General features: G+C 73.6%; 49 protein-coding genes, 7 pseudogenes and 1 other annotated feature (1 of these 57 only partly in view). Of the genes and pseudogenes, 23 read left to right on the forward strand and 33 right to left on the reverse strand.

From position 1 onward, the window contains the following. The 3 genes in view from cobU to cobS are tightly spaced (at most 53 nt apart) and all read left to right on the forward strand, a layout consistent with a single transcriptional unit that may run on beyond the window. Positions 1-267, forward strand: partial view of a bifunctional adenosylcobinamide kinase/adenosylcobinamide-phosphate guanylyltransferase gene (cobU, locus tag E3Z34_RS16860; protein WP_134774536.1) — the 3' portion only. 258 nt of this gene lie to the left of the window's left edge; the window shows 267 of its 525 coding nt (coding positions 259-525); its start codon lies off the left edge, out of view; its stop codon occupies positions 265-267. 53 nt (positions 268-320) lie between these two features. After that, complete coding sequence (gene cobT / locus E3Z34_RS16865) at positions 321-1,400, forward strand: nicotinate-nucleotide--dimethylbenzimidazole phosphoribosyltransferase (RefSeq protein WP_134774537.1); 1,080 nt, start codon at positions 321-323, stop codon at positions 1,398-1,400. Between the two features lie 42 nt (positions 1,401-1,442). Next, the gene (gene cobS / locus E3Z34_RS16870) at positions 1,443-2,240 is read left to right on the forward strand and encodes an adenosylcobinamide-GDP ribazoletransferase (RefSeq protein WP_134774538.1); all 798 of its coding nucleotides are present in this window, start codon (positions 1,443-1,445) and stop codon (positions 2,238-2,240) included. 133 nt (positions 2,241-2,373) lie between these two features. Here the strand turns inward: cobS and E3Z34_RS16875 are convergent. Continuing rightward, positions 2,374-3,359 (reverse strand): annotated as a pseudogene (locus tag E3Z34_RS16875) (succinylglutamate desuccinylase/aspartoacylase family protein). Then, complete coding sequence (locus tag E3Z34_RS16880; protein WP_134774539.1) at positions 3,359-3,838, reverse strand: ATP-dependent zinc protease family protein; 480 nt, start codon at positions 3,836-3,838, stop codon at positions 3,359-3,361. Before E3Z34_RS16880 ends, E3Z34_RS16875 begins: the two are co-directional and overlap by 1 nt. Positions 3,839-3,863: 25 nt before the next feature. On the opposite strand from E3Z34_RS16880, the gene rimK reads away from it, so the two are divergent. Then, positions 3,864-5,072, forward strand: coding sequence for a 30S ribosomal protein S6--L-glutamate ligase (gene rimK / locus E3Z34_RS16885; RefSeq protein WP_134774540.1), 1,209 nt, complete (start codon positions 3,864-3,866; stop codon positions 5,070-5,072). A 19-nt stretch (positions 5,073-5,091) separates the two neighbouring features. Continuing rightward, a complete protein-coding gene (locus tag E3Z34_RS16890) occupies positions 5,092-6,096 on the forward strand; it encodes a DNA topoisomerase IB (RefSeq protein WP_134774541.1) in 1,005 nt (334 codons plus the stop codon). Positions 6,097-6,101: 5 nt separating this feature from the next. Here the strand turns inward: E3Z34_RS16890 and E3Z34_RS16895 are convergent, their stop codons facing one another. The 3 genes and pseudogenes from E3Z34_RS16895 to E3Z34_RS16905 all read right to left on the reverse strand — a co-directional run bounded on the left by E3Z34_RS16895 (position 6,102) and on the right by E3Z34_RS16905 (position 8,951). Then, positions 6,102-6,395 (reverse strand): WhiB family transcriptional regulator, encoded by a 294-nt coding sequence (locus tag E3Z34_RS16895; RefSeq protein ID WP_134774542.1) that lies wholly within the window; start codon positions 6,393-6,395, stop codon positions 6,102-6,104. A gap of 39 nt (positions 6,396-6,434) precedes the next feature. Then, a pseudogene (locus E3Z34_RS16900) lies at positions 6,435-8,223 on the reverse strand (FAD-dependent oxidoreductase). Positions 8,224-8,378: 155 nt separating this feature from the next. Next, entirely contained in the window at positions 8,379-8,951 is a 573-nt protein-coding gene (locus E3Z34_RS16905; protein WP_134774543.1) for a DUF4262 domain-containing protein, read from the reverse strand. A 220-nt stretch (positions 8,952-9,171) separates the two neighbouring features. On the opposite strand from E3Z34_RS16905, the gene E3Z34_RS16910 reads away from it, so the two are divergent. After that, positions 9,172-11,538, forward strand: a complete 2,367-nt coding sequence (locus E3Z34_RS16910) for a hypothetical protein (protein WP_134774544.1) — start codon at positions 9,172-9,174, stop codon at positions 11,536-11,538. Positions 11,539-11,561: 23 nt separating this feature from the next. Here E3Z34_RS16910 and E3Z34_RS16915 read toward each other — a convergent pair. From E3Z34_RS16915 to E3Z34_RS19295, 3 genes and pseudogenes are all read right to left on the reverse strand, one after another. Then, a pseudogene (locus E3Z34_RS16915) lies at positions 11,562-14,429 on the reverse strand (FAD-binding and (Fe-S)-binding domain-containing protein). Between the two features lie 58 nt (positions 14,430-14,487). Continuing rightward, entirely contained in the window at positions 14,488-15,288 is an 801-nt protein-coding gene (locus tag E3Z34_RS16920; RefSeq protein ID WP_134774545.1) for an IclR family transcriptional regulator, read from the reverse strand. 52 nt (positions 15,289-15,340) lie between these two features. Further along, positions 15,341-16,357 carry a TIGR03086 family metal-binding protein gene (locus E3Z34_RS19295; protein ID WP_238695252.1) on the reverse strand — a complete coding sequence of 339 codons (1,017 nt, stop codon included), beginning with the start codon at positions 16,355-16,357 and terminating at the stop codon, positions 15,341-15,343. 42 nt (positions 16,358-16,399) lie between these two features. Between E3Z34_RS19295 and E3Z34_RS16930 the strand changes: the two genes are divergently transcribed. Together E3Z34_RS16930 and E3Z34_RS16935 are read left to right on the forward strand one after the other, a co-directional pair. Next, positions 16,400-17,113, forward strand: coding sequence for a M50 family metallopeptidase (locus E3Z34_RS16930; protein WP_134774546.1), 714 nt, complete (start codon positions 16,400-16,402; stop codon positions 17,111-17,113). A gap of 1 nt (position 17,114) precedes the next feature. Continuing rightward, complete coding sequence (locus E3Z34_RS16935) at positions 17,115-17,927, forward strand: nucleotidyltransferase domain-containing protein (protein ID WP_134774547.1); 813 nt, start codon at positions 17,115-17,117, stop codon at positions 17,925-17,927. Positions 17,928-17,930: 3 nt separating this feature from the next. Here E3Z34_RS16935 and E3Z34_RS16940 read toward each other — a convergent pair whose 3' ends face one another. Beyond that, complete coding sequence (locus E3Z34_RS16940; RefSeq protein WP_134774548.1) at positions 17,931-18,287, reverse strand: DUF2087 domain-containing protein; 357 nt, start codon at positions 18,285-18,287, stop codon at positions 17,931-17,933. 56 nt (positions 18,288-18,343) lie between these two features. Here E3Z34_RS16940 and E3Z34_RS16945 point away from each other — a divergent pair, with 56 nt between their 5' ends. Continuing rightward, complete coding sequence (locus E3Z34_RS16945; protein ID WP_134774549.1) at positions 18,344-20,716, forward strand: excinuclease ABC subunit UvrA; 2,373 nt, start codon at positions 18,344-18,346, stop codon at positions 20,714-20,716. Here the strand turns inward: E3Z34_RS16945 and E3Z34_RS16950 are convergent. Continuing rightward, a complete protein-coding gene (locus E3Z34_RS16950) occupies positions 20,658-21,953 on the reverse strand; it encodes an MFS transporter (protein WP_158288723.1) in 1,296 nt (431 codons plus the stop codon). The two genes, E3Z34_RS16945 and E3Z34_RS16950, sit on opposite strands and share 59 nt — an antisense overlap. 54 nt (positions 21,954-22,007) lie before the next feature. Between E3Z34_RS16950 and E3Z34_RS16955 the strand changes: the two genes are divergently transcribed. Further along, a complete protein-coding gene (locus tag E3Z34_RS16955; protein WP_134774551.1) occupies positions 22,008-23,024 on the forward strand; it encodes an LLM class flavin-dependent oxidoreductase in 1,017 nt (338 codons plus the stop codon). A 4-nt stretch (positions 23,025-23,028) separates the two neighbouring features. Here E3Z34_RS16955 and E3Z34_RS16960 read toward each other — a convergent pair whose 3' ends face one another. After that, positions 23,029-23,562, reverse strand: coding sequence for an MFS transporter (locus E3Z34_RS16960; protein WP_134774967.1), 534 nt, complete (start codon positions 23,560-23,562; stop codon positions 23,029-23,031). Beyond that, positions 23,526-24,404: an MFS transporter gene (locus E3Z34_RS16965; protein WP_134774552.1), complete on the reverse strand. Its 879-nt coding sequence runs from the start codon at positions 24,402-24,404 to the stop codon at positions 23,526-23,528. Before E3Z34_RS16965 ends, E3Z34_RS16960 begins: the two co-directional genes overlap by 37 nt. 32 nt (positions 24,405-24,436) lie before the next feature. On the opposite strand from E3Z34_RS16965, the gene E3Z34_RS16970 reads away from it, so the two are divergent. Beyond that, positions 24,437-25,042 (forward strand): rhomboid family intramembrane serine protease, encoded by a 606-nt coding sequence (locus tag E3Z34_RS16970; RefSeq protein ID WP_134774553.1) that lies wholly within the window; start codon positions 24,437-24,439, stop codon positions 25,040-25,042. Positions 25,043-25,061: 19 nt separating this feature from the next. After that, positions 25,062-25,556 (forward strand): hypothetical protein, encoded by a 495-nt coding sequence (locus E3Z34_RS16975; RefSeq protein WP_202976986.1) that lies wholly within the window; start codon positions 25,062-25,064, stop codon positions 25,554-25,556. On the opposite strand, the gene E3Z34_RS16980 is transcribed toward E3Z34_RS16975, so the two are convergent. The 3 genes from E3Z34_RS16980 to E3Z34_RS16990 are packed head-to-tail and all read right to left on the reverse strand — an operon-like array spanning position 25,534 to position 26,990. Beyond that, the gene (locus tag E3Z34_RS16980) at positions 25,534-26,163 is read right to left on the reverse strand and encodes a class I SAM-dependent methyltransferase (RefSeq protein WP_238695253.1); all 630 of its coding nucleotides are present in this window, start codon (positions 26,161-26,163) and stop codon (positions 25,534-25,536) included. The two genes, E3Z34_RS16975 and E3Z34_RS16980, sit on opposite strands and share 23 nt — an antisense overlap. Positions 26,164-26,181: 18 nt before the next feature. Beyond that, a complete protein-coding gene (locus tag E3Z34_RS16985) occupies positions 26,182-26,454 on the reverse strand; it encodes a hypothetical protein (RefSeq protein ID WP_134774555.1) in 273 nt (90 codons plus the stop codon). Next, positions 26,451-26,990 carry a PadR family transcriptional regulator gene (locus E3Z34_RS16990; protein ID WP_134774556.1) on the reverse strand — a complete coding sequence of 180 codons (540 nt, stop codon included), beginning with the start codon at positions 26,988-26,990 and terminating at the stop codon, positions 26,451-26,453. Before E3Z34_RS16990 ends, E3Z34_RS16985 begins: the two co-directional genes overlap by 4 nt. A 73-nt stretch (positions 26,991-27,063) precedes the next feature. Here E3Z34_RS16990 and E3Z34_RS16995 point away from each other — a divergent pair, with 73 nt between their 5' ends. Further along, positions 27,064-28,044 (forward strand): NAD-dependent epimerase/dehydratase family protein, encoded by a 981-nt coding sequence (locus E3Z34_RS16995; protein WP_134774557.1) that lies wholly within the window; start codon positions 27,064-27,066, stop codon positions 28,042-28,044. On the opposite strand, the gene ctlX is transcribed toward E3Z34_RS16995, so the two are convergent. The 4 genes and pseudogenes from ctlX to E3Z34_RS17015 all read right to left on the reverse strand — a co-directional run bounded on the left by ctlX (position 28,041) and on the right by E3Z34_RS17015 (position 33,176). Further along, on the reverse strand, positions 28,041-29,063 hold the full coding sequence (gene ctlX / locus E3Z34_RS17000) for a citrulline utilization hydrolase CtlX (protein ID WP_134774558.1): 1,023 nt from the start codon (positions 29,061-29,063) through the stop codon (positions 28,041-28,043). The genes E3Z34_RS16995 and ctlX overlap by 4 nt on opposite strands. A gap of 25 nt (positions 29,064-29,088) precedes the next feature. Then, a pseudogene (locus E3Z34_RS17005) lies at positions 29,089-31,124 on the reverse strand (heavy metal translocating P-type ATPase). A 28-nt stretch (positions 31,125-31,152) separates the two neighbouring features. Continuing rightward, positions 31,153-32,115 (reverse strand): cation diffusion facilitator family transporter, encoded by a 963-nt coding sequence (locus E3Z34_RS17010; protein WP_134774560.1) that lies wholly within the window; start codon positions 32,113-32,115, stop codon positions 31,153-31,155. Further along, positions 32,112-33,176: a CaiB/BaiF CoA transferase family protein gene (locus tag E3Z34_RS17015; RefSeq protein ID WP_134774561.1), complete on the reverse strand. Its 1,065-nt coding sequence runs from the start codon at positions 33,174-33,176 to the stop codon at positions 32,112-32,114. Before E3Z34_RS17015 ends, E3Z34_RS17010 begins: the two co-directional genes overlap by 4 nt. A gap of 107 nt (positions 33,177-33,283) precedes the next feature. On the opposite strand from E3Z34_RS17015, the gene E3Z34_RS17020 reads away from it, so the two are divergent. Then, positions 33,284-33,736, forward strand: a complete 453-nt coding sequence (locus E3Z34_RS17020) for a cupin domain-containing protein (protein WP_134774562.1) — start codon at positions 33,284-33,286, stop codon at positions 33,734-33,736. Here the strand turns inward: E3Z34_RS17020 and E3Z34_RS17025 are convergent. Continuing rightward, positions 33,733-34,341 carry a TetR/AcrR family transcriptional regulator gene (locus E3Z34_RS17025; RefSeq protein WP_238695254.1) on the reverse strand — a complete coding sequence of 203 codons (609 nt, stop codon included), beginning with the start codon at positions 34,339-34,341 and terminating at the stop codon, positions 33,733-33,735. The genes E3Z34_RS17020 and E3Z34_RS17025 overlap by 4 nt on opposite strands. A gap of 70 nt (positions 34,342-34,411) precedes the next feature. Between E3Z34_RS17025 and E3Z34_RS17030 the strand changes: the two genes are divergently transcribed. Then, positions 34,412-35,584, forward strand: coding sequence for an alpha-amylase family glycosyl hydrolase (locus tag E3Z34_RS17030; RefSeq protein WP_134774564.1), 1,173 nt, complete (start codon positions 34,412-34,414; stop codon positions 35,582-35,584). 1 nt (position 35,585) lies between these two features. Here the strand turns inward: E3Z34_RS17030 and E3Z34_RS17035 are convergent, their stop codons facing one another. The 6 genes from E3Z34_RS17035 to E3Z34_RS17060 all read right to left on the reverse strand — a co-directional run bounded on the left by E3Z34_RS17035 (position 35,586) and on the right by E3Z34_RS17060 (position 41,557). Further along, on the reverse strand, positions 35,586-35,732 hold the full coding sequence (locus E3Z34_RS17035; RefSeq protein WP_158288724.1) for a hypothetical protein: 147 nt from the start codon (positions 35,730-35,732) through the stop codon (positions 35,586-35,588). Then, positions 35,732-36,682, reverse strand: coding sequence for a hypothetical protein (locus tag E3Z34_RS17040; RefSeq protein ID WP_134774566.1), 951 nt, complete (start codon positions 36,680-36,682; stop codon positions 35,732-35,734). The genes E3Z34_RS17035 and E3Z34_RS17040 overlap by 1 nt, the downstream gene beginning before the upstream one ends. A 132-nt stretch (positions 36,683-36,814) precedes the next feature. Beyond that, a complete protein-coding gene (locus E3Z34_RS17045; RefSeq protein ID WP_238695255.1) occupies positions 36,815-37,207 on the reverse strand; it encodes a helix-turn-helix domain-containing protein in 393 nt (130 codons plus the stop codon). Continuing rightward, positions 37,182-38,399, reverse strand: coding sequence for a DNA glycosylase AlkZ-like family protein (locus tag E3Z34_RS17050; protein WP_238695525.1), 1,218 nt, complete (start codon positions 38,397-38,399; stop codon positions 37,182-37,184). The genes E3Z34_RS17045 and E3Z34_RS17050 overlap by 26 nt, the downstream gene beginning before the upstream one ends. A 20-nt stretch (positions 38,400-38,419) precedes the next feature. Continuing rightward, positions 38,420-40,342 (reverse strand): heavy metal translocating P-type ATPase, encoded by a 1,923-nt coding sequence (locus E3Z34_RS17055; protein ID WP_134774568.1) that lies wholly within the window; start codon positions 40,340-40,342, stop codon positions 38,420-38,422. A gap of 51 nt (positions 40,343-40,393) precedes the next feature. Next, entirely contained in the window at positions 40,394-41,557 is a 1,164-nt protein-coding gene (locus E3Z34_RS17060; protein WP_134774569.1) for a citrate synthase, read from the reverse strand. A 53-nt stretch (positions 41,558-41,610) separates the two neighbouring features. On the opposite strand from E3Z34_RS17060, the gene E3Z34_RS17065 reads away from it, so the two are divergent. The 7 genes and pseudogenes from E3Z34_RS17065 (at position 41,611) to E3Z34_RS17095 (ending at position 48,310) form a co-directional block, all read left to right on the forward strand. Beyond that, positions 41,611-42,756, forward strand: coding sequence for a citrate/2-methylcitrate synthase (locus tag E3Z34_RS17065; protein ID WP_134774570.1), 1,146 nt, complete (start codon positions 41,611-41,613; stop codon positions 42,754-42,756). A 61-nt stretch (positions 42,757-42,817) separates the two neighbouring features. Then, on the forward strand, positions 42,818-44,050 hold the full coding sequence (locus E3Z34_RS19995; RefSeq protein ID WP_134774571.1) for a mycothiol transferase: 1,233 nt from the start codon (positions 42,818-42,820) through the stop codon (positions 44,048-44,050). Beyond that, positions 44,047-45,252, forward strand: coding sequence for a winged helix DNA-binding domain-containing protein (locus E3Z34_RS17075; protein ID WP_134774572.1), 1,206 nt, complete (start codon positions 44,047-44,049; stop codon positions 45,250-45,252). The genes E3Z34_RS19995 and E3Z34_RS17075 overlap by 4 nt, the downstream gene beginning before the upstream one ends. Before the next feature lie 43 nt (positions 45,253-45,295). Beyond that, positions 45,296-45,646 carry a VOC family protein gene (locus E3Z34_RS17080; RefSeq protein ID WP_134774573.1) on the forward strand — a complete coding sequence of 117 codons (351 nt, stop codon included), beginning with the start codon at positions 45,296-45,298 and terminating at the stop codon, positions 45,644-45,646. A gap of 32 nt (positions 45,647-45,678) precedes the next feature. Then, a complete protein-coding gene (locus E3Z34_RS17085; RefSeq protein ID WP_134774574.1) occupies positions 45,679-46,761 on the forward strand; it encodes an alpha/beta fold hydrolase in 1,083 nt (360 codons plus the stop codon). A 143-nt stretch (positions 46,762-46,904) separates the two neighbouring features. Then, positions 46,905-47,264, forward strand: a complete 360-nt coding sequence (locus E3Z34_RS17090) for a DsrE family protein (protein ID WP_134774575.1) — start codon at positions 46,905-46,907, stop codon at positions 47,262-47,264. A 136-nt stretch (positions 47,265-47,400) separates the two neighbouring features. After that, a pseudogene (locus tag E3Z34_RS17095) lies at positions 47,401-48,310 on the forward strand (cation diffusion facilitator family transporter). Between the two features lie 24 nt (positions 48,311-48,334). On the opposite strand, the gene E3Z34_RS17100 reads toward E3Z34_RS17095, so the two are convergent. Together E3Z34_RS17100 and ald are read right to left on the reverse strand one after the other, a co-directional pair. Continuing rightward, positions 48,335-48,949, reverse strand: coding sequence for a flavodoxin family protein (locus E3Z34_RS17100; RefSeq protein WP_134774576.1), 615 nt, complete (start codon positions 48,947-48,949; stop codon positions 48,335-48,337). Between the two features lie 101 nt (positions 48,950-49,050). Next, positions 49,051-50,175: an alanine dehydrogenase gene (gene ald / locus E3Z34_RS17105; protein WP_134774577.1), complete on the reverse strand. Its 1,125-nt coding sequence runs from the start codon at positions 50,173-50,175 to the stop codon at positions 49,051-49,053. A 171-nt stretch (positions 50,176-50,346) separates the two neighbouring features. On the opposite strand from ald, the gene E3Z34_RS17110 reads away from it, so the two are divergent. After that, positions 50,347-51,255, forward strand: coding sequence for a hypothetical protein (locus E3Z34_RS17110; RefSeq protein WP_134774578.1), 909 nt, complete (start codon positions 50,347-50,349; stop codon positions 51,253-51,255). A 172-nt stretch (positions 51,256-51,427) separates the two neighbouring features. Here the strand turns inward: E3Z34_RS17110 and E3Z34_RS17115 are convergent. The 5 genes and pseudogenes from E3Z34_RS17115 to E3Z34_RS17135 all read right to left on the reverse strand — a co-directional run. Further along, positions 51,428-51,670, reverse strand: a pseudogene (locus tag E3Z34_RS17115) (integrase core domain-containing protein); the annotation flags it as partial. A 56-nt stretch (positions 51,671-51,726) separates the two neighbouring features. Continuing rightward, positions 51,727-53,667 (reverse strand): tyrosine-type recombinase/integrase, encoded by a 1,941-nt coding sequence (locus tag E3Z34_RS17120; protein ID WP_134774579.1) that lies wholly within the window; start codon positions 53,665-53,667, stop codon positions 51,727-51,729. Continuing rightward, positions 53,630-54,724, reverse strand: coding sequence for a tyrosine-type recombinase/integrase (locus E3Z34_RS17125; RefSeq protein ID WP_134774580.1), 1,095 nt, complete (start codon positions 54,722-54,724; stop codon positions 53,630-53,632). The genes E3Z34_RS17120 and E3Z34_RS17125 overlap by 38 nt, the downstream gene beginning before the upstream one ends. A 103-nt stretch (positions 54,725-54,827) precedes the next feature. Further along, positions 54,828-55,535 (reverse strand): annotated as a pseudogene (locus tag E3Z34_RS20395) (IS3 family transposase); the annotation flags it as partial. Further along, positions 55,443-55,574, reverse strand: a sequence feature (AL1L pseudoknot). Its footprint overlaps the pseudogene before it by 93 nt. Then, positions 55,529-55,723 (reverse strand): hypothetical protein, encoded by a 195-nt coding sequence (locus E3Z34_RS17135; RefSeq protein WP_238695256.1) that lies wholly within the window; start codon positions 55,721-55,723, stop codon positions 55,529-55,531. It overlaps the preceding feature by 46 nt. The pseudogene E3Z34_RS20395 and the gene E3Z34_RS17135, both read right to left, overlap by 7 nt. Positions 55,724-55,735 lie beyond the last annotated feature (12 nt).

Raw genomic sequence — 55,735 nt, forward strand, 5'->3', positions numbered from 1 at the left:
TGGGTGAGCAACCTGATGGAGCACGGCGACGACGAGGCGACCACGGTGGCCCGGGCGGAGGCGTTGGGACTGTGGGGGGCGGCATACCCGGGCAGGGTGGTCGTGGTGACCAACGAGGTCGGCCTGGGTATCGTGCCCATGCACCCGGTGAGCCGGGACTACCGGGACCGGCTCGGGCGGGTCAACGCGATCCTGGCCCGGCACGCCGACCAGGCCCAGCTCGTCGTCGCTGGCCGCACCCTGACTCTTGACCCCCTGGAGGACTGATGACCATCGCCAGGACGACCCCTGAGACGACTGCCGAGAACGCTGCGACCACCATGAGCCCCCACGAGCTCATCGAGGAGACCCTGCAGCAGATCCGCCCGCTGGACCACGAGGCCGGCGCCGCGGCGGCGGGGGCGATGGACGGCAAGGTGAAGCCCCTCGGCAGTCTCGGGCAGCTGGAGGCCCTCGCGGCCCGGCTGGCCGGGATCCAGGCGACCAGCGAGCCGCACGTGGACAAGCCCGCGGTGGTCATCTGCGCAGGTGACCACGGGATCGCGACGAGCGGGGTGAGCGCATACCCGCAGGAGGTCACCGCGCTGATGCTCAGCGGCTTCGCCGCGGGGACGGCCGCCGTCGGGGTGCTGGCCCGCGAGGCCGGCATCCGGCTCCTCGTCGCCGACCTCGGCGTGATCCAGCCGGCCGTGATCGAGCCGGGCCAGAACGTGGTCCTGGACCGGCGGGTCCGCGCCGGCACGGCGAACTCCCTGGAGGGGCCGGCCATGACCTTCGAGGAGGCCCAGCAGGCGGTCGCCCACGGGATGGGGCTTGCGGACCTGCTCATCGACGACGGCGCCGACCTGGTCGGGCTCGGGGAGATGGGGATCGGCAACACGACGGCGGCGAGCGCCCTCACTGCTTCTCTCCTCGAGCGCGACCCGGCCCGGGTGACCGGCCCGGGCACGGGCGTCAGCGGCGAGGCCCTCGCCGCCAAGATCGCCGCTGTCGACGCCGTGCTGCGCCGCCATGGCGACCTGGACGACCCGTGGCAGGTCCTGGCCGCGATGGGCGGGCTGGAGATCGCCGGGCTCACCGGGGTGGTGCTGCGCTGCGCGGCCCGGCGGGTGCCGGTCCTGCTGGACGGCTTCGTCGCCACCGCAGCGGCGCTGGTGGCCTGGCGGGTCGAGCCCCGCAGCGCCGACGCGATGATCGCCGCCACCCTCTCCCCCGAGCCCGGTCACGCGGTGCAGCTGGAGGCCCTGGGTCTGGAGCCGGTGCTGCAGCTCGGGATGCGTCTGGGTGAGGGCAGCGGCGCGGCGCTGGCCGTCCCCGTCCTGCGCTCGGCAGCGGCGGTGCTGCGCGACATGGGCAGCTTCGCCGACCTGGGGCTGGCGGACGAGAAGCCGACCGCCTGACGTGACGGCGCGGGAGGGCCAGCGAGGCGGCGGGCGCGGCCGATGAGCGTCGTCGGGCCGGTGCTGGACGCCGTCGCGTTCCTCACCAGGGTGCCGGTGCCCTCTCGGCGACGGTTCGACCTGGCCCGGGCCGCCTGGGCCTTCCCGCTGGTGGGCGGGCTGCTGGGCCTGCTCCTCGGTGCGGTGGGCGTGCTCACGTCCGAGCCGCTGGGCTGGCTCGTCGCTGCCGTGGTGGTGGTCGCGCTCGAGGTGGTGCTCACCGGCGCGTTGCATCTCGACGGGCTGGCCGACTGCGCCGACGGGACGGGCGGAGCTGACCGGCGGGCGCGGCTGCGGATCATGAAGGACCACTCGGTCGGCGTGTATGGCGTGGCCGCCGTCGTCCTGGACCTCCTCCTGAAGGTGGCGCTGGTGGGTGCGCTGCTCGACCGAGCCGATCCCGCCCTCGCCGTGGTCATCATGACCGTCGCGTGGACACTGTCGCGCGCGGCGATGCTGCCACTGGCGGCGTGGCTGCCCTACGCCCGGGACGAGGGGACGGGGCGCAGCCTGGTGGAGGGCCTCACCGCCGGTCGGCTGTGGTCCGGTGGGCTCATGGTGGCAGTGTGCGTCGGCGCAGCCACCTGGGCCGGCAGCCAGCTGACCGGGACCACGCCCTGGCTCGTCCCGCTCGTGCTGCTCCCCACGGTCGCCGTCACCACCGTGCTGGTCGGCGGCTGGGCCCGCCGGACGCTGGGCGGGGTCACGGGTGACGTCCTGGGCGCGGCCGCGGAGGTCACGCTGCTGGCCGCCTTGCTCGCAGCCGTCACGTTGCTCGGCCCCGGCGTGCCGCAGTCCTGACCTGCGTCGGGGGGTCGGGCGTCCCGCTCACCGCCCGGCCCCGGCGAGGGAACCGCAGGCCAGTGTGCGGGCGGGGTCCGGTGGACGTGTTGTGCGTCACCCGTGGCCGGGTCGAGGTGCGGCTCGCCCCGGCTCAGTCGCCCGACGTCTCGCCGATCTCGCCGAGGTGCACGAGGGCGTCCCCGTGGTTGACCATGGGCGCCTCGGTGCGCCCCATGACGATGCCGTCCCGGTCCGCCTTGACCAGCGCGAGCCGGCGGCCGTAGGAGTCGTAGAGCGCCCCGAGCCGCTGACCTGCGGTGACCTCCTGACCCAGCGTCACCTCCAGGTGGAGCATCCGGTCCGGCGGGCGCGCACCCAGCCGCTGCGACGGCACACCGCCCCCGGCCCGGCCGGGGGCACCTCGGTGTCGTCGACCTCCACCATGCCCAGGGACGCCAGCACGCGGCGCACCCCGTCCACCCCCGGGCCGATGGCGTACTCGTCCAGCCGCCAGGCCTCACCCCCCTCGTAGAGCAGGACGCGGGCCCCCGCCTCCCGCGCCGCCGAGCGCAGCGAGCCGTCGCGCAGCTTGGCGTGGTAGAGCACCGGCGCACCGAAGGCCTCGGCCAGCTCGCGCGTCCGCGGGTCGTCGAGGTCGCAGCGCACCTGCGGCAGGTTGGAGCGACGGTCCGAGCCGGTGTGCAGGTCGATGCCGACCTCGCACGGCGCGACCACCTCGGTCATGAGCAGGTGGGCGATCCGGCTGGCCAGGGAGCCGCGCGCCGAGCCCGGGAAGCTGCGGTTGAGGTCGCGCCGGTCCGGCAGGTAGCGGTCACCCGTCATCGCCCCCAGGACGTTGACGATCGGCACCGCCAGCACGGTCCCCCGGATGGTCCGGGGGTCGAGGGTGGCAAGGACCCGACGGATGACCTCCACCCCCACGAGCTCGTCGCCGTGGATGGCGGCGTTCATCCAGACCGTCGGGCCCTCCTCCCGCCCGTGCAGGACGTGGACCGGCAGGCTCACCTCCGCCCCCGTGACCAACCGGGAGATCGGGAGGGACACCTCGCGCCGGCTGCCCGCCCGCACCCTGACGGTGCCGATGGCGAAGGACGGGCGCAGCCGCCGACCGGCCATCAGCGGCCCCAGTTCCGGCGCCGGACGGCACGCTCGGGGCGGCCCCCGGCGTAGGACAGGACCGGGTCGACGAGGAAGCCCTGCACGAGCGCCTCCCGGCCGACGAGCATCCGGAAGCCCATCTCGTCCCGCCCCGTCAGCGTGACCTCGGCGTCGACGTCCCGGCCCCCGAGGACGAGGGGCAGGCGCACGACATACCTCTCCTCGGCGTGGCCGGAGGAGGACCGGACCGAGCGGACGTCGTGCACCGGCAGCTCCACGACCCGCTCGTCCCGGGACCCCCGCTGCCACGGGTGGATGGAGAACCGCACCCGGGCGCCGTCGTCGAGCACCACCAGGTCGAAGGCGTGCAGCGAGGACGTCCTGGCACCCGTGTCCACCTTGGCCTTGATCCAGTCCACCCCCACGCTCGGCAGGCGCACCCACTCGCGCCAGCCGACGACGGTGTGCTCTGTGGTGAGATAGGGGCGCCCTGACACCCCGCCATCCTCTCAGGAAGCCTCGATGAAGCTCGCCATCCTGTCCCGGTCCCTGCGTGCCTACTCCACGCAGCGGCTGCGGACCGCCGCCCTGGACCGCGGCCACCAGGTCAAGGTGCTCGACACCCTGCGCTTCGGGATCGATCTCACCGAGGACGAGCCCGACCTGTCCTTCCGGGGCCGTCGGCTGTCGAGCTACGACGCCGTGCTGCCCCGGATCGGCGCGTCGGTCACCTACTTCGGCACGGCGGTCGTGCGCCAGTTCGAGCAGATGGACGTCTACACCCCCAACACGGCCAACGGCATCATGAACAGCCGGGACAAGCTGCGGGCGACCCAGATCCTGTCCCGTCACGGGGTGGACATGCCCGCCACCGCCTTCGTGCGCAACCGGGACGACGTGCGCAGCGCGATCTCCATGGTCGGCGGCGCCCCCGTCGTCATCAAGCTGCTGGAGGGCACGCAGGGGATCGGCGTCATCCTCGCGCCCACGGCCAAGGTGGCCGAGGCCATCATCGAGACCCTGCACGGCACCAACCAGCAGGTGCTCATCCAGCGGTTCGTCCGGGAGTCCAAGGGCAAGGACATCCGCGCGCTCGTGGTCGGCGACCGGGTGGTCGCGGCGATGCGTCGGCGGGCCCAGGGGGACGAGTTCCGCTCCAACGTGCACCGCGGGGGCACCGTCGAGGGCGTGGACCTGGACCCCGCCTACGCGGAGGTCGCGGTGCGGGCGGCGCACATCATGGGCCTGCGGGTCGCCGGCGTCGACATGCTCGAGGGCGAGGAGGGCCCGCTCGTCATGGAGGTCAACTCCTCGCCCGGCCTGCAGGGCATCGAGGCGGCCACCAAGCTCGACGTCGCGGGCGCGATCGTCGACTACATCGCCGACCAGGTGGGCTTCCCCGACATCGACGTCCGGCAGCGCCTGTCGGTCTCCACGGGGTATGGCGTGGCCGAGATCGCCGTCATGTCCGGCTCCGACCTGGTCGGGCTCAGCCTCGGCGAGTCCGGGCTGCGGGAGAAGGACATCCAGGTCCTCACCCTGCACCGCGGCACCCGCGTGGTCCCCAACCCGTTGCCCGGCAAGGTGCTGGAGGACGGGGACCGGCTGCTGTGCTTCGGCCGGCTGGAGAACATGCGCTCGCTCATCCCCGCCCGCTCCCGGCGGCCGCGGCGGGTCCGCAAGCTGCCCCGCACCCCGATCCACGACCTTCCGGCGGGCCTGGAGGGGTAGTCGCGCCGCGAACTGAGGCATGACCCGCCTGCGCACCGTGAGACCCGCCACCAAGGGGTGGACCCGCCGCCGTGCGGGCAAGGGGTTCACCTACCTCGACCACGACGGCCGGCGGCTGCCCGAGGACCAGGTCTCCCGGATCAAGGCGCTGGCCATCCCGCCCGCGTGGGAGGACGTGTGGATCTGCCCCGTCGAGAACGGCCACATCCAGGCGGTGGGGACCGACGCGGCCGGCCGGCGGCAGTACCTCTACCACCCGGACTGGCGCGTCAAGCGGGACCAGCAGAAGTTCGACCGGATCATCTCGGCCTCCCAGGGGCTTCCGGAGGCGCGACGCCGTGTCGCCCGCGACCTGCGCCGGGAGGGGATGCCGCTGGAGCGCGCCTGCGCGACCGCGGTGCGCCTCCTGGACCTGGGCTACTTCCGGATCGGCCACGACGTCTACACCGACACCAACGGCACCTTCGGGCTCACGACGCTGGAGCGCTCGCACGTGCGGAAGGTGGCGGAGGGGCTGCGCTTCACCTTCGTCGGCAAGGGAGGGATCGAGCACGACATGACGATCGAGGACCCGGACGTCACCGAGGCCCTCGGCGTCATGCGTCGGCGTCGTGACGGCACGAGCCGGTTGCTGGCCTTCCGCGGCGACGACGGGTGGCGGGTCCTCGACTCGGGCCACGTCAACGACTACCTCGGGGAGATCTTCGGGCACGAGCTCACCGCGAAGGACTTCCGGACGTGGCACGCGACGGTGCACGCGGCCGTGGCGCTCGCCGCCTCCCCGGAGCCGGGTGACACGAAGGCGTCGCGCCGACGCGCCGTGAAGGCTGCGGTGGAGGAGGTGTCGGACTACCTGGGCAACACCCCGACCATCGCGAAGGGCTCCTACATCGACCCCCGGGTGCTGCAGTCCTACGAGCAGGGCGAGACCATCGACGTGGTCGGCGCCCGGCCCGGGCGCAGCGTCCGCAGGCGGCAAACCGCCGTGGAGAAGGCGGTCCGGGAGCTGCTGGTCGAGGAGTGAGCCGCTCAGCCGGCCTTCGGCTCGTCCTGCTGGCGGTAGATCTCCTCGCGCTCCTGCTCGGTGAGGCCGCCCCAGACGCCGTACGGCTCGCGCACGGTCAGGGCGTGGGTCCGGCACGCCTGCAGGACCGGGCAGCGGGCGCACAGCGCCTTGGCCCGCTCGTCCCGCGTGACGCGCGAGGGTCCGCGCTCCCCCTCCGGGTGGAAGAACATGTCCGGGCTCGCCTCCCTGCAGAGCGCCTGCGTCTGCCACTCCCAGAGCTCGATGACCGGTTCCAGACCCGCGACGGGATTCGACATTGACCCACCTCCTTCAGTAAGGGAACACCATCCGAGAGCCTATCCCCCGGAACGTCTGGTTCTCCCACCCTTGGGGATGAACCTACCCGGCCCGGACGGATGGGCGCCAGGCACCCGACCCGGGGCGGGGTCGAGCCTCCGGTATGCCGCTCCCGGTGCCGGTCGCGGGTCCGGCTCGCCGCGGCGGGGCCACATCGACATCGCCCGCTCCGCCTGGGCGGTGATGGTCAGGGACGGGTTGACCCCGAGGTTGGCCGAGATCGTCGACCCGTCCACGACGTGCAGGCCCGGGTGACCGTGGACGCGGTGGTAGGGGTCGACCACCCCGGTGCCGGGCGTGTCACCGATGACGCATCCTCCGAGGAAGTGCGCCGTCATCGGGATGTCCACGACGTCCCCGACGCTGCCACCGGGGCGTCCGCCGAGCCTGACGGCGAGCCTGCGGACCGCCTCGTGGGCGACAGGGATCCAGGTGGGGTTGGGGCGCCCGTGACCGGGGCCGGAGGTGAGCCGGTAGCGGCCGAGGGGACCGCGGCCGGGCCGGACGGTGATGGAGTTGTCCACGGTCTGCATGACCCAGGGCGATGGAGGTGCGCTCGGACCACGTGCTGATCGTCCGCAGCTGCTCCAGGAGCGCTCCGGGCTCTCGGACGGCCGCCTGCAGCCAGCCCGTGGCGCGACGCACCCGGCCCCGCGCGGTGGCCGCCGGAACGATCCCGTCCTCGTCGGGCGGGGCCCCGTCGAGCAGGTAGGGCGTGGTGAGCAGGCCCATGGCGTTCTGGCCCACGCCGTAGCGGACGGGCTCGACGTGGGTGGTGGGGTCGGGATGGAAGCTGGAGGTGATCGCGACCCCGCGGGTGAGGTCGGGCGGGACGTCGGGGCGGGTCCGCATCGCCCCGAGCAGGGCCTCGGAGTTGGTCCGGGTCAGGGCTCCGAGACGGTCGGACAGGTGCGGCAGGTCGCCGTCGCGCCGTAGCCGGTGGAGCAGGTGCTGGGTGCCCCAGGTCCCGGCGGCGAGCACGACCTGGTCCGCCGCGAAGGTGCGGCGGGCGCGGCCCCATACCGGGCCGGACCGGACGGTGCTCACCTCGAAGCCGCCCTGCGGCCGGGGCCGGATGCGGGTGACGGTCGTGTCGGGGTGTATCCGGGCGCCGCCCCGCTCGGCGAACCAGAGGTAGTTCTTGACCAGCGTGTTCTTCGCACCGTACCGGCAGCCGACCATGCACTCCCCGCACTCCAGGCATCCTGTCCTCGACGGCCCTTCCCCGCCGAAGTACGGGTCCGGCACCTGGGTCCCGGGCTCCCGCGCACCGTCGCGGCCGAAGAAGACCCCGACCGGCGCCAGCCGGAAGGTGTGACCGACCCCCATCTCCTCGGCGACCTCGCGGTAGAGCTCGTCCACCGGCGTGAGGGAGGGGTTGGTCACGACCCCGAGCATGCGTTCGGCGACGTCGTAGTGGGGATCCAGCTCCTCGCGCCAGTCGGTGATGTGCGCCCACTGCGGGTCCTCGAAGAAGGCGTCCGACTGGGGCCGGTAGAGGGTGTTGGCGTAGTTGAGCGAGCCCCCGCCCACGCCGGCCCCGGCCAGGACCAGGACGTCCCGCAGCAGGTGGATCCGCTGAATCCCCCGCAGGCCGAGGGCGGGCGCCCACAGGAAGCGCCGCAGGTCCCAGGACGTGGCGGCGAAGTCCTCGTCGGCGAAGCGACGGCCTGCCTCGAGCACCCCGACCCGGTACCCCTTCTCCGTCAGGCGCAGGGCGGCGACGCTCCCGCCGAAGCCGCTGCCCACCACCAGGACGTCGTGGTGCAGGTCGGAGGTGTCGCTCATGGGGCGAGGGTAGACCTCCGGCTCCGAGCAGACGCCGGGTCCGGCCGGCGACGGTGTCGGCTGCTCCGGCTCCTGACGGGAACGACGTAGGCGTTGGGCGTCGTCGGTCGGGTGAACCTCGAGCCAGTCCGCCCGGGATGAGCAGGGCGGCTCGTTCAGGCCCGCAGCTCCTCCGGCCACTCTCCCGGCCGCGGTTGCCGCCACTCCCCCGGCTGGTGCCCCTCGTCCCACGGGAACCGCCCCATGGAGTCGGCCCACGTCAGCTGGTAGGCCGGGAGGGAGGCAGCGGGCGGCCGGTCGTAGTAGAAGTTCGAGGCGAGCAGGATCTCACCCGGGTTGGGCAGCTCCTCGACCAGGACGTCGACCCCGTCGATGATCACCTCCTGCCCCGGTGTCAGGTCACGGTCGTCGTCCAGCACACCCTGCGCCGCGGCGTTGAGCAGGAGCATCGACCGGGCCTCCCCCAGCCCTGCCACGAGGAGCTCGGGGTGCCCGGCCCCGAACAGCCCGGTCGTGTAGCAGAAGGGCGGCCCGGGGCGCCGCTCCTCGCCCACGACCGACGACTCGCCCCCCACCGACGGCTCGCCCAGGTCGCGGCAGCAGGCGCAGCGCGCCGGGTCGTCGAAGACGTAGGTCAGGTGCACGCCGTAGCGGCGGATGTTGCGGATGACGGTGCGGCGGTCCTGGTCGAGCCAGGCGACGACGCCCGGTGGTGGTGCGATGTCCATGTCGTTCCCCTCCCCCGGCACGCACGGTGCGCGCCGACGGGACGACGCTAGGACACGGAGGGCTGCTTCGGTCGGGGTTGTCCACAGGCTGCCGGCCTCGTGCCGCGGTCGACGCCCCCGAGCTTGAGGGCCCTCGGTCTGTGCCCCTTGATCTGACCGCTCGTCAACGACACGCGCATCCACAGGGCGAGGCAGGATTCGAACAGGTGTGCTAGTCTGGGTGGACACCCAGCACCTGGTCCGGGGGGTTCCGGCCGGGGAGACGGATGAGGGGAGGTGGGTGCGGATGGGCCTCACGACAACAGAGTCCTGGCTCCGCGGCTGGCTGGACGGTCACGCCGAGTGCGAGGAGGTCCCGGCTCCCCGAGTCGTCGAGATCCTCACCATCCCCGCTCCCGTGACCGCCATGGGTGCCGAACTCAATGGTCAGGCCGGTCAGGGCGAGCGCAGCGATCATGGTGGGGACAGCGGTCCGGGTACCGACGCACGCACGGGCCCGGGCGATGGGGCCTGCTCGTGCACAGAGGCCGGCTCGGGCACCGAGGCCAGCACGGGCCGTGACGCTGACGCCCCGGGGCTGCATCCGAGCGTGGCCGAGCTGGTGCACCTGGGCCGGCGGCGGGCCCAGCTCGACGCGGCACTGCTACGGGCGGTGACCGAGGTCGTCACCACCTGCTCCCTGGGGGTGCTGGCCCAGCACGGCTGGGAAGGTGAGGACCTGGCCCCGTCCCAGGCGCGCACCCTGGCGCGGGACACCAAGCGCCGCGCGGTCACCGAGACCATGACCGCACTGGGCCTGCGCACGCGCGAGGCCACCACCCTGGTCGCCCTGGCCATGGGACCAGCCCCCGTGCGGGACACCGTGCTCACCGCGATGGAACGCGGGGAGAGCACCTGGGCCCAGGCCCGACGGTTCTGGGACGCGACCACCTCACCCACCCACGACCTCACCACCGACCAGCAGACCCTGGTCGCCCACGCCCTGTACGGCACGGACCCCGTGCTGGCCGCCCCCGAACGACTCGACCCCGACGGCCACCTGACCCCCGGCACCCCGTGGGCCCAGGCCCCGTTCGATGCCGCCCTCACCCGCGAGGTCACCGCCTGCGCCGGCACCGACACCACCACCGAGCGCCAGCGTCGCCACCGCGCCTACCAGGCCCGGACCGCCCACGTGCGCGTCCACGACAACGGCACGGCCACGCTCACCCTCACCGGACCCATCACGAAGGTCCTCGCCGCCCACGCCCGGCACGACACCATCGCCCGGACCCTGCGCGCCCAGGGCCACCCCGACAGCCTGGCCCAGCTCGCCACCGACACGATGCTCACCACCCTCACCCATGGCACCCTCAACCTCGCCCCCCGCCCCCGAAAGAATGACCCCACCGGCCCGGCCAAGACCCAGGAGCCGGATGGACCGGACGGGACGCCGAGCCCCGACGGGCCGGAGGCGACGGACGGGCCGAAGGGGACGGACGGGATGGATGGCACGGACGGACTGGACGGGCTGGACGGCACGGACGGGCTGGACGGCACGGACGGCATGGACGGGCTGGATGACGAACACCTCGAGGACCTCATTGCCGTCGTCAACGGCCACCCGCGCATCGCCCTGCACGTCATCGTCCCCGCCGACGCCCTCGGCATCGGCCACCCCATCTGCGCGACCTGCGCCACCAGCCTCCACCCCCACCACGACGACCCGGACCCGCACCGCCCGGACCACGGCGGCCCCGACGGCCCCGACGGCCCCGATCCCACGGACGTCCCCGACACCACCGCCACCACCGACACAGTCATCGACGACATCGGCCCGGGACCAGGCCTGCCCTTCGACCGCGACAGCGAGCCCCCACCCTGGGCCCGACCACCGGACGCACGCCCGGACCCACCCCCAGGTGACATCCGGCGCGGACGGGGCCAGGTCGCCGAGATCATCGGCACCCACCCCGGGTTCATCACCCCCGGACACGTCCGCGAGCTGTTCTACTTCCCCGGCACCACCCTGCACCGCATCCTCACCGACCCCGCCGACGGCCGCGCCCTCGAACGGACCATCACCACCTACCGCCCCGACGCCGACATGCGTCGCCAGGTCCACACCGCCGACGTCTACTCCCGCCACCCCCACCAGCGCCTCACCGGCCGCTCCCTGGAGATCGACCACGTCATCCCCTACGGCTCCCCCGGGGGCACCACCACCGAGACCAACCTCGCCGACCTCGACAAGCGCACACATCGCATCAAGACCCTGCGCGAGCTCACCATCACCATCAACACCCGCCGCGACCTGACCTTCACCACCCTCCTGGGCCAGATCACCCGCTCCCGCACCCACGACTACACCCAGTACCTCCACGCCACCCACCCCGACGACGTCGAGGACCGCCTCGATCTGGCCAACCAGACCCTCTACGCCGCCCTCGCCCACCACCCCGAGCACCAGCGCCGCCCCACCCCCGACACCTGGCTCACCCTCGACCACACCCACCCCACCACCGGACAACGCCGCCCCGGACCCCCTGACCACCATCCCCACCCGCACACCCTGCTCAACATCCCCTCCGAGGACGACGACCGATGACCTCGGCAGGAGCCGTCGAAGGGTCAGGAGGTGGCGTCCGCCAGCTGCTCCAGCACGTGGCGGTAGGAGACCCCGGCCGCCCGGGACATCCCGATCTCGCAGGTCCGGTTCGCCGACAGGAAGACGACGCCGCCCTCGAGCAGCCCCCGTCGGCGCAGCTCCTCCACCTCCGGTCCGGTCGCCGCCGCGGTGAGCTCGGGATGCAGCAGTCCGCGGTCCCCCGCGAAGCCGCAGCAGCCCCAGGCGTCCGGGACCACGACCTCGTCCGCGAGGGAGGCCGCCAGCTGGGTGAGGTGCCCCGTCACCCCGAGCGAGGTCGTCCCGCACGTGGGGTGCACCACCACCCGGGGGACGCGCCGCGGCTGCGGCAGGCGCGGCAGCAGGGTGGTCACCGCGAGCTCCAGACCGTCCACGACGCGCAGACCCGCGGCCTCGGGATGCCCCAGCTCGGCGGCGTGCGACACCATGACCACCAGCCCCTCGGTGCACGAGGCGGCGTCCCCGACGACGGGGAGCCGGCCCTGCTCCGTCGCCTCCCACAGGGCGGGGAGCACCCGGTCGGCCATGGCGGCATACCCCGCGGTCATCCCCTTGCTCTTCCACGGGGTGCCGCAGCACAGGCCCCGAGTCCCTGAGGTGTCGCAGCCGCACCCCGGCCCGCTCCGCCAGCTCGACCAGCGACTGCCCGGCCCCGGTGGACCCCTCGACAGGCCCGAACATCGCACCCACGCAGGAGGGGAAGAGAACCACCTCGGCCTCCGGGTCCTCGATCTGCGGACGCGGCCGGCCGCCGCCCGGCAGCCGGCGGTCGTAGGCGGGGACCACGTCTCGCGACGCCACCGTCCGGACCGCCCCGGTCACGGCCTCACCGACCGCACCGGGGAGCCGGTCGGCGACCGTCAGCCCCAGCGCACCCGCACGGCTCGCGGCGCCCCACACCCGGGCGGCCGCGGCCCACCGCGCGAGGAGACCGGCCCCGCCTCCTCCGCCCGCAGCCGACGGGTGAGGTCTCCGGTGTTGATGAGCACCGGGCAGGCCGTGAGGCACATGCCGTCGACCGCGCAGGTCTGGACGGCGTCGTAGTCGTACTGCTCGTCCAACGCCCGGGCCAGCTCGTGGTCCCCCCGGTCGGCCGCCGCCGCCATCTCCCTGCGCAGCACGATCCGCTGGCGAGGGGTGGTCGTGAGCTCCCGGGAGGGGCAGACCGGCTCGCAGAAGCCGCACTCGACGCACCGGTCCACCTCCGCCTCGACCGGCGGGGCGACCTTGAGGTCCGACAGGTGCGCCCGCGGGTCGTCCCCGAGGATCGTGCCGGGCCCGAGGATCCCGCCCGGGTCGAGCAGGGTCTTGAGCTCGCGCATGACGGCGGTGAGCTCCGGGCCGTACTGCCGCTCGACGAAGGGCGCCATCATCCGTCCCGTGCCGTGCTCGGCCTTCAGGGTCCCACCGCGGGAGAGGACGAGCTCCACCATCTCCTCGGTGAAGTCGGCGTAACGCTGCAGGGCCAGCGGGTCCGCGAAGCGCTCGTTGAGCATGAAGTGGACGTTGCCGTCCTTCGCGTGACCGAAGATCACGGACTCCTCGTAACCGTGCCGGTCGAAGAGCTCCTGCAGGTCCACGCAGGTCTGCCCCAGGACCGCGACCTCCACCGCGACGTCCTCCAGCAGCGCGTTGGTGCCCTGCGGCCGCGCACCGGCCACCGCGCTGTAGAGCGCCTTGCGCACCGTCCACAACGCCGCCCGCTCGGCCGCGGCCTGGGTCAGGGCGACCGGGGTGGTGAGCGGCAGGGCGTCGAGCGCGGGCTGCGCCACGGACACCACCTCCTGCAGCTCCTCGGGGGTGTCGGCGTGCCACTCGACCAGCAGGGCGGCATGGTCCTCGACGTGCAGCCCCGTGATCTGGGCGGGCGCCCCCGGGGCCCGGGCGGACACCCGCAGCGAGGCGGCGTCCAGCAGCTCGGCGGTCATGGCTCCGGCGTCGACGATGGCCGGGACGGCCCCGGTCGCCGCGCCCACGGTGTCGAGGACGAGCAACCCGGTCGCCACGGCCGGTCGCACCGGCACCGTCCGGAAGGTGGCGGAGGCGAGGAACCCCAGCGTGCCCTCGCTGCCGACCATCAGGTGCTCGAGGATCTTCACCGGCGACTCGTGGTCGAGGAAGGAGTTGAGCCCGTAGCCCATCGTGTTCTTCAGGGCGAAGAGCCGACGGACCGTCGCCACCGACCCCCGGTCGGAGCGCACCCGGTCACGGAGCCGGAGCAGTCCCTCGTGGACGTCCGGCGCGCCTGCCCGCAGCCGTTCGTCGGCGTCCGGGGCGCCGGTGTCCAGGGACAGTCCGCTGGGCAGCACCAGCTCGAGGGAGTCGAGGGTGGCGTAGGTGTTCATCGCCGTGCCGCAGTGCATCCCGCTGGAGTTGTTGGCGACCACCCCGCCGATCGTGCAGGCTCCCTCGCTGGCGGGGTCCGGTCCGAGCTTGGTCCGGTATGGCGCCAGGCGGGCGTTCACCGCCCGCACCGTGACGCCGGGGGCCACCCGGACCCGCGCCCCGTCGTCCAGGACCTCGATCCCGCGGGAGAAGTGCCGGCGGGTGTCGACCAGCAGGTGCTCGGTCACGGCCTGGCCGGACAGGCTGGTGCCACCGGAGCGGAAGGTGAGCGGCATACCCGTCTCGCCGCAGGCGCGCAGGAGTCGGGCGACGTCCTCGACCCCCCGGGGTCGGGAGACGAGCTCCGGGACCAGGAGATAGTGGGAGGCGTCGTGCGCGAGGGCGTGCCGGTCCAGGGCGCGGTCGGTGACCAGGTCCCCGACCCGGTCCCGGAGCCGGGCGGCCCTCGGGCTCAGGGTCGCGCCGCCACTGCCGTCGTCCTCGTGCCGCCGTCTGCCACGCTGCATGCCCCCCATCCTGGCCCACTTTGGCCCGGCGTGGGGCCGACGTGGGGCCGCCCCGTCCTCAGCCGAGCACGATCTCCTCCGCCACCCCGCCGAGGTCGTGGGACAGCGCGGCGGCCACGCGTCGCAGGACCACCGCCGCCCGCTCGACCGCCGCGTCGTCGACGCGCGCGCTGGGACCCGACATCGACATGGCCATCGGCCGCGGCGCGTCGGGGACGGGGACCGCCACGCAGCGGACCCCCACCTCCTGCTCCTCCTCGTCCACGGCATACCCCCGTCGGCGGGTCAGCCGCAGCACCTCGACGAACTCGTCCGGGGAGGTGATCGACCGCGGGGTGCGGGCGGGCATCCCGGTGCGCCGCAGGAGCGCGAGCACCTCGCTCTCCGGAGCCTCCGCCAGGATCGCCTTGCCCACCGCGGTCGTGTGCGGCAGGGTGCGCCGGCCGACCTCGGTAAACATCCGCATCAGGTGGGTGGAGGGCTGCACCTGGGCGACGTAGACGATCTCGTCCTCGTCCAGGACGGCCAGGTTCACCGACTCGCCCAGCTCCGCGACGGCCTCGGCCAGGCGCGGCGTCGCCCACACCCCGATGCGCCGCCCCGACTCGACCCCGAGGCGCATCAGGCGCGGGCCGAGGGAGTACTGCCGACTGGCCTCCTGCCGGACGTACCCCAGGCCCACGAGGCTGCGGACCAGCCGGTGGGTGGTCGCGAGCGGCAGCCCGACCCGCTGGGCCACGTCCGACAGCGTGGCCACCCCGCCGGCGTCCGCGAGCGCCTCGAGGATGGCGAACGCCCGGGCCAGCGACTGCACCCCGGGCTGCCGCTCCGGCTGGCGCAGCAGCGCGTCCTCGCCCATGCCTGCCTCCACCCTGCTCGTCGACCGGAAGAAGATTCCGTAGGACGGAATCCTAGCCGGTGGACGGCCCGCGCCCCGGCGGCCGCCAGCCAGGGTCCCGCCCGATGAGCGCCACCAGCCGGTCCTGGAGGCCGGCGTCGTCCGGGACGGGCTGCGCCTTGCCGAACTGCCCGCTGGCCCGGATGACCTCCTCGGCCGCGCGGAGGCCGTCGTAGAGCTGGGCGACGGTAGGCGGGTCAAGCGTGTCGTCCTGGCCGGAGGCGCGGGCCAGGTCCCAGGTGTGGAGGAAGACGTCGGTGGTGTAGAAGCGGTCGACGACCTCGCCCAGCGGCGCGTCCGGCACCCGGTCGTGGCGGTAGGTCCGGTGCGCGAGGTCGGGATCCTCGAGCAGCGCCTGCACCTGGTCCCGGTGGTGGGCCCACGCCCCGACCGGGTCCTGGGCGACGGAGGGGCCGGTCTCGAGCACCACGTCGCACCCCGCTGCGAGGAAGCCGGGCAGCCAGCCGACGAGGTGCCCGACGACGTCCCGGGCCGTCCACTCGGCGACCGGGGTCGGGGCGTCCCAGTCGCTCACCCCGCCCACCACCTGAGTGAGACGCCCGGCGTGCAACCGGTGCCGCTCGGCGTGGGCGCGCCCCTGCCAGGCCCGGACGCCCAGCCGCACGATGTCGACGAGCGGCTCGGCAGCGAGGTCGGCCAGGGGCACCCACCGGGCGAAGTCCGTCGTGCCGCCGACCTCCGTCGTGCCCAGCTCGCCGCCGACGATCTCCGCGGCGAAGACGAGGCGCTGCGACCGGAAAGGACGACCATCCCGCTCGTGCGCCGGGCCCGTGAAGTGGTGCTCCGCCAGCAGCTCGCCGACCCGCACCGCATACCCCGTCTCCTCGTGCACCTCCCGCACGAGACCCGCGCGGATCCCTTCGTCGAAGTCGACCCCGCCACCGGGCAGTGACCATCCCGCCCCCGCCCTCCGGGAGCCCCCGTTGAACCAGGTGAGCAGGATCTGCTCCCGGTCGTCGACGAGCACCGCGTAGGCCGCCAGGCGGGTGCTGTAGCCGGTGAAGTGCACCGGACGAACCTACCCGCGCACGGGTCTGGCAGGCTCGCTGGCGTGCTCCTGGACCTGTGGACCCGCGCCACCGGCGCGCAGCCGCCGCTGTCGTGGCAGGTCAGCCTGCTCCTGGGCGCGCTCGCGCTGGGCGTCACCTGGAGCCCGGTCGGCTACCGGGTGGTGCGGCATCTGGTCACCCTCGTCCACGAGGCCGGGCACGCGACGGTCGCGGCCCTCGTCGGGCGCCGGCTCACCGGGATCCGGCTGCACTCCGACACCTCCGGCGTGACCGTCTCGCGCGGGCGCCCCCGGGGTCCGGGGATGGTGGCGACGGTCCTCGCGGGCTACCCCGCACCGGCCCTGATGGGCCTCGCCGGGGCGCTCGTGCTCGGTCACGGGTATGCGGCGGGGCTGCTCTGGGGCCTGGTGCTGCTGTGCGCGCTGATGCTGCTCCTGGTGCGCAACCTCTACGGGTGGTCGGTGCTGCTCGTGACCGGCGGGGCCGTCGGCGTGCTGTCCTGGACGGCGTCGGGGGAGGTGGTGAGCGGCGCCGCGTACCTGGTCGTCTGGGCGCTCCTGCTCGCGGCCCCGCGCGCCGTCGTGGAGCTCCAGCGCGAGCGGCGGCGGCGCGGGCGGGGCGGGTCCGACGCCGACCAGCTGGCGCGGCTCACCGGGACGCCGGCCACCCTGTGGGTCGGGCTCTTCTGGCTCGTGTGCGTGGCCGCCCTGGTCGTCGGCGCCTGTGAGCTGGTCCTGCCGAGCGGGGTGGTCTGAGGTGCTGCCGGACGACCGCGGGCTGGACGCGGACGGGTTCGTCCGCCGCGAGGGCGACCCCTCCCGGGTGCAGCCGGTCTTCGCCGACCTGGTGCGGGGGTATGTGGCGGCCGTCCGCTCGCTCCTCGGTGCCGACCTCGACAGCGTCTACCTCTACGGCAGCATCCCGCGGGGCACGGCCCGGCCGGGCCTGTCCGACCTCGACGGCCAGGTCCTGCTGACCCGGTCACCGACCGAGGACGACCACCGTGCCCTGGAGGTGGTGAAGGCCCGCCTGAGGGCGGCATACCCGCAGGTCAGCACCGTGGAGATCCTGGTGGACGCACGGTCCGCCCTGGTGGACCCGGCCGACCGCCACGACGGCGGCTTCCACGTGCGGGTGCTCTGCACGCCGTTCTGGGGGCCGGACGCGGGGCGGGAGGTCGCGCCGCACCGGCCGGATCTCGACCTGGCGCGGGGCGTCCAGGGCGACTGGCGCGGGGCGCTGACGCGTCTGCGGGAGCAGGCCGGGGGCGCGGGACCGGGCTCGGGCCCAGGCCCGACCGAGGAGGTCGCGGTGTGCCGGGCCACCGGCCGTCGCCTGGCGCGGATCGCCTTCAGCTGGGTCCTGCCGCGGTGGGGCGGGTGGAGCAGCGACCCGGCGGTGATGACCCGGGTGGTCAGCCACCTCGAGCCGGGCTGGGCAGCACCCATGGCGACGGCGGTGCGGCTGGGATGGGGCGGCCCGGGGATGGCGGACCTCGCCACGGCGGGCCGCCTGCTCACGGCCTGGGGGGACGAGCTGGCCGGGCGCGGGGAGCGGCTCGGCGCCTGAGGATCAGGCCCGCGGCACCCGGCCGAGACGCTCCGCCTCGTCCGTCGGCACCTCCTGCGCCTCGTCCGCCGAGCGCCGGGGGACCTCGTCGACGACCCGGTAGACGCCGTCGGCCCGCACCAGCCAGCGGTAGTCGACCAGCTCCCTCCGCAGCGTCGAGACATCCTCGTGCGCCGTGCGCAGGATGTCGTTGACCTCCCGCTCGGGGTAGTCCCGCCCCCGCTCGAAGCGGGTGAGCAGGTGCATGAGGACGGCCGCGCGGGCCCGGCGCCTGGTGGGGATCGAGCGCAGCCGGTCGCCGTCGAAGAACGTCCTGAGGGCTTTGTCGGCGGTGGCGTCGGCGGTGGCGTCGGCGGTCATGAGGCCAGCGTAGGATCCCGGCCGGTTGTCGGTGGGCAGGCGTAGTGTCCTGCGACATGAGCACGCAGCCGACGCACCCGGCCGACGCCCACGACACCATCCGCGTGCACGGCGCCCGGGTCAACAACCTGCAGGACGTCGACGTCGAGCTGCCCAAGCGCCGGCTGACCGTGGTGACGGGCATCTCGGGCTCGGGCAAGTCCTCGCTCGTCTTCGGGACGATCGCGGCCGAGTCCCGGCGGCTCATCAACGAGACCTACTCCAGCTTCGTGCAGGCCTTCATGCCGACGACCGCCCGGCCCGACGTCGACCACCTGGACGGGCTCACGGCCGCGATCGTCATCGACCAGGAGCGGATGGGCAACAACCCCCGCTCCACCGTGGGCACGGCCACCGACGCGCTGGCCTGGCTGCGGGTCATCTTCAGCCGGCTGTCGACCCCGCACGTGGGGCCCTCGACGGCCTTCTCCTTCAACACCGCCTCGGTGAGCGGGCAGGGCGCCATCAGCATCGACAAGGGGGCCGACCGCAAGCCCGTCAAGGAGGTGAAGCGCTTCCAGGTGCTGGGCGGGATGTGCCCGGACTGCGAGGGTATGGGGACGGTCGCCGCGATCGACGAGGACGTCGTCGTGGACCGCAGCCGGAGCCTCACCGAGGGCGCGATCCTGCTGCCCGGCTACCCGCCCGACTCATGGGGCTGGCGGGCGTACGCCGAGAGCGGTCGCCTCGACCCGGACAAGACGCTGCGCGACTACTCCGAGGAGGAGTGGCGGTGGCTCATGCACGCCGAGCCGACCAAGGTCAAGGTCGGCGGCATCAACATGACCTACCTCGGGCTGGTCCCCCGCATCCGGCAGACCCTCTTCGGCGAGCGCCCGCCCAAGCAGGCGCACATGATCGCCTTCAAGGAGCGGGTCGCGACCGAGGGCCCCTGCCCCGCCTGCGGCGGCACCCGGCTCAACGAGCCGGCGCGCACCGCCACCGTCCGCGGCACCACCCTGCCCGGGTGCTGCGAGATGGAGATCAGCGAGCTGCTGCGGTGGGTCGAGGCGCTGGACGAGCCGAGCGTCGCCCCGGTGCAGCGGGCGCTGGCCGAGATGCTCCGCTCGATGGTCGACATCGGTCTGGGCTACCTGTCCCTGTCACGGGCCTCCGGCACCCTGTCCGGCGGTGAGTCGCAGCGGGTCAAGATGGTCCGCCACCTCGGGTCGGCCCTGACCGACGTCACCTACGTCTTCGACGAGCCGACCGTCGGGCTGCACCCGCACGACATCGCCCGGATGAACGACCTGCTGCGCCAGCTGCGCGACTCCGGGAGCACGGTCCTGGTCGTGGAGCACAAGCCCGAGGTCATCGACTTCGCCGACCACGTCATCGACATCGGCCCCGGCGCGGGGAGCGAGGGCGGCCAGATCGTCTACACCGGCCCGCGGGAGGGCCTGGAGGCCTCCGGCTCGGTCACCGGCCGGCTGCTGGACCGGCGGCCGACCCTGCGCGAGCCGGTGCGCAGCGCCACCTCATCCCTGCCGGTGCGTGACGCCCGGCGCAACAACCTCCTCGGGGTCGACGTCGACATCCCGCTCGGGGTGCTCGTCGCCGTGACCGGGGTCGCCGGGTCCGGCAAGAGCTCGCTCGTCCACGGCTCCCTCGCCGGGCGGGAGGAGGTGCTCATCGTCGACCAGTCCGCGATCCGCGGCTCCCGCCGCTCCAACCCGGCCACCTACAGCGGGCTGCTGGACCCGATCCGCACCGCCTTCGCCAAGGAGAACGGCGTCAAGGCCGCGCTCTTCAGCCCCAACTCCGAGGGTGCGTGCCCGGCGTGCAACGGCTACGGTGAGATCTTCACCGAGCTGCCCGGTATGCCGCCGGTGGCCACCCCCTGCGAGGCGTGCGGCGGGCGCAGGTTCCAGGACGAGGTGCTCGGCTACACGCTGCACGGGCTGGCGATCGACGAGGTCCTGCGGCTGTCGGTCGCGGAGGCCGCGGAGGTGTTCACCACCGGCAAGGCCGCGACGATCCTGCGCCGGCTGCTCGACGTGGGCCTGCCCTACCTGCGGCTGGGGCAGCGGCTGAGCAGCCTGTCCGGCGGCGAGCGCCAGCGGCTCAAGCTGGCCTCCCAGCTCAGGGCCTCCCCGGTCATCGTCCTGGACGAGCCCAGCTCCGGCCTGCACCTGGCCGACACCGACACCCTGCTCGCGATGCTGCACGGCCTGGTCGACCAGGGCACGAGCGTGCTGGTCATCGAGCACAACCTGGCCGTCGTGAGTCAGGCGGACTGGATCATCGACGTCGGTCCCGGCGCGGGGCACGAGGGCGGGCGGATCGTCTTCGAGGGGACACCCGCCCAGATGGTCGAGTCGTCGGACACGCTCACGGCCCAGCACCTGCGCCAGCGCCTCGGTGCCGCCACGGCGCCCCGGCCGCGCTGAGCAGCACCCCGGCCCCGGTGAGCAGGATCAGCCACCGGTAGTCGACCGCGGCGATGACCGCCGCGACCACGAGGGTGGCCAGGGTCTGGGGCAGGTTGAGGGCCAGGTTCATCGCCGCGGCGGTGCGGCCCTGCAGGTGGGGCGGCGTGAGCCGCTGGCGCAGGGTGACGAAGGCGACCACGATCCAGCTCACCGTGGCACCGGCCAGCAGGAAGGCCGGGACGGCCGCCGCCGGGGCGGGCACGAGGAGCAGGAACGCCGCCAGCCCCAGGACGAGCACCGCGACGCTGAGCAGCCGCACCTCGCCCCACCGCCCGATGAGCCGGGCGGCGACGACCCCGCCGACCACCGCCCCCAGGCCCTGGATGCTCACCAGCACGCCGAGCGCGCTCGCGGGCACCCCGAGGCCCTGCTCCAGGTAGGGGAAGATCGCGGCGTTGACCACGCCCATCGCCCCGAAGGCGACCGCGAGCAGGACGGTGAGCCGACCCAGCGGCGGCGTCCGGGACAGGTGCCGGAAGCCGGCCGACAGCTCCGACCACCACGTGCCCAGCTCCTCCTTCGGCTGGGGCGGCGTCTCGCTGACCCGCAGCGAGGCGAGGACGGCCGCGGCCAGCCCGAAGACCACGGCCACGAAGGCGGCGACCGCGTGCGGCCCTACCGCGACGTAGAGACCCGCGCCGACCAGGGGCGCGACCAGCCGGAAGCCCTGGTCGATCGTCGTGAGCACCCCGTTGCCGGAGGCGAGCGCCTCGTCGGGCAGCAGGTCGCGCACGAGGCCTGCCTGGGCGGAGGCGGTGAGGTAGGTGATGGCGGAGTAGACCAGCGTCACCGCGTAGATCAGCCAGACCTGCTCGGCGGTGCGCACGAGGAGCAGCACGAGCACCACCGCGGCCACGGCGCCGTTGGCCAGCACCAGCAGGGACCGGCGCGAGGTGCGGTCGGCGAGCTGGCCGAAGAACGGCGCGAGCAGGGCCGGCAGCCCCATGAGCCCGAAGGTGACCGCGGCCGCCGCGTCGCTGCCGCTGAGGTCCTTCACCCACACCGCCAGGACCAGGAAGAGGGTGCTGTCGGCGAGGTTGGTCAGCACCCAGGCCAGGGTGAGCCGTGGGAAGCCGGGGTGCCGCCACGCGGTCGGGCGCCGGCGGTGCCAGGCGAGCCGGTCGGTGAGCCGGTCGGCGACGAGGGGGACGGGCGGGACGACGGCGTCCGAGCGCTCCCCCTCTCCCTGCCTCACGACCCGCGATCCTACCGGCGGAATGCCTGCAGCCCCGCGACGTTGTCCATCCGTATGAAGCGCATCGGCTTTCTGTCCTTCGGCCACTGGACACCCCACCCCCAGTCGGCCACCCGCTCCGCCGCGGACGTGCTGCACCAGTCGATCGACCTGGCGGTCGCCGCGGAGGAGCTGGGGGCCGACGGCGCCTACTTCCGGGTGCACCACTTCGCCCGGCAGCTGGCCTCCCCCTTCCCGCTGCTCGCCGCGGTCGGGGCACGGACGCGGCGGATCGAGATCGGCACGGGCGTGATTGACATGCGCTACGAGAACCCCCTCTCCATGGTGGAGGACGCCGGCGCCGCCGACCTCATCTCCGGGGGCCGCCTCCAGCTGGGCATCAGCCGCGGGTCGCCGGAGCAGGTGATCGAGGGCTACCGGCACTTCGGCCACCACCCCGCCGAGGGGGAGACCGACGCGGGCATGGCGCGACGGCATACCGCCACCTTCCTGCAGGCCCTGGAGGGCGAGGGCTTCGCCGAGCCCAACCCCCGCCCGATGTTCCCCAACCCGCCCGGTCTGCTGCGGCTCGAGCCGCACTCGGAAGGGCTGCGGGAGCGGATCTGGTGGGGCGCGGGCTCGCGGGCCACCGCGCGGTGGGCCGCCGAGCAGGGGATGAACCTCATGAGCTCGACCCTGCTCACCGAGGACGCCGGGATCCCCTTCCATCAGCTGCAGGCGGAGCAGATCCAGCTCTTCACACAGGCGTGGGCGGAGGCCGGGCACGACCGGGCACCCCGCACCTCGGTGTCCCGCAGCATCTTCCCCCTCGTCACCGAGCAGGACCACGCCTACTTCGGGCTGGAGCGCCGCAGCTCCGACCAGGTCGGCATGCTCGAGGGCGGACGCGCCACCTTCGGCAGGACGTATGCGGCCGAGCCGGACCAGCTCGTGACCCAGCTGGCCCAGGACGAGGCCGTGGCCGCCGCGGACACCCTGCTGCTCACGGTGCCGAACCAGCTGGGCGTCGACTACTGCGCCCACGTGATCGAGCAGGTCCTGCACGTGGCCGCGGAGCTCGGCTGGCGCTGACGCCTCAGCCCCGGCGCACCCGGAAGCGCGCCACCTCCCGGTGCGTCAGCGCCACCCACCCGGTCACGGCCAGGCACAGGGCACCCCCGAGCACCGCCGCGACCGCCGGCGTCGTCAGCCCGGCGACGAGGCCCGCCCGGGCGTTGCCGAGGTCTGGGCCGGCCACGCCGACGACGTGCTCCACGGCGCTGACCCGTCCCAGGTGGCTGTCCGGGGTGGCCAGCTGCACCGTCGCGGCGCGGGAGGTGACCGACGCCACGTCCGTCGCACCGGCCACCACGAGGGCGCCCAGCACGACCCAGACCACGCCGCCCAGCGCCCCGAGCCCGAGGGCGAGCATCGCCAGGCCCCACACCCCAACGGCGAGCAGCTGGACCCGGCCCAGCCGGTCGCTGCGGGACACCAGGCCCGAGACCAGGCCGGCGGCGGCCCCACCGACGGCGAGCGCGCTCATGAACAGACCGAGCGTGCGCGGGTCCCCGGCGAAGAGCTCCTCGTTGATCATCGGGAAGAGGGCGACCGGGAAGGACAGGAGCATCGCGGCGAGGTCGAGCAGGAAGGACCCGCGGAGCACCCGGTCCCGCACGACCAGCGCGACCCCCTCGGTGAGCAGGGACCCCGCGCGTCGGGTGCGGCGCCATACCGGGCCGCGCGGGTGTCGCGACGGCCCGGCCCGACCGACGGCGGCGACGGCTCGGCGGGCTCCCGCGGCTCTGCGGGCTCGCGCGGGTCGGCGGGCTCGCGCGGGTCGGCGGGCTCGCGCGGGTCCGCGGGTTCGCGCAGCGGCGGCATCGGCGGGAGCCGCAGCACCGCCCACCAGGAGACGACGAGTGTCAGCGCGTTGACGAGGTAGCCCGCCGGGGGGCTGGTCGCGGCGACGAGCACCCCGCCGAGCGCAGGCCCCACCAGCACCCCGATCTGGAAGGCGATCATGTGCAGCGTGACGCCGGCGGCGACCAGCTCGCGCGGGAGCAGCCGGACCACGAAGGTGCGTCGCGACGGAGCACCCACGGCGTTGCACGCCGTCTGCAGCGAGATCAGGCCGAGCAGGACCGGCAGGGGCGCCGGCCCCAGCAGTAGCTGCCCGGCCAGCGCCAGGGCGACGACGGCCTGGCCGGTGGTCGACCAGAGCGCCACGACCCGGCGGTCGAGCACGTCGGCCAGGGGCCCGCCGAGCAGCCCGAGGACGATCATCGGGACCGCCTGGACCAGACCGATCGCCCCGACCCAGAAGGGGTTGCGGGTGCTCTCCCAGACCTGCAGCAGGACGGCCACGACCGCGACCTGGTGCCCCACCCCGCCCAGCACGCCGCTCACCCACAGCCGCCGGTAGGGGGCGCTGACCCGCAGGGGGGCCAGGTCCACCAGGGCGTGCAGCACGACCGTCGACCCTACCGCCGTAGGGTGGGCCGGTGACCACGTGGAGACCCGCCGACCCGCCTGCCCGGGCCGGCTCGCCCGCCTGGGTCCGCCGCCTGGTCCCGGTCGTCGTGCTGCTCGCCCTCATGTGGGTGACCGAGACGGTCGACCAGGTGGCCCCGGTGAGCCTGGACCAGTTCGGCATCCGCCCGCGCGACCCGGGCCACCTGCAGGGGATCGTGCTCAGCCCGTTCCTGCACCTCGGGTTCAGCCATCTCATCAGCAACACGGTGGTGCTGCTGGTGCTGGGCTCTCTGCTGGCGCTGACCACCCGGCACCTGTGGTCGGTCACGGTGGGGGTCGTGCTGCTCAGCGGCCTGGGGGTGTGGGTGTTCGGCGGGCCGGGGACGGTGCACATCGGGGCCAGCGGGGTCGTCTACGGGTATGCCGCCTTCCTCGCCGTCTACGGCTTCGTCGCGCGGCGCCTCGGGCAGGCCCTGGTCGGGGTGCTCGTCGTGCTCGTCTACGGGTCGATGATCTGGGGGGTGCTGCCCGTGCAGCAGGGGGTCTCCTGGCAGGCCCACCTCTTCGGCGCCGTGGCCGGGGTGCTCCTGGCCGTGCGTCAGGGCCGGCTCGACCGCGCCGCCGCCCGCCGCTGAGTCAGATACCCTGGGGGGCATGCTGAGCGCCCACCTGGACACCCTGCGGAGCTGGAGCGCCCGTCGCTGGTGGTCGGCTCTGGCCGCGGCGGTCGGCACCGTCCTGCTCATCGGCATCCCCACCGTGCTCGTCCCCAACCCGGTCTTCGGCCGCGAGATCGCGACCACGTCCTGGGCCTGGCCGGTCCTGCTCGTCACCGCCGCGCTGAGCGGGCTGGTGCTGGCCAGCTACGTCCGCGAGCCGGGGCGGGTCGCCGCCCCGCCCGTCCCCGACAGCGGCGGGCGCCGGGGGATGCTCGGCGGGGTGCTGACCTTCTTCGCCGTCGGCTGCCCCGTGTGCAACAAGATCGTGCTGCTGGCGCTGGGCTACGCCGGCGCCCTGCAGTGGTTCGCCCCCGTCCAGCCCGTCCTCGCCGCGCTCGCCGTCATCGCCCTCGGGTGGGCGCTGCACGCCCGGCTCAGCGGTGAGCGGGCCTGCGCGGTCGCGCCCGTCACGCCGACCCGGGTGGGCTGAGGTCCAGACGTCGGGCGTGCACCGCCTCCATCACCCCGAGGGTGTGGCGGTGCGTCGCGACCACCTCCACGCGGTCGGTCGGCAGCACCCGCACCGGCCGGCGCGTGAAGTGCTCCTCCGCCGCGGGGACCGTGACCCGCTCCAGGGCGCGCTGGCCGAGCCGGACCGGCCAGGAGCTGGACTCGACGTGGTCGGCCAGCAGCAGGTCTCCCCCCGGCCGGAGCACGCGCAGCGCCTCGGCCAGCACCCGGTCGAGGTCGGGGACGCAGCACAGGACGTAGGTCGACACCACCGCGTCGAAACCGGCGTCGTCGAAGGGGAGCGCACCGGCGTCTGCGACCAGCAGCTCCACCTCCCGGGGGCCGCCCCGGCCCACCTTAACGCTCGCCCGGTCGACCATGGCGCTGCTCGCGTCCAGGGCCGTCAGGCGCACGCCGGGGTCGTAGTGGGCGAGGTTCGCGCCAGTCCCGACGCCGATCTCCAGGACCCGCCCCCGGGCCCGGCCCACCGCCCACGCCCGACCCCGGGCGAGCAGCCGCCGCTCGAGGAGCGCGGTGGCCGCGTCATACCTGTCCGCCACCCGGTCCCAGTGCTTGACGGTGCCCACCACCCCACTCTCCCCCGGTCAGAGGAGCAGCGCCACCACGAAGGCCGCGTAACAGGCCAGGGCCGACCAGGCGAGCACGTCCCGCAGCCGCGTCGGGGCGTCGGCGGCGACGGCCAGCCCGAGGGCCGCCAGCAGGGCCCACGCCCCGGGATGGCCCCAGCGGATCGCGGACGCCTGCAGCCCGGTCGTCGTCCCGGCCCGGTCCGGGACGACCCCGACCCAGAGCGCGCTGAGGCCCGCGGCGACGATGGCGCCCGCGAGCGCGAGGGTCCTTCGGGTGGGTGCGGTCACGTCGTCTCCTCGGCGAGCCGGGCGGCGGTCTCGGCGTTCCACGCCAGGCCGGCCTCGACGAGCAGCACGCCGTGCCGGACGGTGGCCAGCCAGTAGGGCTGGTCGGGAGAGGTCTCGGCGCGCACGAACTGCTCGATCTGACGGTAGCGCTCGCGCGCCTGCAGCAGGCGCTCCCGGTGGCGGTCCAGGTGGGCGGCGATCACCCCGGGGTCGGCGTGCCGGCCGAAGAAGAGCTGCAGGAGCAGCTCGTGGCGCTCCGGCGACAGGGACCGGGCCTCCTGCGCGAGCCACGCGCGCAGCGCCTCCCGTCCCGCGGGGGTGAGCTCGACGGGCTCGCCCCGGTCCGCCCCGCCGCCCACGCGCGCGACGAGCCCCTCCTGCTCCAGGTCGCGGAGCGTGGGGTAGAGCTGCCCGAAGCTCTCCTGCCAGAAGTGTCCCACCGAGGCGCGGATCTCCTCGCGCAGGCGGTAGCCCGTCATCGGCCCGTGGGTGAGCATGCCGAGGACGGCATACCTCGTCGTCGTGCGGCGGCTCACCCGTGCCACTGTATCTGCCAGATATGGCCGTGGCAAGGTGCGCTCGCGCCCGCGCTGTGTGGTCGGGTGAGGTATGGAGATCCTGGTGCTCGGCGGGACGGGCTGGCTCGGCGGGGAGACGGTGCGGGAGGCGCTGCGGCGGGGCCACGCGGTGACCTGCCTGGCCCGGGGGACCCGCCCGGTACCCGACGGTGCGCGGCTGGTCCGCGCCGACCGGGACGACCCGCAGGCGCTGGCGTCGGTGGCGGACCGGGTGTGGGACGCGGTCCTGGACGTCACCGACCAGCCGGGCCGGGTGCGGGAGGCGGTGAGGGCGCTGCGGACGAGGCAGTGGGTCTACGTCTCGAGCGCCAGCGTGTATGCCGAGGGCGCGGACGTCGACCGCTCGGAGGACGCGCCGGTCGTCGAGCCCCTCTCCGGGGACCGCTACGAGGACATGGGCGACTACGGCGCCGCCAAGCTGGCCTGCGAGCAGGTCGTCCTCGCCGCCCCCGCCCCCGCCGCCGTGGTGCGGGCCGGGCTGATCGGCGGCCCGGGGGACGAGTCCGGCCGCTCCGGCTACTGGCCGTGGCGCTTCGCCCACCCCAGCGGCCCGGACGTGCTGGTGCCCGACGACCCCGACCTGCCGACGGCGCTGATCGACGTGCGCGACCTGGCCGCCTGGCTGGTCCTGCTCGTCGAGGACCGGACCGAGGGCGTGCTCAACGCCACCGGCCCGACGACGACCCTGGGGACGGTGCTGGAGGCCGCCGAGCACGTCGCCGGGGGGCCGGCGGGGGCGCGACCCGTCGACCCAGCCCGGCTGCTGGAGCTCGGGGTGGCACCCTGGGCCGGCCCGTGCTCGATGCCCCTGTGGCTCCCCATGGCCGAGCTGCGGGGCTTCGCCACCCTCGGCACCGGGCAGGCGCGGGCCGCCGGCCTGACCACCCGCCCGCTGCGCGACACGCTGCGGGACGTCCTGGCCTGGGAGGTCACCGGACGCACCCGGCCCCGGGGTGCCGGCCTGAGCGACGAGGACGAGCAGCGGGTCCGCGCCGACCTCGACCGGCCCTAGTCGTCCGCCAGGTCCCGCCCGTCAGCGGTGTGGGGATGCTCGTCGATGCCCTCGACGGCGGGGGTGAAGTCGGGCTCGGTGGCGGGCCGCCGGTCCAGGTGGACCCCCGCGATCATGCACCGCACGGAGCCTCCGGCCAGCTCGATGGTGGGGATGTCGACCGCGAGGATCTCGCAGGACTCCTCGATGAGCGCCACCTGGTCGGGGGTGAGGCTGCGCCGGGCCCGGCCCGACATCGTCATGACGTGGCGCCGGCGACCCTCCGGTGTGCGGCCGCACAGCTCGACGGCGTTGCCGGCGAACTCCCGCACCTGCTCCTCGGTCAGCTCGATGACGCGCCTGCCGTTGACGGTGAGCCGCTCGCGCACCTGCTCGCGCCGGTGCTCGTCGCGGATGAGGTCGAGCGCGACCAGCGCCACGTCGGTCCCGATGCAGGCCATGACGTTGGTGTGGTAGATCGGGATCCCGGTGGAGTCCACGGCGTCGAAGGCCATCGGCTCGTAGCCGAAGTCGGTGCAGAAGCGCTCCAGGACGTGGGAGTCCATCCGGTGGCTGCGCGCGGCGTATGCGACGCGGGAGACGTGGTCGAGGACCATCGAGCCCGTCCCCTCGAGGAAGATCCCGTCCGGCTCCAGGCCCGAGTAGTCCACGATCGTCTGCACCCGGTAGCTCGACTTGAGCATCTCCAGCACGTCCGCGCGGCGCTCGTGGCGGCGGTTGGAGGCGTACATCGGATAGACCGCGACCAGCCCGCCCGCGTGCGTCGACAGCCAGTTGTTGGGGAAGACGCTGTCCGGGCGGGTGTGGTCCTCGTCCTCGAAGACGTGGACGGTCACCCCCACGGCGCGCAGGGCCGCGGCGAGGGCGTCCATCTCCGCCAGCGCCTGCGCGGCGGTGTCGTCCACGCTTTGCCCGGAGGGGGCGTCCGCCTGGAAGGCGTTGTCCGCGGCGGTCGCCGGGTTGGGGGTGAAGCGCAGCGCGCGGACGAGGATGACGGCGGCGGGGGCTTGGGCACTCACGAGGGCGAAATCTAGTGCACGCTCCTCAGCGGTCGGCCACCACGGCGTCGGGGCGCAGGTCCAGCCTCCGCAGGAGCTGGGCGTTGAGCGCGACGACGACGGTCGAGACGGACATGAGGACCGCCCCGACGCTCATCGGCAGGAGGAAGCCCACCGGGGCCAGCACCCCCGCCGCCAGCGGGACCGCCAGGATGTTGTAGCCGGCCGCCCACCACAGGTTCTGCGTCATCTTGCGGTATGCGGCGTGCGACAGCTCGACGACCGAGAGCACCGCGCGGGGGTCGGACGAGGCGAGGATGACGCCGGCGGACCCGATGGCCACGTCGGTGCCGGCACCGATCGCGATGCCCACGTCGGCCTGCGCGAGGGCAGGCGCGTCGTTGACGCCGTCCCCCACCATGGCGACCTTCAGGCCCTCCCGCTGCAGCCCGGCGACCGTGGCCGCCTTGTCCTCGGGCCGGACGCCCGCGAGGACCCGGTCGATGCCCAGCTCGGCGGCGACCGCGTCGGCCACCGCCTGCGCGTCCCCGGTGATCATCACCACCTGGGTGCCGGCCCGGTGCAGGGCCTTCACGGTCGCGCGGGACTCCGGCCGGATCTCGTCGGCGAGCCGGAGCGCACCCACCACCTCCCCGTCCAGCAGGACGTGCAGGATGATCGCGCCCTCCTCCCGCCACGGGCCAACGGCCTCGAGCTCGGCCAGGTCGTGCTGCTCGAGGAGGTGGGGTCCGCCGACCGCGACCTCGTGCCCCTCCACCACGGCGCTCACCCCCACGGCCGGGGAGGAGGAGAAGCTGCTCGCTGCCGGCACCCTCAGGCCCCTGCGCCGCGCCGCCTCGACGACGGCCTGCGCGAGCGGGTGCTCGCTGTCGGTCTCGGCGGCCGCCGCCAGGGCCAGGACCCGGTCGGCCTCGTGCCCGCCCGCGGGGACCACGGCCGTGACGGCCGGCTCACCCCTGGTCAGGGTGCCGGTCTTGTCCAGGAGCACCGCGTCGACCGTGCGCATCGACTCCAGCGCCAGCCGGTCCTTGACCAGGACGCCCGCGGAGGCCGCGCGCTCGGTGGCGATCGAGACGACGAGCGGGATGGCCAGGCCGAGGGCGTGGGGGCAGGCGATGACGAGCACGGTGACCGCGCGGACGATCGCGGACTCCGGCGCGCCCAGGAGGGACCACACGAGCGCGGTGACACCGGCGGCGCCGAGGGCGTACCAAAACAGCCACCCCGCGGCCCGGTCGGCGATCCGCTGCGCCCGCGAGGTGGAGGACTGGGCCTGGTCCACGAGCCGACGGATGCCCGCCAGGGCGGTGTCCTCCCCGGTGGCGGTGACCTCCACGCGCAGGCCCGAGTCGGTCGCGACCGTCCCCGCGATCACGGGGTCGTCGACGCCGCGGCGCACCGGGCGCGACTCCCCGGTCACCATCGACTCGTCCATGCTGGCGGTGCCGTCCACGACACGTCCGTCCGCCGGGACCGACCCGCCCGGTCGCACGACCACCACGTCCCCGAGGCGGAGGTCGGCCGGGCTCACGCGGACGATCTCCCCGCCCTCGACCCGCTCGGCCTCGTCGGGGAGCAGGGCCGCGAGGGAGTCCAGGGCGGAGGTGGTGCGTGCCAGGGAGCGCATCTCGACCCAGTGGCCGAGCAGCATGATGACCACCAGGAGGGCCATCTCCCACCAGAAGTCGAGCTCGTGCCCGAGGATGCCGAGGGTGGAGGCCCAGGAGGCGACGAAGGCCACGGTGATGCCCAGGGAGATGAGCAGCATCATCCCCGGGCGACGGTCGTCGACCTCCGACCTCGCGCCCGTCAGGAAGGGACGGCCGCCCCACAGGTAGATGACCGTCCCGAGGACCGGTGAGACCCACCGGACCCATGTCGCGTCCGGCAGCGGGTAGCCGAGGAGCTGGGCGAACATCCCGTTGAACCCGACCACAGGGACGGCGAGCGCGAGCATGACCCAGAACAACCGTCGGAACGAGGCGACGTGGTCCCGTGCCCGCCGTCGTGGTGGTCGTGGTGCTCGTGGTCGTGGTGCTCGTGGTCGTGGTGCTCGGTCATGACCGCCCAACATACCCCAAGGGGGTATCTATTCCTCGGTGTCCGGCTCCGGTGCGGCGACCGCGATCTCCACCTCGTAGTCGTCGTAGGCCCTGGGGTCCTCCCGGGGCTCCAGGTGGGTGGTCACCTCGCAGCCCTCGAAGGCCTCCTTGACGGCCTGCTCGATGTCCTCGACGACGTCGTGGCCCCGGGTGACGCTCCACCCGCCGGGGACGAGGACGTGCATCTCGGCATACCGACGGTGCCCGGACTGCCTGGTCCGGACGCCGTGCACGTCGACGTCCGCGCTGAGGTGGGCGCGCAGGACCTCGGTGAGCCGGGCGTTGTCCTCCTTGGACCAGGCGACGTCCATGAGCCCCTGGGCGGAGTCGGCGATGAGCTTCCAGCCGGTGATGATGATGTTGACGCCCACCGCGAAGGCGACGACGGGATCCAGGCGGTCCCACCCGGTGAGGACGACCAGGCCCACCCCGACGACGACGCCCACCGAGGTCCAGACGTCGGTGAGCAGGTGCTTCCCGTCGGCCGTGAGGACGGCCGAGCGGTGCACGCGACCAGCGCGCAGGAGCACCATCGCGACGGTGCCGTTGAGCACGGAGGCCACGACCGCGATGACCAGTCCGAGGCCCACGTCGGACAGGGGCTGGGGGTTGATGAACCGCTCAACGGAGCTGACGAGGATGACGCTCGCGGCGATGAAGATCATGACGCCCTCGATGGCCGCCGAGAAGTACTCCGCCTTGCTGTGGCCGTAGTGGTAGGCCTTGCTGGCCGGCCGGGCGGCGATCCGCAGGGTGACCAGGGCGACGACCGCCGCGACGAGGTTGACCACGGACTCCGCCGCGTCGGAGAGCAGACCCACCGAGCCGGTGACCACCCAGGCGGCCGTCTTCAGCGTGATCGTCGCGATCGCGGTCGCGATGGCGAGCCAGGCGAACCGCGTCAGCGAGCGCCGGTCCGACCCGGGAGCCGGGGTCGCGGAGGTGCTCATCGCTGCGGGGCGGGGTGGGCCGGCCGGGAGAAGCGGGGGGCCGGGGCGGCCTGCTGCCGCCCGTCCGTGCGCAGGTATGTCGCGCGCTGGGCCAGGTGGGGGTGGTCCGCGGCCTCGCTGAAGGTGAGCACGGGGGTGACGCAGGCGTCGGTGCCCTCGAAGTGCGCGGCCCAGGCGTCCCGGTCACGGCCGGCGAAGACGCGCTCGAAGGTCTGGTGGAGCACGGGCCACCCGGAGCGGTCGTACTGCCCCGGCAGCGACGCGGGGTCCAGCCCCAGGCCCTCGAGGAGCCGGGCGTAGAAGTGCGGCTCCAGCGGTCCGACAGCGACGTAGCGGCCGTCCGCGCACGCGTAGGTCCGGTAGAAGGGGGCCGCGCCGTCGAGGAGGTTGCTATGCCGGGTCTCGCTCCAGTGGCCCGCGCCCACGAGGGACAGCAGCATCTGGGAGATCATCGCGGTGCCGTCGACCATCGCGGCGTCCACGACCTGCCCGCGCCCGGTGGAGGCCCGCTCCACCAGCGCCGCCAGGGCGCCGACGACGGCGAGCATCGACCCCCCGCCGAAGTCGCCGATGAGGTTGAGCGGCGGCGGCGGCGGGCGGTCCGCCTCCCCGATGGCGTGAAGGGCCCCGGTGAGCCCCACGTAGTTGAGGTCGTGCCCCACGTGCCCGGCCCAGGGACCGTCCTGGCCCCAGCCGGTGATGCGCACGTAGACCAGCCGGGGGTTGCGCCCCAGGGCGGCGTCCGGCCCGATCCCGAGGCGTTCCGCGACCCCGGGGCGGAAGCCCTCGAGCAGCACGTCCGCGTCCTGCGCGAGCTCCAGCACCTGGTCCCGGCCCTCGTCGCTCTTCAGGTCGACCGTCAGGGTCCGGCTCCGGCCGCGGAGCGCGGGGTCCTGCTCCGGGTCCATGAGCTGCAGGCCCCGTCCGCCCACACGCTCGACCCGGGTCACCTCGGCGCCGAGGTCGGCCAGGACCATGGCGGCGTGCGGCGCGGGCCCCAGCCCCTGCAGCTCGAGCACGCGGACGCCGGCGAGCGGCGCGTGAGGAGGGGGGTTCGTCATACCGGTCAGCCTAGGTCGTCGCGGAGGGGCCGGACGCACGGTGGCACGTCGAGCCGGCGTCGGCCATGCTGGGGTCAGCGATCGACCCCAGACCCAGGAAGGACGCCATGACCGTCACCGACAACGGCCCGGAGCCCAACGCCTTCGACATCGAGCAGGCCACCCGCCGCAACGACACCTACCGGACCGTGGCGTGGACCGGGAAGTACCTGCAGGTCACGCTCATGTCCATCCCGGTGGGTGAGTCCATCGGGCTGGAGGTGCATCCGGGGACCGACCAGTTCCTGCGCCTGGACGCCGGCCGGGGCCGGTGCGTCATGGGCCCTGCGAAGGACGACCTGACCTTCGAGCAGGACGTCGAGGACGGGTGGTCGATCCAGGTCCCGGCGGGGGTCTGGCACGACGTGATCAACACCGGGGAGGAGCCGATGCGCCTCTACGCCATTTACGCCCCGGTCCACCACGCCGCCGGCGTCGTGCACCAGACCTCGCAGGACGCGGAGCGGGACGAGGAGTCCGGGGACGACGAGCCGCCCAGCTGGACGGTGCAGCCCGACTAGGCCCGCCAGTCCCCGAGCGCCCCCTCCAGCGCACCGAGGGCCGCGTCGACCGCGGGGTGACGCTCGGACTCGGGGCACCCCGCCTCCACCCAGCGGCGGCAGACCTCGTCGAGGAGGCCCAGCCAGCCCCGCACGGCATACCTGTGCCGCACGCCGTCGCCCACGGCCAGCAGCTGCCGCAGCGCCTCGACCTGCGCCTCGCGCGCCTCCCGGCGCACAGCCACGGCCTCCGGCGGCTCCTCACCGCCACCCAGGGGCAGCCCGTCGGCGGTGCCACGAGCGGCCACGTGGTCCAGCTGCACGAGCACCCGGGCGCGCACCCGGTCCCGCACCGGGACACCCTCCGGCAGCGCCGCCTGCGCCCTCACCTGCTCGTCCGCCAGGTCCTGGGCCGCTCCCCGCACGACCTCGGCGTAGAGCTGCGCCTTGCTCCCGAAGTAGTGGAAGACCAGCCCCGTCGAGCTCCCGGAGGCACGGGCGACCTCCGTGGCGGACACCGCGGGGTAGGAGGCCGAGGAGAAGCAGGCCCGCGCGGCGTCGAGGATCGCCGACCGTCGCTCGTCGACGCTCAGCCGGCGGCGGGGGGTGTGGGGTCCGGTCGTCACGCTTGCCATCGTAGCCCTTGTTGACCTACGCTCAACACTGTTGTTGATCGTGACTCAACAGGAGACCCTCATGCCCGACACCTCCACCATCTGGTGGCACGTCTACCCCCTCGGCGCCACCGGTGCCCCCCTCCGGCGCCGGGAGGGGGCCGACGGACCGCGGTTGCTGCGGCTGGTCCCGTGGCTCGACCACGTCGTCGAGCTCGGCTGCGACGGCCTGCTCCTCGGCCCCGTCTTCGCTTCCACGAGCCACGGCTACGACACCCTCGACCACCACACCCTCGACCCCCGCCTGGGCGACGACGCCAACTGGGACCGGTTCGTGCAGCAGGCCAAGGACCGGGGTCTGCAGATCATGCTCGACGGCGTCTTCAACCACGTCGGCATCGACCACCCGCTCGTCCAGGGTGGCCCGACCCGCCCCTGGGAGGGGCACGGCGACCTCGCCGAGCTCGACCACGACGATCCGGCCGTCGCCGACCTCGTGACCGACGTGATGCTGCACTGGCTGCGCCGCGGCGCCGACGGCTGGCGCCTGGACGTGGCCTACGCGGTGCCGTCCGAGTTCTGGGCCGAGGTGCTGGGGCGGGTGCGCCAGGAGTTCCCCGACGCCCTCTTCCTCGGTGAGGTGATCCACGGCGACTACCCGGCGATCGCGCGGGCGGGGACCCTGGACACGGTGACGCAGTACGAGCTGTGGAAGGGCATCTGGTCCTCCCTCGCGGACCGCAACCTGTGGGAGCTGGCGTGGGGGCTGGAGCGGCACGACGAGTTCTCGCAGGAGGTGCCGATGCAGACCTTCGTCGGCAACCACGACGTCACCCGGATCGCCAGCGCGGTCGGTGACGCCGGCGCCGCGCTGGCGGCGGTGGTGCTGATGACCGTGCCCGGTATACCGAGCGTCTACTACGGCGACGAGCTCGCCTTCCGCGGGGAGAAGGGCACCTCCTGGGGCGCCGACACGCCGTTGCGTCCGGCCCTGCCCGGGACGCCCGCCGAGATCGGACTCGGGTGGGAGATGTTCGCTCACCACCGGGAGCTGATCGCGCTCCGGCGTCGTCACCCCTGGCTCACCCGGGGCCGGGTCAGCGTGGTGGACAGGGCGAACGAGCAGCTGACCTACGAGGTCGCCGGCACTGACACGGACGGCGCCCGGCACGTCCTGCGGGTCCACCTCGACCTGGCCACCAGCAGCTTCCGGGTCGAGGTGGACGGCACGACCGTCCTGGAGCGCAGCGGGTAGGTCAGGGGAGCTCCATGTCCGGGCCGTACAGCAGGCGCCAGATGGTCTCGCGGTTGCGGTGCACCCACCGGTTGAGCCGACCTGGGTCCACGGAATCGAAGAAGATCCAGCTGCGCTCGGTAGGGATGGTGTCCCAGCCCTGGCCCATCACGTCACGTTCGACCGTGTCGAACATGTCGCGCCGCTCGTCGAAGAACTCCACCACGGTCTCCGAGGGTCGCGGCACCCCCCCGGCGCTCCCCGCCCTGAAGACCCCCACGAGGTAGGTGTGCAGGGGCTGACCGCCGACCTCGGCGTTGGGGCGGTGCAGTCGGTCGTCGCCGAGGGGCCGGTCTGCTGCCAGTCGCTGAAGACGTTGACCACCGTCAGGGTCTTGTCGAGGACCTGCACCAGCGGTGCGACGTCCCGCCCCACGTCGGCGGCCTGGGCGGTGTTGATGGCGCTCAGGAGGGAGACCACCTGCTCGGCGACGAACTTCAGCGACTTGTCGCTCCCCGTCAGATCGATCTCCTCCGGACCCTGACCTGCAAGGATCGCCTGTCGGTAGGCGAAGACCAGCTGCACCTGGAGTGCCAGAGCCTGGGCCTGCGCCCGGGCCAGGGTGCGCCGGGCCGTGGCAGCGTTGTCGGCCGTGATCCGCTCGCGGACGCCGGACCACAGCCCTGAGAGGTGCTCCAGGCGCTCCAGCTCCTCGGGCGTCGACCGCCGGTTCCGCCCGTCCTGCACCGCTGTCTGTCGGCCCAGCGCGGAGAACCCCCAGTAGGCGTCGTGCAGGTCCTGGCCGTAGCGATCATCCTCGACGTACCTCCTGAAGATGGGCGCGATGTCTTCCACCCGGTCGTGGCACAAGAGAGAGAGCAGGGCAGCGTTCTCCACCGACAGCACCGGGATCTCCTGCGCATCCGCTTCCTGGCGGGCGACCACGGGGGTGGGACCGGTCGCCGCGAGCAGGTGCGCGACGGCCCGGTTGCCGGCCGCCTGCGGCAGCCACCCGGCCGGCCCTCCCGGCGCCCGCTGCGGTCCCGAGCCATGTCCGCGCCTGGGCCCGGCCTGCGCAGGCTGCGGCTCCGTCGCGCGATGCGTGCGCTCAGCGGCCATCGGAGCTGCTCCTCCCGGTGCACTCGCAGTCTCGAGCCGTGACGCGGCGCCGGAACGCGGCCGGAAGGGCAGCGAAAGGTGCCGGATCGGGCACATCCTCGGACCGGGTGCGAGGGGAGGCCGGGCCCCGACCTAGTCGAAGAGGTGATCGAACGGGTCGCCGCCGGACCAGGCAGGTGGCCGGGCGGGCGTCGGCGGAGGGAGAGCCGGGGTGGAGGCCGGCCTGGCCGGTCGGGACGGATCCATGGGTTCGGCAGGGATCAGCGAGACCGTCAGCCCGAGGACGGCCGCGAGGTCGAGCACCTTCTGCACCTCGGCGCCGCCGTGATGCCCCGCCTCCACCTTCGACAACCACGACCGGGCGACCCCGGCCGAGCGGCATACCGCCTCCTGGCTCAGCCCGGCCGAGAGGCGCCGCGCCCGCAAGGCCCGACCCAGCTCTTCCACCTGCGTCCTGATGGCCATCGTCTTGTCCTCGTTCGTGGACAGCGTTGTCGGACTACGACTGTAGTCGTACGAGGACATCGCCAGCCTCAGGCTCGCCGGATCCCTGGGGACTCGACCACCAGGTCGAGGCTCTCCCCCCGCAGCCCCCCGACCCGGGCCACCTGGTCGGCGAGGTCGTCGGCGAGCGGCCCGGTGAGCAGGTCCACCACCGGACCGCCGTCGGATGCGCCCCCAGGGTGACCGCGAGCACCCCGTCCCGCACCGTCCAGGCGCCCCTCACCACGCCACCCACCAGGAGCAGGTTGGCACCGCGCGTGACCTGCTGCCGGTGCTCGGGCGGGACCACGGTCGTGTCGGCGGTGCCGGGGCCGAGCACCCACTGGTCGTGGCCCGGCAGCAGCCGCACGGACTGTGCGGCCTGCCCGTCCTCAGCCGGCCCGCCGACCACCTGCTCGAGATCGTCGGCGAGGACCAGGACCTCCTCCCCGTCGACCTCCACCGTGGCCAGTGCCGGGGCGAGGTCCGTGAGCCACCGGTCGATGCGGCGCCTCCCCGCTCCGAGACCCTCCCCCAGCCAGTAGTGCAGCCGGGCCGGCGCGGCCGGGCCGTAGGCGGACAGGTACGAGGTCACCGCCCGCCGTCCTACCTCGTCCAGCTCGGGCAGTCCGGGCCAGCGCGGGTTGTCCTCGAGGGCCGCCAGCGTGGGGGTGCCGTCGGCGTCCGGGCCGAGGCAGACGTCGCCCTGCCAGAAGAAGGGTTTGAGGAACGTGCCGAGGGTGGACAGCGGCTCGCGCAGGTGGGCCCAGCGAGGGTCGCGGGCGACGACCTCGGCCACCGCCACCGGGGGCAACGGGCCGTCGGCGAGCGCCCCGCGCACCGTGGCCCGCAGGTCCGGCCAGGCCGCCGGAGGGAGACGGTAGTGCTCGACCCAGCTGGACCGCTCCCACATCCGACCGGCAGCCCGCAGCGCGAGGTGGTCGGCCGCCTGCCGCGGTGTCATCAGGTGTGTCGCGCCGCGGAAGGTGAACACCTTGACCAGCCGGCCGTCAGCCAGGGCGGCCCTCAGCATCCCGGCAACTCCACCCTCCGGCTCGTCCCCGGGAGCGGCGGTCGCGGACCGGTCCAGGCGGAGCCCGGTGGCCAGCGCCGCGTCCCCCGACCAGGCGGGCACGGCCACCAGCCGTTCCACCACGTCGACGACCGAGTCGGCACCCCTCGCCCCGAGGTGGTGCCGCTCCAACCGCCAGCTCAGGACGGCGGCCCGCGTCATCGGCACGCCACCACCGTAGATCAGGTGCCCTGTCCGGCCGCGGACCCGCCCAGCACCGGCATACCCTGGCCGGTCCGGGACCGACCGCTCGCCAGCTCGAGGTCGGGGTGGCTCGTGCGGCCCGCGAGCGCGCGGAGCGCGTAGAGGATGCACACGAGGTCCACGACCTCCTGGGTGAGGGCGCCGACGACGGCGGGGATGTGACCGAAGGCGGCCACCACCATGAGGCCGAGGCTGAGCACGACACCGATGAGGATCGCCGTCATCGCGACGCGGTAGGTGTCACGCCCGATCTCCAGGGCCATGGCGACCTTACCGAGGTCGTCCTTGACGATGACCACGTCCGCCGACTCGCTGGCGGCGGTCGACCCGCGGGCGCCCATGGCGATCCCCACGTCGGCGGCGGCCAGCACGGGAGCGTCGTTCACCCCGTCGCCGACCATCACCACGGGGGGCGGCAGGGTGCTGACCAGGCGCACCTTGTCCTCCGGCAGCAGGCCGGCGTGCACCTGCGTGATGCCCGCCCCGTCGGCCAGCGTGCGTGCCGTGACCTCGTTGTCACCGGTGAGCATGGCGACGTTGGCCACGCCCCGGTCCCGCAGCACCTGCACGGTCGCGGCCGCGTTGTCGCGCAGTGCGTCCTTGAGCACCAGACTCCCCGCGAAGCGCCCGTCCACCGCGACCGACACCGCGGTCTGCCCCGGTTCCAGGGGCGTGGTCGAGGCGGAGGGGTCCACCTCCCGGACGAAGGCGAGCTTGCCGACCCGCACGGTGCGTCCCTCGATCAACGCCTGGACACCGTTCGTCGCGATCTCGTACGCCTCCCGGCCGGGAGACAGCGGCAGCCCGCGCTCCTCGGCGGCCCGCAGCACCCCGTCGGCCAGGACGTGGGAGGAGAAGGCCTCGGTGGAGGCGGCCAGGCGAAGGAGGTCGTCCTGCGTCAGACCCGCGGCGGGTCGGACGGCGGCGAGGGTGGGTCGGCCGTGGCTCAGGGTGCCGGTCTTGTCGAAGGCGACGGACGCGGCACGGGCCAGACCCTCCAGGGTCGCCCCGCCCTTGACGATGACGCCGGCCCGCGCCGACCGGCTCATGCCGCCCATGAAGGCCACCGGTGCGGCGATGAGCAGCGGGCAGGGGGTGGCCAGCACCAGCACCTCCGCGAAGCGCACCGGGTCGCCGGAGGCCCACCAGGCCAGTCCGGCGATGACCAGCGAGACCGCGGTGAAGGGCACGGCGAAGCGGTCGGCGAGCCGCACCGTCCGGGCCTTGGACCCCTCCGCCTCGGCGACGAGGGCGATGATCCGCTGGTACTGCGAGTCCGCGGCGATCGCGGTGGCCCGCATCCGCACGGCCCGCTCGCCGTTGACCGCCCCACTCATCAGCGCCTCGCCGCGCACCCGCTCCACGGGCAGGCTCTCCCCCGTCAGCGACGACTCGTCGAAGACGCCCCCCGCGTCCAGCAGCTCCCCGTCGACGGGCACGACCTCGGCCGGCCGCACGAGGAGCACGTCGCCGGGACGCACCGCGTCCACCTCGATGTCGGTCTGGCCCCCGTCCCCGTCCAGGCGCCGGGCCCGTCGCGGAGCCCGGTCCAGCAGCGCGGTGAGATCCGCCCGAGCCCGTCGGGCCGCGAAGGCCTCCAGCGCCTCGCCACCGGTGAGCATCAACACGATGATGAGGGCCGCGACATACTCCCCGACGGCCAGCGTGGCCACCATGGCGATGACGGCAAGGATGTCGAGCCCCCAGTGACCCCGCAGGATGTCCTTGACCATCCCCACCGCCGTCACCGCGACGATCACCGCGACGTAGGCCGTGGCCAGCAGCCGCGCCGGGCCGTCGTGGCCCAGCCCCAGCAGCGACAGCACGACCGCACCGACGAGCAGCGTCAGCCCTACGACGGGGTTGTTCCGCACGAACCCTCCGACGGCGACGGTGCCCATAACCCTTGATAGCTCCTTCCCGCCGCCAGATCCAGGTAGGGAAGGCTCGTCTCAGCGCGGGCCGCTGTAGACCCCCCGCAGCCGGAAGCGCATCCCCGGCTCGGCCAGCTCCTCCAGGGCGTGCGCGGTCCAGCCCGCGGTGCGGGCGCACGCGAAGAGCGCGGCGCCGCCCCAGCGCGGGAGCCGGTAGGTCAGGACGAGCAGGGCCAGGGCGACGTCGACGGTCAGCACCCACCCGCGACGGTCGACCAGCTCGGCCTCCAGCCACCGCAGCGCGTCCCACCGCTGCGCCCCGACGTCCGACCGGATCAGCTTGAGGAGCACCTGCGCCCGGGGGTCCTGCTCGGTGTAGACCACGTGACCGAAGCCCGGTGCCCGGTCGGCGACCAGCGCCCCGTCGAGCGCCTCCTGGGGCGCGGTGAGCGCCGGGCCCAGCCAGTCCACCACCTGCACGGAGGAGGTGAGGTGCCGGGGGCTGTCGGCCGCAGCCAGCCCGGCGAGCAGAGCGCTGAAGGGGTCCGCGCCCGACGACACCGCCACCCGCACGGCGGTCGTGGACACCGCCAGGTCGTGGTCGGCCAGCAGGACAAGGCCGGCGTCGACGACGGGTCCCGGGCACGGCTCGAGCGCGGTATGGAGCAGCTCGCCGAGGGAGGACCCCCGTGTCCCCGCACCCGGGACGGCGCGCGCCATGAAGGTGGCGGCCCGGCGACCGGCGTGGGCGACGGACCCGGGGCGGCGGTCCTGCCGACCGGGATCGGTCGCCCTGGCCACGAGGACCGCGTGCTTGAGCCGGTCGAGCAGGCCCGTCCCCGGAGGGAGCACCGCGAGGAGCGCGGCGAGGTGCTGTTCCTCCGAGGGCGTCGGCCGCACGGGCTCCACATCCTCCGGGTGCCCGGTGAGGAGCGCGCGGACCTCCTCGAACGAGGCGTGGCCCACCAGGTTCCGGACGTCGTGGCCCCGGTAGGCCAGGCGCCCGGCACCCACCTCGGTGATCGAGGTGCGTACGTCCTCGCTGGTCGCCGGTCGGCGCCGGCCCGCCCGCGGGCCCGTGACCAGCTCCCGGACGTCGGCGAGGGCGAAGATGCTGCCGCCGGCGGGGTCCCGACGCAGGGGGGCGAGGACGCCGCGGCTGACGTAGGCGTACACCGTCTGCACCTTGACGCCCAGGTAGTCGGCGACCTGGGCGGTGGTCAGCTCCCCCTCGTCGCTCATGTTGATCCGATCAACGTTGACATGGCGATCAACTCTACGCGAGGCTCGACCGCATGACCAGCACCCAGATCGTGGCTCCCGCCGGGCTCAAGGACGTCGTCGTCGCGGACACCCGCACCGGCGACGTGCGTGGGAGCGAGGGCTTCTACCACTTCCGTCAGTACTCCGCCGTCGAGCTGGCCCGGACCCGCTCCTTCGAGGACGTGTGCCACCTCATGCTCGAGGGCACCCTGCCCTCCCCCCATGAGTCGGCCGCCCTCCAGGCCCGCCTCGCGGCCGCCTCGGAGCTGCCTGCGGAGCTGGTGACCGTCCTGCCGCAGATCGCGGCGGCCGGTCCCGACCGCGCCTCGCTCGCCCGGCTGCGCACGGCGGTGTCGCACCTGGGGGCCGTCGAGGGGTTTGGCCCCACCTACGGTGCCGACCCGGACCAGATCCGGGCGGACGTCCTGCGGCTGGTCGCGACCGTTCCGGTCATCCAGGCCGCGCTCCACCGCCTCCGGGCCGGGCTGGAGCCGCTGCCGGCCCGGCCCGAGCTGGGCGCCGCCGGCAGCTGGCTGTGGATGCTGACCGGGAAGGAGCCGGGCCCGCGCGAGACGGCGGCGGTGTCGGCATACCTGACCCTGACCGTGGACCACGGCTTCAGTGCCTCGACGTTCGCCGCCCGGGTCGTGACGTCCGCCGGGTCCGACGTGGCCTCCGCGGTCGGGGCGGCCATCGGCACCTTCGCCGGGCCGCTCCACGGCGGCGCCCCGGACCGGGCCCTGGACGCGCTCGACGACATCGGTTCGGCGGACCGGGCCCGGGCGTGGGTGCGCGGGAAGGTGGCGGCCGGCGAGCGGATCATGGGTTTCGGGCACGCCGTCTACCGGACCATGGACCCGCGCGCGGCGCTGCTGCGGACGATCGCGCTGGACCTCGGTGGCCCGCTGGCGGACCTCGCCGTGCGGGTCGAGACCGAGGTCGTGGAGGCGCTGGCCGAGCTCAAGCCCGGTCGCGAGCTGCACACGAACGTCGAGTTCTACGCGGGTGTGGTGATGGAGCTGTGCGGGATCCCCCGCGAGATGTTCACGCCGACCTTCGCCACCGCCCGGGTGGTCGGCTGGGGCGCCCACATCCTCGAGCAGGCCGGCAGCAGCAAGATCTACCGCCCGGCGGCTCGCTACGTCGGCCCCCCGGCGCCGGAGCCCGTGCCGGCCTGAGTCGGCGGCCGGTGCGTCCCGACCGGGGACGCCTGTCGGGGGTCCGTGCCAGTCTGGGCCAATGGGAGACACCGGCCACTTCGACGCCCACGCCACGTCCTACGACGACCCGGCCAAGGCCCGCCGCGCCCACGACGTCGCCCGGGCCGTCGTGGCGGCGGGAGCCGCCAGGCCGGGTCCGACCGGCACCGTTCGGCTGCTGGAGTACGGCGCGGGGACGGGGCTGGTCACGCAGGCCCTGTCCGCCCTGGTCGACGACCTCTCGGCGACGCTGGCCGACGCCTCCTCCGGCATGAGGGGCGTGATGCAGGACAAGGTGGCGTCGGGGGCGCTGCCGGTGGACGCCCGCATCGTGCACCTGGACCTCGAGCAGGAGCCGACCCCGGCCGAGCGCTTCGACCTGGTCGTCTCCTCCCTGGTCCTGCACCACGTCCGCGACCTGGACCGGGTCCTGGCCGGTCTCGCCGAGCTCCTCGACGAGGGCGGGCACCTGTGCGTGGCCGACCTCGACCGCGAGGACGGCTCGTTCCACGCCACGGTGCATGGCTTCTCCGGTCACGACGGCTTCGACCGCGAGGAGCTGGCGCAGCGGATGCGGTCGGCGGGCTTCGCCGAGGTGAGCGTCGCCGACTGCACCTCCCTCGACAAGGACGGCAGGACCTACTCCGTCTTCCTGGCCACCGGCCGCCGACCCGGCCGGCCCCCGACCGACCTCAAGGGGTGGCTGCACCACTACCTGCGGGCGGCCCAGGAGTCGTTGCTCTGGAAGCTCGAGGGGCTGTCGGAGTATGACGTGCGCCGTCCGCTCACCCCGACCGGCACCAACCTGCTGGGTCTGGTCAAGCACCTCGCCGGCGTCGAGCTGGGCTACCTCGGCGACACCTTCGGACGCCCGAGCGGGATCCCGCTGCCGTGGTACGACGACGGCGCCGCGGACAACGCCGACATGTGGGCGACGCCGCAGGAGTCCCGCGAGGAGATCCTCGACCTCTACCGCCGCGCCTGGGCGCACGGCGACGGGACCGTCGAGGCGCTGGACCTCGACGCGCCGGGACGGGTGGCGCACTGGCCGGACGACCGCGCGGACGTGACCCTCGGGCAGATCCTGGTCCACCTGACGACCGAGACCTACCGGCACGCCGGTCACGCCGACATCCTCCGTGAGCTTCTTGACGGGCGGGTGGGGCTCCGCGAGGGCCGGACCAACCTGCCCGACCTGGGGGAGGAGGACTGGGCCGCCCACCACGAGCGGCTCGAGGCGGCCGCCCGCGAGGCCGACCGGGGCGAGGGGTGAGCGCGGACCGGCCCGTCCGGCACGTCGACGACCAGGAGCGCCGGGCCCGGCTCGCGGTCCGGCACGCCGTGCACCCCGCGCACCGGGTCGCCGACACCCTGGCCGCCACCCGGGCGATGACGGTGCTGCACGCGACCGAGGCGGCGACCGTCCACCTCGCCGTGGCCGCCCGGACCGACGCCGTCGGTCCGGCGGACGTCGACCGCGCGCTCTACAAGGACCGCTGCGTGCTCAAGCAGCTGGCGATGCGCCGCACCCTCTTCGTCCTCCCCCGTGACCTGCTCCCCGCGGCGCTCGGCAGCGCGTCGGCCCGCGTGGCCGTCGAGCAGCGGCGCCTCGTCGCCCGGGACGCCGTCGCCCACGGGGCGGCCGCCGACGGGGAGGCCTGGCTGAGGGCGGCCACGGAGGCGGTGCTGGCCCGGCTGGAGGTCTCCGGGCCCCTCAGCGCGCGGGCGCTCCGGGAGGAGGTGCCGGAGCTCACCGGGACCTTCACCGTCAGCCCGGGCAAGACCTACGGCGGCACCTCCCACATCGCCCCGCGCGTGCTGACCCTCCTGGGGGCCGAGGGCCGAATCGTGCGTGGGCCCAACGCCGGCCACTGGCGGCTGTCCCGGCCGACGTGGACGCTGATGCGGGACTGGATCGGTGGACCCGTCTCGGTCCTCGGGTCGCAGGAGGGGTATGCCGAGCTGGTCCGCCGGTGGCTGCGCACCTTCGGCCCGGGCACGGTCGAGGACCTGCAGTGGTGGCTGGGGTCGACGAAGACCGCGGCGCGGACCGCCCTGGCGGACTGCGGTGCCGTGCCGGTGTCGCTCGACGGCGGGGCCACCGGCTGGCTGCTGCCCGACGACGTCGAGCCCGTAGCCGCCGTCGAGCCCTGGGCGGCGCTCCTGCCGACCCTGGACCCCACCACGATGGGGTGGCGGGGGCGGGAGTTCTACCTGGACCCGGCGCACACCCCATACCTCTTCGACACCAACGGCAACGCCGGCACGACCGCCTGGTGGGAGGGCCGCATCGTGGGGGCCTGGGTGCAGGACGAGGACGCGCGGGTGCGGGTCGTTTCCCTCCCCGGGAACACGCTGCCGCCGGAGGCGATCGAGGCCCTCGACGCGCAGGCGGACCGCCTCACTTCCTGGCTGGGGGTGCGGATCAGCAACGTCTACAGCTCGCAGCTGATGAAGGGGGCCCGGCTCCCCTAGCCCGGCCCTGGCCGCAGGGTCCGGTGCGTCGGTACGCTCGGGCATGACTCTCAGACTGGCCATGGTCACCGCAGACACGACGGACCCGACGACGCTGGCGACCTGGTGGGCCGAGCAGCTGGGCGCGAAGGTCACCGACGACCACGGCGGCACCTTCGCCATGGTGCGGGGCGGTGGCCTGCCGGTCGTCCTGGCCTTCCAGCAGGTCGACGCCGTCACCCCGGGCAAGAACCGGTTGCACCTGGATCTCATGTCGCCCGACGTGGAGGCGGAGGTCGAGCGGCTCCTGTCCGCCGGGGCCAGCCTGGTCGGCCGGCGGGGGGACGAGAGCTTCGCCTGGGTGACCCTGGCCGACCCGGACGGCAACGAGTTCTGCGTCGCGCCCGGCCAGTGACACGGCGCGGCGCACGGGTCTAGCCTGCACGTGTGTCGACGGATCCGACGGGGCCGGCGTCGCAGCAGGTGCGCTTCGCCCGGTCCGCGGACGGGGTGACGATCGCGTACGCCGTGCACGGCTCGGGACCGCCGCTCGTCCTCAACAGCTGCTGGCTCTCGCACCTGGAGTTCGACTGGAGCAGCCCCGTGTGGCGGCACTACCTGGCCGAGCTGGGGCGGGTGGCCACGGTGGTCCGCTTCGACGAGCGCGGCCACGGGCTGTCCGACCGGGACGTCACCGACTTCAGCCTCGACCGACGCGTGCAGGACCTCGAGGCGGTGGTCGAGCACGCCGGGCTCGAGCGGTTCGCCCTCATGGCGATGGCCCAGGGCGGGCCGGTGTCGATCCGGTATGTCGTGGAGCACCCCGGGCGGGTCACCCGCCTGGTCTGCGCGGACACCTTCGCCGCGCGCTTCCTGCCGCGGTCGGAGGACAACGAGGTGCTGGAGCAGGCCTTCCAGAGCATGATCGCCGCCGGGTGGGACCGTAGCGACCCCACGTTCCGCCGGGTGTTCACCCAGATGATGATCCCGGGCGCCAGCGAGGAGCAGATGGTGTGGCTGGACCGTCTGCACCAGATGTCCGCCTCGGCCCGGACGGCCGTGGAGGCGCGCCGGCAGCGCAGCTCCGACGACGTGCTGGACCTCCTGCCCCGGGTCGGTGTGCCGACGCTGGTCACCCACGCCCGGGGGGACCGGATGATCCGCTTCGAGAACGGTCGGCGGCTGGCGGCGGACATCCCGGGCGCCCGCTTCCTCCCGCTGGACACCGGTAACCACATCCTGCTCGAGTCGGAGCCCGCGTGGCCGGTCTTCCTGCGCGAGGTGGCGACCTTCCTGGCCCAGGACCGGGACGTCGGGGTGCCGGCAGGGCCCTGGGAGGCCCTGTCCGCCCGCGAGCGCGAGGTGCTCGACCTGGCTGCCCGGGGCCTGGACAACCAGGACATCGCGGGCCGGCTCGTGCTCAGTGTCCGCACCGTGGAGCGGCACCTGCAGAACGTCTACCTCAAGCTCGGCGTGGGTGGCCCGAACGCCCGGACCGCCGCCGTCACCCGCTGGCTGTCCCGGGAGTGAGCGCGGCCCGCTACGCGTGGCACCCCATACCTGGCCCGACCGGCGCGGGAAGCTGCGCGTCGGCACCGATGCCCGGTGGTCCGCCCGGCCCCTAGCGTCGGGCTGTCCGCCGCACGGGCGGGCACCCGAGGAAAGGATCCGTCATGAACAAGGCAGCCGTCAGCCTGACCACCGGCCTGGAGGACCCCGAGCGGGTGACCGTGGCCTTCCTCGTCGCCGTCGCCGCCGCGGAGGCCGGCCGGCCGACGATGATGTTCCTCACCAAGGAGGCCGCGCGGCTCGCGGTGGAGGGCGTGGCTGTCGCGGTCGCCTGCGACGGGTGCCCTCCGCTCACCACGCTGATGGGCCGGTATGCCGCGGCGGGCGGGCAGATGATCGTGTGCGGGGTGTGCGTGGACGCCAAGAAGCTGGACCCGGAGACCTTCATCCCCAACGCGACCAAGGGTGGCACCGTGCAGCTGTGGGAGTGGATCGGGGACGGGGCCACGACCTTCAGCTACTGAGGCCGCCGGGCCGGACCGGACCCACCCCGGGACGGGCGGTCACCGCCGCTCCGCCCGGACTAGCATCGAGGTATGCGGCACTCCGGCTCGACCCCGCACCCGTGAGCGGGCGGGGTCGCTCGCCCAGGCACGGCGCATGAGCCCCGGGCACGACCACGGCACCGCCGACACCCACCGGTGGCGGCTGGCGGTCGCCCTCGGCATCACCCTCGTCGTCCTGGTCGCCGAGGTGGTCGGTGCGGTGTGGACCGGCTCCCTGGCCCTGCTCGTGGACGCCGGCCACATGCTGACCGACGCCACCGGCCTGCTCATGGCCCTGGTCGCGGCGTCCCTGGCCACCCGCCCGCCCACCTCCCGGAGAACGTGGGGCTTCCGCCGGGCCGAGGTCATCGCGGCCGGGGCCCAGGCCGCGGTCCTCCTCACCGTGGGGGTCTACGCCTTCGTGGAGGGTGCCCGCCGCCTGCTCGACCCGCACCCGGTCAGCTCGACCGGGCTGCTGGTCTTCGGCCTCGTCGGTCTCGTGGGCAACGTCGTCTCGCTGCTGGTGCTGGGTGGGGCCCGGAGGGCCGACCTCAACCTGCGCGGCCTTCCTCGAGGTGGTCAACGACGCCCTGGGGTCCGTGGCGGTGATCGTCAGCGCCGTCGTCGCGACCACGGGATGGGTGCGCGTCGATGCCCTCGCCGGGATGCTCATCGTCGCCCTGATCCTGCCGCGGGCCGTCGTCATCCTGCGCGAGGCCGGCTCGATCCTCCTCGAGGCCACTCCGCACGGGCTCGACCTCGACGACGTGCGGGGGCACCTGCTCGCGGTGCCGCACGTGCGGGACGTGCACGACCTGCACGCCTCCACCATCGCCACCGGCCTCCCCGTCCTGACCGCTCATGTGGTGGTGGACGAGCAGTGCTTCACCGGCGGACACGCGGCCGAGATGCTCACGCGCCTGCAGGGATGCGTCGCCGCCCACTTCGACGTCAGCGTGGAGCACTCGACCTTCCAGCTGGAGCCGCCCGGCCACGCCGCGAGCGAGCCCGGCAGGCACGTCTGACCGGGGCAGACGTGCCGTGCCCTCTCAGACCGCGGGGTAGGCCTGGCTCCGCAGCAGGCGGGCCAGGTGGGCGGCGTTGGCAGCCGCCGTGGCCGTGGCCGAGGCGGTCGGCTCCGGCGTGCGGTCGAGGTCCTTGAAGTCCACGGTGTGCATCGCCTCGCCGTTCCAGTAGGTGCCACCCTGGGCGGGGATGGTGAAGCCGACGTCGTTCAGCGACTGGTAGAGGATCGCCGTGATGTGGTGGGCCCCGTCCTCGTTGCCGACGACGACCGCGAGCGCGACCTTGCCGAAGGTGAGCAGCCGGCCCTGGTCGTCGGTCTCCGACAGCTCCGCGTCGAGGCGCTCCAGCACCCGCTGGGCGACGCTGGAGTGCTGCCCCATCCACGTCGGGGTGGCCAGCACCAGGATGTCGGCGGCCATGACCTTCTCGCGGATGGCCGGCCACTCGTCTCCCTCGCCCATGTCCAGCTCCACACCCGGGCGGACGTCGTGGTCGACGACGCGCACCTGAGTTCCGGTCACGTCGTACCGGGCCAGCTCATCGAGCACCTGCTGCCCGAGCCTCTCGGTGCTGGACTCCGTCGGCGAGGGGCTCAGGGTGCAGTTGAGGACGAGGGCGGTCAGGGGTGCGTCGGTCATGGGCCCACGCTAGGAGGTGCCCACCGGTCCCGCAGGTCGGCTCGTCACACGGGCGGGTGAGGCTCCTCCAGGAGACCCGGGCACACCTCGTGCCGTGGCCCTCAGCCGAGGGCTGCGTCCACCGCGACGGACTCGATGCCCAGGGCCTCACCGACCGGGCCGTTGGTCAGCTGCCCGCCGTGGGTGTTGAGTCCTCTGGCCAGGCTGGCGTCGGCGCGCAGAGCGGCCTTCCACCCCTGGTCCGCCAGCGCCGTCAGGTAGGGAAGGGTCGCGTTCGTCAGGGCGTAGGTGGAGGTGTTGGGCACCGCGCCCGGCATGTTGGCCACGCAGTAGAAGATGGAGTCGTGCACCTCGTAGGTGGGGTCGGAGTGGGTCGTGGCGTGGGAGTCCTCGAAGCAACCGCCCTGATCGATGGCGATGTCCACGAGGACCGACCGCGGCTTCATGCGGGACACGAGGTCGTTGCTGACCAGCTTGGGTGCGGCGGCGCCAGGGACGAGCACGGCACCGATGACCATGTCCGCCTGCATCACCTGCTGCTCGATCGCGAGCTTGGAGGAGGCCAGACCGTGGATGCGGTTGTTGTAGCGCCAGAACGACATGCGGAGCTTGTCGAGGTCGGTGTCCAGCAGCGTCACGTCGGCACCCATGCCCAGGGCGATGTTGGCGGCGTTCTGCCCGGACACGCCGGCGCCGATGATGACGACCTTGGCGTTGGCGACGCCGCCCACGCCGCCGAGCAGGACCCCACGGCCGCCCTTGGCCTTCAGCAGGGCGTGGGCGCCGACCTGGGGCGCCAGGCAGCCTGCCACCTCGGACATGGGGTAGAGCAGCGGCAACCCGCCCGAGGGCAGCTGCACCGTCTCGTAGGCGATGGCCGTGACCTTGCGCCGCAGGAGCTCCTCGGTGAGCGGCCTGTCAGCCGCGAGGTGCAGGTAGGTGAAGAGAGTGAGCCCCTCCCGCATCCGCGGGTACTCCTCGGCGACCGGCTCCTTGACCTTCAGCACGAGGTCGACACCGCCGTCGGTGCCCCAGGCCTCCTCCGCGGTCGCCACGATCGTGGCGCCCGCGCGCACATACTCCTCGTCGGGAATCTCAGAACCCGTCCCGGCGCCCTCCTCGACGACCACCCGGTGCCCGCGCTCGACGAGCTCGTGCACCCCGACGGGCGTGATGGCCACCCGGTACTCGTGGTTCTTGACTTCCTTGGGGACACCGACGATCACGGCTGGCCTCTCTACATCTGCGGAGGAGGGTGGGATCCGCCCTGCCCCCCGACCGACGGTCGCGCCGAGGGGGGCCGGACACGGATCGACACTACCGAAGGCGACGGTCCTCCGTCCGGGCGAGAGAGCGTCGGCGGGGAGCTCCAGCCGCGGCGCATAGGGTCACCTCCTATGAGCGACCCCTCTGCGCAGTCAGACCTGGACACCCCTCCCGACCGGCAGGGCCGGTTCGCGCCGCGCACCATCGCTGCGAGCGCGCTGGCGCTGGGCGCGCTGTCGCTGCCCGACCAGACCCGGATGAGCCCGGGTCGGCGGCACCTGCTGCGGCTGGCCCGCTCGACCTACGTGGGCTGGTACACCGCCGACATGGCCCGCCACACCCCGCTGCCTAGCGTGCCAGCGCCGCTTTTCGGCGCGGTCGCCGGCGCGGCGGCCGCGCTGGCCACGGCCCCCGTCGACGAGGCCTCCGACAGGTGGCTGGCCGACCGCCTCGGCTCCTGGGGCGTGCGGCGTCCACGTCTGGCGATGGCGCTCATCGGCGCCGGTATGGGTGCGCTGCTGGCGCTGGACCAGCAGCGCCAGCAGTCGTCGCAGGACCAGGAGTTGCTCGACCCGGAGGATCTCTTCGAGACCGTCGAGGTGCCGGAAGCCGCCCGGGCGCTGGTGACCGCGATGCTCGAGGCGGTCGTGGCAGAGGACGCGGCTGCACCTGGGTTGGACGGGGCGGCCGCCATCCTGGGTGAGCAGCTGGAACAAGCCAAGGCGTCCGTCCTGCGCCATGAGCTCATGGACACCGACGTCTTCTTCTCCGACCTGGAGGACACCACGCGGGTCGTTCCCCACGCCCAGACCTGGCCGGTGCGGGCGCACTTCGAGGCCGGCGACGTGCCCATGATGGTCGAGCTGACGATCGGCGACGGACGCCTCGGCGGGCTCAGCATCATGCATCGGGACCAGGATCTCGGGGAGGACGACCCGCGCTGGGAGGTCGAGCTCCTCGAGGTGCTGGAGACCTGGCCCACCCCGCACGAGGTCCGCCTCGTCGTGGAGACGGCGGAGGGCTACCGACCGGTCGGCTGACCAGCGCGCGGGCGGGGCATGGACCAGCTCGAAGCGGCTGCGCACGAGGTGGTCGTGTGGGCAGGCCTCGATCGTGAGTGCAAGTGTTGCTGCGTATCGACATGCGTATCGACAGTCGAACGATGTCGAGATGCAGCGAAGATTTCACGACGGGTGAATCGCCCCGGGTTTGTCAGACGGTCAGTTCTGCCGCGAGCGGTTGCTCGGCGGTGTGGTTGTGACGGTAGTTCTCAATCTCGATCTCTGCAGGGGTGCGGTAGCCGAGCGAGGAGTGGATTCTGGTGTGGTTGAACCAGTCGACCCAGCTGAGTGTGGCCAGCTCGAGATCGTCCGCGCCTCGCCAGGGTCCTTCCCAGTAGACGAGTTCGGCCTTGTAGAGGCCGTTGACGCTCTCGGCAAGGGCGTTGTCGTAGGATTACCCGGCTATTCGGGGCCTTGGTGGTGGCGCGGTCGGACGTGTTGTGCTGTTGGTCACGCGGGGGTGCGGCGTGTCGCTGCTTGCTCGATGTGTGTGTTGAGCCTGCTGATCAGCCGTAGGTGTCGTTCGGTCTCGGCGTCCCAGCCTCGGTCGGTGGCGTCCTGAGCGAGGACGGCGGCGTCGTCGCGCTGGGCGGTCAGGACGGGGATGTGCTCGATGGTGGTCCGGTAGGCGGGGCAGTGCTCGCACAGGTTGGCGTAGGCGCAGGGCCCCTGCGCCGGGGCGCGAAGGCAGTAGCCGCCGGCCAGGGCGGTCTTGATGGTCGCGGTGGTGCGCCAGTCGTCGCCGTGGTCCGGCTCGTCGGTGCCGCGGTCGGGCGTGGGTAGGGGGCCGAGGCGCGACTTGGCCAAGCTCAGGGCGCGTTCGTACTCGGCGCGGACGGTGCTGTCGAAGAGGCGGGCGTAGCGCAGGCTCATCTCGGCGCTGACGTGGCCGAGGATGACCATGAGTGCTTGCAGGGAGACGCCGGCGTTGACCAGGGCGGTGGCGTAGGTGTGCCGCAGCTGGTGCGGGGTGATGTGTCCGAGCCCGGCGGCGCCGGCGGCCCGGTCGAGCTCGGCGCGCAGCCGGTTCTGGCTGAGCCGGTGGCCGTGGGCGGTGAACAGGAAGTCGGCGGGGCGTCCGGTGCGTGGGTGCGGGATCGGGCGGCCAGGGCTGCGGGTGGTGCTGATGCGGTCGATCAGGGTGAGGGTCTCGGTGTCGATCGGGACCATCCGCTCGGTGTCCAGCTTGCCCAGCGGGACCTTGAGCCAGGAGCCGGCGCCGGGGACGTCGATGACGGCGTCGAGCTCGAGGTCGAGCAGCTCGCCGATGCGCAGGCCACAGGCGCGTTGCAGCAGCAACGCGTCGGCGGCCAGCCGGTGGGGTGAGTCGGTGAGTGCCTGGGTCAGGGCCTGGTCCGCGGCCGGTGGCAGGAACCGGGGCAGGGGCTGGGGCAGGCGCGGGTTGTCGGAGGCGTAGAGCAGCTTGCGCGGTGGTGCTTCGGGCCAGTCCCACTCGGTGATGTCGGAGCAGAAGTTGGCCACTGCCAGGATCCGTCGTGCTTGCTCGGGCACGGACAGGACGCTGCCGGACTTGGTGTTCTGCGCTCGGGTGAGCGCGACCAGCCACGGTTCGATGTGCCTGACTCGGTCCAGGCCCGCGGGGGTGAGGTCGGGGTCGAGGGTGGTGACGAAGGTGCCGAAGTGGGCGAGCCTGGTAGCCAGCGAGGAGACGGTGGCCGTTTTGCAGGTCACGGACTTGCGGTCTAGGTAGCGCACCAGGATCGAGTGCATCGGCTCGGGCACGCCGCCCAGGCGTCGGGCGAACGGCCAACGCTGCTCCCACGGCGCAGGCGGCGCGGGGAGCACGCCGTGGTGGAAGAGCAGGGTCCGGGTCGCGGTGGCGCAGGCACGGTAGTGCTTCCAGGTGCGCCCGGTCGCCTCTTGTCGTGCCTGGCCGGCGGCGGTGAGGGCGTCGAAGTCGTCGTGGGTGACCTGGCTCAGGCGTTTGCCGGTGGCGAACAGCACCCGGGCCATGACTTGCGAGGCCATGGCTGAGGCGACCCGTTCGGAGTAGCCGACTGCTCGGGCGGCGGTGATGAACTCCTGGACGTCGTCGCCGATCACGGTGCCGGGCAGGTCGCGCCACAGGGAGGAGAACTTGCGGTGCACCAGGTACTCCCACGAGGGGCGCAGTCGCCCGGTGACGAGCAGGAAGGTGAGGAACGGGCGGGTGGCTGTGCTTGCGGACAGCTGCACTGCCAGCGGCTCGGCCGCCCAGTCCTGCACGTGCGGCCAGCGTCGCAGGAAGGACTTCGCCGCGCTCGTGAATGCGCTGTTCCCGCGACCGGTGCGGTCGTGGTGGGCGTGGTAGGCGGCCAGCACCTCCTCCGGCGACTCAGCACCGTGGTGCTGGTCAGCTGGACGTGTCGCGTTGCCGGGTGCGGGCAGCATCGTAGGAAGCCTTCACGTGGGTCGGGGCGAGGTGGATGTACCGGGCGGTGGTGTCGACGTGGGCGTGCCCGAGCAGGGACTGCATGACGGCCAGGTCGACCCCGGCCTCGGCCAGCGCGGTACCGAACGTGTGCCGCAGCGCGTGCGGGGCGCCGGCGCCGACTCCGCTGCGGGCACGGTGGTAGCGGAAGATCGTGCGCAGTCCCGCCGGGGTCAGCGGTTGACCTCGGGTGGGGCCCTTGGCGACCACGAACAACGAAGCGCTGTCGGTGTCCGGGCGTTCGGTGAGCAGGTAGGCGTTGATCGCCGCGGCGAGGTCGCCGTCGAGCGGGACCCGGCGGTCCTTGCCGCCCTTGCCGTGGACCAGCAACCACCGGCCGCCGATGTCGACGTCGGTCACGGCCAGGGCGAGCACCTCGCACGAGCGCAGCCCGCAGTACAGCATCAGCCCGGCGATCGCCAGGTCACGTCGGCTGCGCAGGCTGGCCAGCAGCGCCCTGGTCTCGCTCGGGGTCAGGGCCCGGGGAAGTCGTCGCGGGGTCCGCAACCGCAGCCGGGACCGGGGCGCGGGTCGGCGCTTGGTGTGGGCCAGCAGCCCGGAGCGTTCTCCCTGCGCGAACCAGCTCGAGGGCCGTCCCTTGGGGACCGGGGAGATCCTGCTGGGGTCCCGCATCGCCAGGTACTCATACATCCCCGCGACGGCGGCCAGGCGCAGGTTCACCGAGGCCGGGGCAAGGCGGTCGGTGCGGCGCCCCGCCAGGTCGACCACGTTCGGCCCGCCACGACCGGCCACGACCTGCTGCCGGCACGCGGACAAGAACGACAGCAGGTCATCAGTGCTTACGGCCTCGACGTCCTTGCCCGTGCCGTAGGCCCAGCGGCAGAACGCCACCAGCCCGAAGCCGTACGTGCGCACGGTGCGAGGCGAATAGTTCCGGTCAGCCAGGTACCCCAGGTAGGCGTTGGGGACGGCGACGAGCTCGGGCCGGGTGGGACAGACCAGCTCCCAACGCTGATCGACCTGGCGAAGACTGACAGCACCGGCGTCGGTGTCCATGCCTCATACCTACGCCTCCACACCGCCCGAAGCGAGCACCTCCACTGCGAGGTCGCCCACCTCCCGAACGCCCATGCAGGGGCGATTGGCCGGTTAACAGGCAGTCGCCCACGGTCCCGATCGAGGCCTGGAGACCGGCCTCGATGAGCCGGTCTGTGTACCGGATCGAGGTGTACTGGCTGCCCGCGTCGGAGTGGTGTACGAGGCCGTTGACGTCGTGCCCGGCGCGGCCGCGGTGCCACAGCGCCATGTCCAACGCATCCAGCGGCAGGTCGGTCTTCATCGTCCTGGCCGCTCGCCAGCCCACGATCATCCGGGAGAAGACATCGATGGCAAAGGCGACGTAGACGAACCCGGCGAAGGTCGCCACGTAGGTGAAGTCGACCACCCACAGTTCGTTCGGTCGCCTCGCGGTGAAGTCCCGCTTGACCAGGTCAGCTGGGCGAGTCGCGGCGTCGTTGGGGATCGTGGTCCGGACCCGGCGATGACGCCGAACGCCGTGCATACCAGCGGTCTTCATCAACCGTTCGATCGTGCACCGGGCCACTGGCGAACCGGCGACGGTGACGCCCTCACGACGCAACTGGTGGTAGATCTTCCGCGCCCCGTACAGCCCGCCGCGAGAGGCCTTGTGGACCCGACAGATCTCGCCCAGGACCAGCTCGTCACGGGCTGCCCGAGCCGAGAGCCGGCGGGACCGTGCCGCGTAGTAGGTAGACGGGGCGATCGGGCAGCCGTGCTCGGTGAGCACCCTGCAGATCGGCACGACCCCGAACCTCTCGTGGTGGGCGTCGTTGAACGCGGTCACCACGGCAGTCGCGGGTCGAGCTCCCGCGCGAAGAAAGACGATGCCGCCAACAGAATCTCGTTGGCGCGCTTGAGCTCGCGAACCTCGGCCTGCAACGCCTTGATCGAGGCCGCGTCCTGCGTCGTCGTCCCGGGCCGGCGACCCTCATCGATCTCCGCCCGGCGGATCCAACCGCGCAACGTGTCAGGCACGACCCCGACCTT

The organism is Ornithinimicrobium flavum (assembly GCF_004526345.1).
In the GTDB taxonomy this organism is placed as follows: Bacteria; Actinomycetota; Actinomycetes; order Actinomycetales; family Dermatophilaceae; genus Ornithinicoccus; species Ornithinicoccus flavus.

Excerpts from the sequence above, each read along its gene's own strand:
- E3Z34_RS17015 (WP_134774561.1), bottom strand. The coding sequence starts at position 33,176 with ATGACGAACCCCCCTCCTCACGCGCCGCTCGCCGGCGTCCGCGTGCTC.
- E3Z34_RS17090 (WP_134774575.1), top strand. The coding sequence starts at position 46,905 with ATGAACAAGGCAGCCGTCAGCCTGACCACCGGCCTGGAGGACCCCGAG.
- rimK (WP_134774540.1), top strand. The coding sequence starts at position 3,864 with ATGAAGCTCGCCATCCTGTCCCGGTCCCTGCGTGCCTACTCCACGCAG.
- E3Z34_RS17060 (WP_134774569.1), bottom strand. The coding sequence starts at position 41,557 with ATGAGCGACGAGGGGGAGCTGACCACCGCCCAGGTCGCCGACTACCTG.
- E3Z34_RS17020 (WP_134774562.1), top strand. The coding sequence starts at position 33,284 with ATGACCGTCACCGACAACGGCCCGGAGCCCAACGCCTTCGACATCGAG.
- E3Z34_RS17110 (WP_134774578.1), top strand. The coding sequence starts at position 50,347 with ATGAGCGACCCCTCTGCGCAGTCAGACCTGGACACCCCTCCCGACCGG.
- E3Z34_RS17010 (WP_134774560.1), bottom strand. The coding sequence starts at position 32,115 with ATGAGCACCTCCGCGACCCCGGCTCCCGGGTCGGACCGGCGCTCGCTG.
- E3Z34_RS19995 (WP_134774571.1), top strand. The coding sequence starts at position 42,818 with ATGGGAGACACCGGCCACTTCGACGCCCACGCCACGTCCTACGACGAC.
- E3Z34_RS16920 (WP_134774545.1), bottom strand. The coding sequence starts at position 15,288 with ATGGGCGAGGACGCGCTGCTGCGCCAGCCGGAGCGGCAGCCCGGGGTG.
- E3Z34_RS16940 (WP_134774548.1), bottom strand. The coding sequence starts at position 18,287 with ATGACCGCCGACGCCACCGCCGACGCCACCGCCGACAAAGCCCTCAGG.
- E3Z34_RS17065 (WP_134774570.1), top strand. The coding sequence starts at position 41,611 with ATGACCAGCACCCAGATCGTGGCTCCCGCCGGGCTCAAGGACGTCGTC.
- E3Z34_RS16945 (WP_134774549.1), top strand. The coding sequence starts at position 18,344 with ATGAGCACGCAGCCGACGCACCCGGCCGACGCCCACGACACCATCCGC.
- E3Z34_RS16890 (WP_134774541.1), top strand. The coding sequence starts at position 5,092 with ATGACCCGCCTGCGCACCGTGAGACCCGCCACCAAGGGGTGGACCCGC.
- E3Z34_RS16960 (WP_134774967.1), bottom strand. The coding sequence starts at position 23,562 with ATGCTCCTGTCCTTCCCGGTCGCCCTCTTCCCGATGATCAACGAGGAG.
- E3Z34_RS17080 (WP_134774573.1), top strand. The coding sequence starts at position 45,296 with ATGACTCTCAGACTGGCCATGGTCACCGCAGACACGACGGACCCGACG.
- E3Z34_RS17030 (WP_134774564.1), top strand. The coding sequence starts at position 34,412 with ATGCCCGACACCTCCACCATCTGGTGGCACGTCTACCCCCTCGGCGCC.
- E3Z34_RS17125 (WP_134774580.1), bottom strand. The coding sequence starts at position 54,724 with ATGGACACCGACGCCGGTGCTGTCAGTCTTCGCCAGGTCGATCAGCGT.
- E3Z34_RS17100 (WP_134774576.1), bottom strand. The coding sequence starts at position 48,949 with ATGACCGACGCACCCCTGACCGCCCTCGTCCTCAACTGCACCCTGAGC.
- E3Z34_RS16995 (WP_134774557.1), top strand. The coding sequence starts at position 27,064 with ATGGAGATCCTGGTGCTCGGCGGGACGGGCTGGCTCGGCGGGGAGACG.
- E3Z34_RS16975 (WP_202976986.1), top strand. The coding sequence starts at position 25,062 with ATGCTGAGCGCCCACCTGGACACCCTGCGGAGCTGGAGCGCCCGTCGC.
- cobS (WP_134774538.1), top strand. The coding sequence starts at position 1,443 with ATGAGCGTCGTCGGGCCGGTGCTGGACGCCGTCGCGTTCCTCACCAGG.
- E3Z34_RS17050 (WP_238695525.1), bottom strand. The coding sequence starts at position 38,399 with ATGACGCGGGCCGCCGTCCTGAGCTGGCGGTTGGAGCGGCACCACCTC.
- E3Z34_RS17035 (WP_158288724.1), bottom strand. The coding sequence starts at position 35,732 with ATGGGCCAGGGCTGGGACACCATCCCTACCGAGCGCAGCTGGATCTTC.
- E3Z34_RS16905 (WP_134774543.1), bottom strand. The coding sequence starts at position 8,951 with ATGGACATCGCACCACCACCGGGCGTCGTCGCCTGGCTCGACCAGGAC.
- E3Z34_RS17055 (WP_134774568.1), bottom strand. The coding sequence starts at position 40,342 with ATGGGCACCGTCGCCGTCGGAGGGTTCGTGCGGAACAACCCCGTCGTA.
- cobT (WP_134774537.1), top strand. The coding sequence starts at position 321 with ATGAGCCCCCACGAGCTCATCGAGGAGACCCTGCAGCAGATCCGCCCG.
- E3Z34_RS16955 (WP_134774551.1), top strand. The coding sequence starts at position 22,008 with ATGAAGCGCATCGGCTTTCTGTCCTTCGGCCACTGGACACCCCACCCC.
- E3Z34_RS16895 (WP_134774542.1), bottom strand. The coding sequence starts at position 6,395 with ATGTCGAATCCCGTCGCGGGTCTGGAACCGGTCATCGAGCTCTGGGAG.
- E3Z34_RS17045 (WP_238695255.1), bottom strand. The coding sequence starts at position 37,207 with ATGTCCTCGTACGACTACAGTCGTAGTCCGACAACGCTGTCCACGAAC.
- E3Z34_RS17120 (WP_134774579.1), bottom strand. The coding sequence starts at position 53,667 with ATGCTGCCCGCACCCGGCAACGCGACACGTCCAGCTGACCAGCACCAC.
- E3Z34_RS17040 (WP_134774566.1), bottom strand. The coding sequence starts at position 36,682 with ATGGCCGCTGAGCGCACGCATCGCGCGACGGAGCCGCAGCCTGCGCAG.